Genomic DNA, 56,107 nt, shown 5'->3' with positions numbered 1-56,107 from the left:
GGCGTACAGAAGATGACCCAGTTCCCGATCTTGAGCTCATTCGCCGCGGGCGAGCCGTTCGGCGCGACCGACCCGTGGACCGGATCGAAGGGCTGGGAAGCGCGCTACGGCAACGCGGAGGTCTCCCAGTTCCGCAGCGCCGAGATGATCGCTGAGCAATGGAACATCTCCCGCGAAGACATGGAGCGCTTCGCCTTCCAGAGCCACACCCGCGCGGTATCGGCTCGCACCGAAGGGCGGTTCGACCGCGAGATCTCGCCGTTCGACGGTCTCACGCAGGACGAAGGGCCGCGCCCTGACACGACACTGGAGAAAATGGCAGCGCTACCCACACTGGTGCCCGGCGGCCGCGTCACGGCCGCGGTCGCCAGCCAAATCTCCGATGCATCCTCGGCGATGCTGATCGCTTCCGAGGCCGCGGTGCAAGCGCACGGGTTCACGCCACGGGCCCGCATCCACCACCTGACCGTCCTCGGCGCCGACCCGGTAAACCTGCTGACCGCACCCATCCCCGCCACCCAGCGCGCACTGGCCAAAACCGGCCTGACCATCGACGACATCGACCTCGTCGAGATCAACGAAGCATTCGCCTCAGTGGCACTGGCCTGGCTGCACGACCTGAAGGCCGACCCGGCCAAGGTTAACGTCAACGGCGGCGCGATCGCCCTCGGACACCCGCTGGGAGCCAGCGGAACTCGCCTGATGATCACCCTGCTACACGAACTCGAACGCACCGGCGGCCGCTACGGCCTGCAAACCATGTGCGAGGGCGGCGGGCAGGCCAACGTCACGATCATCGAACGGCTCTGAGGCAATGGACCGCGACTTCTACACCGAGGACCACGAGCTCTATCGCGCGACCGTGCGCGAGTTCCTCCTCCGTGAGGTGGTCCCCCACCATGAAAGCTGGGACGAGGCACGCTGGATTGACCGAGCCGTGTTTGCCGCCGCCGCGAAGAACGGGATCTATGCACTGCAGATCCCCCAACGCTACGGCGGCGCAGGCGAACTCGACTATCGCTACCGGATGATCGTGTGCGAGGAAGTCGCTCGCGTGCACGCGGGATCGTTCGCGGTCAGCCTGGGCCTTCAGGACGACCTGGTACTGCACTACTTGCTCGACCTCACCACCGACGAGCAGAAGCAGCGCTGGCTACCCGGCTTCGCCACCGGCGAAATCATCGGCGCTCTCGCCATGACCGAACCGGGCGCGGGCAGCGATCTGCAAGGCATCCGCACCGAAGCCCGGCAAGACGGCGAAGACTGGATCCTCAACGGGCAGAAGACCTTCATCTCCAGCGGCATCATGGCCGACGTCGTGATCGTTGCCGCCCGCACCGATCCCACCGGCAGCACAAAGGGTCTCACACTGTTCGTCGTCGAACGCGACATGCCCGGGTTCCATCGCGGCCGCAAACTCGCCAAAATCGGCCTACCCGGTCAGGACACCGCCGAACTGTTCTTCGACAACGTGCGAATCCCCGGCGCTAACGTGCTCGGCGGCGTCGGCCGCGGGCTACCGAACCTGATGAGTCATCTCCCCCGCGAACGGCTCGGCATCAGCGCGGGCGCAATAGCGCTATCCAGGGCAATTTTCGACCTGACTCGCGAATACTGTTTCACCCGAACAGCATTCGGCAAACCGATCGGCGACAACCAACACATACGCTTCGAACTCGCCGAAATGGCAACCGAACTCGACGTTGCCGAAGCCTATGTCGACAAGTCCGTACTTGCCTACAACGCAGGCCGGCTCAGTCCCGTCGACGCGGCAAAAGGCAAGTGGTACACCAGCGAACTCCAGAAACGCATCGTCGACCGCTGCCTGCAACTACACGGCGGATACGGCTACATGTCCGAGTATCCGGTTGCCCGCGCCTACACCGACACCCGCATCCAAACGATCTACGCGGGAACCACCGAGATCATGAAAGAAATCATCGGCCGCGACCTGGCACTATAGCTCCCGTCCAGATCTGCGGTTAGGAGTTCAGGTGAAGGATCTGCGCGCGTACGGCGGGGTCCCGGCTGACCAACGGCGCAATGATCGGCGCGGCAAGTTGGTGGCTGCGGTGTTCGATGTAGTGGCCACTGACGGGATCCACGCGGTGACAGTCCGGAAGGTCGCTGCGAATGCCGGCCTGTCCACGCGCTATGTCTACGAGAGCTTCGCCGACGTCGACGATTTGTTGCGGGGTGCTTTCGACGTAGCCGCGAGTGAGATGGTGTCGACGGTCGAGGCGGCCATCCGGGAAACCAGTTGCGACCTGCGGTCGACGATCACGGCCACTGTCACCGCCATAGTCGACCTCCTCATCGGGTCGCCGAATCTGGGCACGTTGTTGTTGTCGTCCGGAGTCCCGGTCACGGCGACCCGACGCCGGGACCTGTTAGAAACGGTCGCGTCAGCTCTTATAAGGGATGCGGGTCTGGATCGCTCTCCTCTGCGCCAAGGAGACCGCGCGATCGACCTTGTCGCCTGGTTTCTCCTCGGTGCGTTCACCCGGACCCTGGACAGCTGGTCTCAGCAACTGTTGCTGTACTCGCGTGAGCAGTTCATCCACGACAACGTCGAGCTCCTCCTAGCCGTCGTAGGTGCTGCCGAGAAGTTGACCTGAACGCGCAGCACATCGATGGGTTGCTCTGCCGCACTCCACCATTCGGGGCCCTGTTCAATGCGCCGCCAATGTCGACTCCGGTCAGCAGCATGGCAGCGATGAGGTCGGTGAGATGTGCACGCCTGGACTGAAACTCGCCGCGCAGCCAGGCCGCGACCAGTTCCATGGTGCCGCTGACGAGGGTGAATGCTGCCATCTCGGTGTCAAGTTGGGTGGGTGCGGATTCTGCGAGTAGCTCGCGGGTCATTGCCGCCATCGCATTGGCGATCGTGTGCTGGGCGGTGAGACGGGCGCGTTGCAGAACTTCGGTGTGTGAACCGAGCAGCATTGCGCCCCGGCGCGGATCGGCGGTCATGGAGGTGAGCGCGGCGTCGGCGGCTGCGTGGACTTGGGCGCGGATGTCGGGGGCGGCGGTGACACGGGCCCTCCAAACATCAAAGACGGGTACTCACCAGCCAAAATACCTACATACCCAGGCCGAACGGCCTGTAGCTCTGCGAGCGCTACTGCATCAACTCCTCACATACCCAGACCCTCCCCCGGCTGAAGCCGCTAAGCACACAATGAAGCAGCATAAAGAGCGCTCGCGGCGCAGCCCGTACATTGGTTAGCCGGCAACAACCTAACGCTGTAAGTGCTGCACACCGTTGAAGGTCACGAGGACGCGGAGTGAACATGACCCCTTCAGCGATGTGCGTGGTGGCTTCATAGCTGCTATAGATTCAGGTCCCCGGTTCGGAGCAGTGCAGGGCGCGCGAGGCTCGCCAGAGTAGCGCCGCCTGCGTTCACCGCTCAGGCGGGCAAAGGGCTGCCCGTACCAGCCTTCGACGACTTGGGGCCCGGAAGCACCCATTCCGAGCAAGAATCGGCCGCCGGTGAGGTGGTCCATGGTGAGCGCGGCCATGGCGGTCGCGGTAGGGGTGCGGGCGGCCATCTGCACAATGCCGGTGCCGAGCCGGAGGGTCGAAGTTGTTGCACCCCACCAGGCCAGTGGGGTCAGGCAGTCCGAGCCGTAGGCTTCCGGACACCAGACGGAGTCGACGCCGAGGCGTTCCAACTCGGCGAAGGTCGTGCGCAGAGTGGGATCGATCGGGTTGGCGATCCAGTAGCCGAGTTTCATAGTTGCGCCTTGTCTGTCGTCGCAATGGACGCCCATGGCGGCGACGTCTTCGTGAGGAATGCCTGCATCCCCGCTCGAGCTTCCGCGCCGTTGAACAGATCCGCGGACAGCTCGACCATGTCCTGGCCGTGCACGTCGAGGTCGTATCGCAGACTGCGGGTGAGGATGTGTTTGGTCGCGGCGACGGCGCCGGGGGCGGTGCGCCGCAATTGAGTGAGCAGATCGGCGAGTCGAGCATCGAGTTCGGCCTCGGGGACGGCTTCGGTGACGAGTCCGATGCGGGCGGCCTCGTGGCAGTCGAATCGTGCTGCGGACAGCAAGTATTGCCCAGCCGCGCGAGGCGCGAGCTTGGCCAGCAACGGGATCGAGATGATTGCCGGTGCCACGCCGATCGACACTTCGGCGAATGCGAAGTCGACGTGATCGGCGACGAGTGCGATGTCGCTGGCGGCGACCAAGCCGGTTCCACCGGCTCGGGCCGGGCCGCGCAGGACTGCTACCACGGGCTGGCGGGCGTCGATGATCTGGCGCATCAGGGTCAGCGCCGCGGTCGCACCGATTGCGGCGCCCGTTCCGTCCGCGGCCTCAGAAAGGTCAGCCCCGGAACAGAATACGGTGCCGGTGTGGGTGAGCACGATGAACCGCACAGCGGGGTCGGCGGTAGCGACCGCCAGGTGGGTAGCAAGCTCGGTGATGAGCCGCTGGCTCAGCGCGTTGCGATTGTTCGGGGAATCGAGGGTGATGGTGGCGATCTCATGCTCGATGTCGAGCCGGACGAGTTCGGTCATGACGGGTCCTCCTCGGTCGAGACGATGGCCAGCACCGCGCCGCTGTCGACCTGTTGTCCCACGCGTACTTCGATGGCGGCGAGGCCGCTGCCGGGCGCGGTGATGGTGTGGTGCATTTTCATGGCCTCGAGCGTGATCAACGGATCGCCTTTGGCTACGGTCGCACCGTCGTCGACGTGGATCGTGATAATCGAGCCCGGCATCGGTGACAGCAGCGTGCCCGCCGCATGCTGGTCGGCGGGATCGGGGAACCGATCGACCGGCGTCAGCTCCACCGGCCCGGCCGCGGAGTCGATACAGACCCGGTCTCGGTAGGTGGTGACGTCGAAGGTGTAGCTGACGCCATCGATGTCGAGTTCCACTCGGTTCTCGTCGAATTCGCCGATGCGGACGTCATCGAAGCTGTCGGGTGTGATGCCGTCACGGGTCCATCGGTAGCCGATCTCGATCGTGTCGGGGCCGGCCGTATAGGACTTGAGCTGGGAGACCGCAGCCACATTCCGCCACGCGATCGGCAGCCCCGTGAGGTCGGCAACCTTCGTGCGGTTGCGCGCCGCATCGGCGAGCGCGGCAGCAAGGGCCGAACAACGGACGGCTTCGAGATCGGCCAGCGGCGTAGACAGTTCGTCGAGGCCGTATCGGGTGAAGAACGAGGTGTCGAAGTCACCGGTCCCGAAGCTGTTGTGCCGCAGCAGTCGTACCAGCAGGTCGCGGTTGGTGGTAAGGCCGTGGATGCGGCTGCGCTCCAGGGTGTCCGCGAGATGGGCGATGGCTTCCTCACGGGTGGGTGCCCAGGTGATGACCTTGGCCAGCATCGCGTCGTAGTGGGTGCCGACGGTGTCGCCGCTGCGGTATCCCGAATCGATGCGCAGCCCGTAATCGTCCGGGCAGCGGAATTCGGTTCCTGCGCTCGGGAATTCAAGGCTTTGCAGGGTGCCTGCGGTCGGTTGCCAATCCTGTGCCGGATCTTCGGCGTAGAGCCGGGCCTCGATGGCATGTCCCGCGAACTCCGGCGGCGGGCCGGCGGGCAGGGCGGCACCGGCTGCGATGCGCAGCTGCCAGGCAACCAGATCCAACCCGGTCACACATTCGGTGACGGGATGCTCGACCTGCAGGCGCGTGTTCATCTCGAGGAAGTAGAACCGGCCGTCCGCGCCGGCGAGGAATTCTACTGTGCCTGCGCCGTGGTAGCCCACGGCCTCGGCGGCGATGACCGCGGCGTCGCAGAGCCGTTTGCGCAGCTCGGGATCGACCATGGGTGAGGGTGTTTCCTCGATGATCTTCTGGTGGCGCCGCTGGATGGAGCATTCCCGTTCTCCGAGCGCCCAGGTGGTGCCGTGCCGGTCGGCGAGTATCTGCACCTCGATGTGGCGCCCCTGTTCCAAGTAGGGCTCGCAGAACACCGTCGGGTCGCCGAACGCAGCGGCGGCTTCGGCCGAGGCGGCGGTCACGGTGTCGGGCAGTTCAGTCAGTGTGCGGGCCACCCGCATCCCGCGTCCACCGCCGCCCGCAGATGCTTTCACCAGGACCGGCAGCTGATCTGTGGTGACCGAGGCGGGTTCGAGCTCATCGAGCACGGGCACACCGGCGTCGGCCATGAGTTTCTTAGCGCGGATCTTCGAGCCCATGGCCGCGATGGCGTCCGGAGACGGGCCCACCCAGGTCAGCCCGGCATCGATCACGGCTCGCGCGAATTCGGCGTTCTCGGAAAGGAATCCGTATCCCGGGTGGATTGCGTCGGCCCCCGCGCGCCGGGCGGCCGCGATGATCAGGTCGGCTCTGAGATAGGTGTCGGCTGCGGAGTTGCCGGGCAGCCGCACCGCGCGATCGGCATCACCGACGTGCGCGGCGGTCCGGTCGGCGTCGGAGTACACCGCGACGGTGCCGATACCGCTGCTGCGGCAGGTACGAAAGACGCGACGGGCGATTTCGCCTCGATTGGCGACGAGGAGTCTGCGAATCATGTTGTGGTTACTCACATTCGGAAGACGCCGAAGCCGTCGCTGACTCCGGCAATGGGCGCGTTGTGGGCGACGGACAGGCACAATCCGAGCACCGTGCGGGTGTCGCGGGGGTCGATGATGCCGTCGTCGAACAACCGGGCGGACAGGTACGGGGCCAGTGATTCCCGCTCGATCTGCTCCTCGATGGTCGTCCGCAACTGGGCATCGGCGGCCTCGTCGAATTCGCGGCCCTGGGCGGCGGCGGCCTGGCGGGCGACGATGGACAACACGCCGGCAAGTTGTTCACCGCCCATCACCGCGGATTTGGCGTTGGGCCAGTTGAACAGGAAGCGCGGGTTGTAGGAGCGCCCGCACATGCCGTAGTTGCCCGCGCCGTAGGAGGCGCCCATGTTGATCGTGAAGTGCGGTACCCGGCTGTTGGAGACTGCGTTGATCATCATCGCGCCGTGCTTGATGATGCCGCCGCGCTCGTATTCGGCGCCGACCATGTAGCCGGTGGTGTTCTGCAGGAAGACGATCGGTGTGTCGGTTTGGTTGCAGAGCTGGATGAACTGGGTCGCCTTATGGGACTCCTGACTGAACAGAATGCCGCGGGCGTTGGCCAGGATGCCGACCGGATAGCCGTGGACGGCGGCCCAGCCGGTGACGAGGCTGCTGCCGTAGAGCGGCTTGAACTCGTCGAACCGTGAGCCGTCGGTGATGCGGGCGATCACCTCGCGCGGATCGAAGGGGCGCTTGAGATCGGTGGGGATCAGCCCGAGCAGTTCCTCCGGGTCGTAGCGTGGTTCCTCGGCAGTGCGCGAAGGTCCCGGGCCTTGCTTGCGCCAGTTGAGGTTCGACACGATCTGACGGCCGAGGCGGATGGCGTCGAGCTCGTCGGCGGCCATGTAGTCGGCGAGGCCGGACACGCGAGCGTGCATTTCCGCGCCGCCGAGAGTTTCGTCGTCGGACTCCTCACCGGTGGCCATCTTCACCAGCGGAGGACCGGCGAGGAACACCTTTGCCCGCTGCTTGACCATCACGATGTAATCGCTCATGCCGGGGATGTAGGCGCCACCTGCGGTGGAGTTCCCGAACACCAGTGAGATCACCGGCCGACGCGCGGCCGATGCGTTGGTCATGTTGCGGAACCCGGCACCGGCGGGGGTAAAGATTTCGGCCTGGGTCGGCAGGTCGGCGCCGCCGGACTCGACGAGATTGATGCTGGGTAGCCGGTTCTCGGCGGCGATCTGCATGAGCCGCAACGTCTTTTTCAACGAGTACGGATTCTGGGTGCCGCCCTTGATTGTCGGCTCGTGCGACATGATCGCGCACTCGACGCCTTCGACGATCCCGATCCCGGTGATCACGCTGGCGCCCACATGGAATTGGGTCCCCCATGCGGCCAGTGGCGACAGCTCGAGGAATGGGGTGTCCGGGTCGAGTAGCAGCTGAATGCGTTCGCGCGGTAGCAGTTTCCCGCGTTGTCGGTGCCGCTCGACATACTTCGGCCCGCCGCCGTCGATCACTTTCGCGTGCTCGGCATCGATCTCGGCGATCTTCGCCAGCATCGCCGAACGTAGGGCGGCGGCGTCGTCCGACGCCGGGTTTACGGCGCTGCGCAGTACGGTCACTGGTATCCCAATCGTTTAGCGGCCAGGTCGGTCATGACTTCGGTGGCACCGCCGCCGATCCCGAGGATCTTGGCGTCGCGGTAGTGGCGTTCGACCTCCGAATCGCGCAGATAGCCGAGGCCGCCGTGCAGCTGTACCGCTCGGTCGACGACGAAATCGCAGGCCGCCACGGCGGCGTTTTTAGCCATGCACACCTGCGCGACCACGTCGTGCCCTGCGACCATCTGCGCGGCGATGCTGCGGGTGTAGGTGCGGGCCAACTCGATCCGCTGGGTCATCTCCACCAGCTGATGCCGCACGATCTGACGACTGCTCAAGGGTTTACCGAAGGTGTTGCGCATCTTCGTCCACTCGACGGTGAGATCCAGGCAGCGCTGCGCGGTGGCGTAGGCGACGGCGGCAAGCCAGATGCGCTCATTCTGAAACTGGCCCATGATGTGGGCAAAGCCCTCGTTCTCGCCGCCGATCCGGTTCTCGACCGGAACCCGAACATCGACGAACGACAGCTCTGCGGTATCCGAACAGTGCCAGCCCATCTTGTCCAACCGGCGACTCACCGTGAAACCGGGACTCGTGTTTTCGATCACCAGCAGCGAAATCCCTTGGTAGCCAGGGGCACCGGTGCGCACGGCGGTGGTTACGTAGTCGCCGCGAACCGCCGAGGTGATGAACGTCTTCGCGCCGTTGACGACATAGTGGTCACCGTCGCGCACCGCGCGGGTGCGCAAGTTCGCCACATCCGAGCCACCGTCGGGCTCGGTGACACCCAGTGAGCCGATCTTCTCCCCGGCCAGCGTTGGGCGCACGTAGGTGGCGATGAGGCGGCGATCGCCGGAGGCGACCATGTGCGGGACGGCGAGGTTGTGGTTGAACAGCCCCGCCATCAGGCCGCCGCTGCCGCCTGCCAGGATCATCGCTTCGGTCAGCACTATGGTGTCGAGGGCGTCGCCACCGGATCCCCCGACGGCCTCCGGATAACCCACACCGAGCAGGCCCGCCGCAGCCGCCGCCTTGTGTATCGAGCGCGGAATCATGTTCTCGCGCTCCCATGTATCCAGATGCGGCACGATCCCGCGGGTGGTGAAGTCACGGACCAGGGCGCCTAGATCGCGCCGTTCCGGGGTGTCGAACGGGTCTGTCACAGCAGGACCTCCGGGATATCGACCAGGCGCGAGCACAGCCATTCGCCAACGCCTTTGGCCTGGGGATCGAAACGGGTCGATGCGGCCACGCCCTGCCCGAGCAAGCCTTCGACCACGAAATTGAGCGCTCGCAGATTCGCCAGCACATACCGGCGCACCGGCAGTTCGGCGGTTTCCGGCAGTAGCCGCCGGAACTCGTCCACTGTGAGAAACCGGGCCAGCCACCGCCATTCGGCATCGGTACGCGCCCATACGCCAACGTTCGCGTCGCCGCCTTTGTCGCCGCTGCGCGCGCCCGCGACCGTGCCCAACGGCAATCGTCTAACCGGCCCGGCCGACAATGGTTCCGGCAACGGCTGATCGGTAATCGATTGCGGCTCAACATCACTCGGGACCGGCCGGATCGGCCGCCGTGTCCCGTCGGAAAGGACTACCACGTGGTCGATCTGTTCGGCCGGCACGTAGGCGGGTGTGTAGATCCCGAACGGTGACGCGTCTCCTGGCGGGGAGGTCACCGTGAACCCCGCGATGCTGGCCAGTGCCAGTCCGATCGCGGCCTGACTGAACGCCCGCCCGGCCACTGTCGGATCGGGATCCTTGACCGAGACCCGCAGCAGGGCGCTCGCCTGCTCTTGGGTCGTCGCATCCGGACGATCGGTGTGGGCCAGGGTCCAGACGAGTTCCTGTGGCCGCGTGAGCAAGGCGGCGGTGAGCTGGGTGCGGATCAGGTCGGCCTTGGCCGCGATATGCAGTCCGGTCAGCACGAAGGTGACCTGATTGCGGAAACCGCCCATGTGGTTCAGGCACACCTTCGCCGTGGATGGCGGTGCTTCACCGCGCGTGCCGTGCACCCGGACCCGGTCGGGCCCGACCTGCTCGAGCTCGACTGTGTCGAATCTCGTTGTGACATCGGGGCCGAGGTACCGCGGGCCGCCGATCTCGTAGAGCAGCTGGGCGGTGACGGTGCCGACCGATACCAGCCCGCCGGTCCCGGGATGTTTTGTGATGATCGACGACCCGTCCGCGTGCACTTCGGCGATCGGGAATCCGAACGGGCGCGAGGTGTCGATCTCGTCGAGGAACGGATAGTTGCCGCCGGTGGCCTGTGGGCCGCACTCGATGATGTGCCCGGCCACCACCGCGCCCGCCAGCGTGTCGAAATCATCAGGGGCCCAGCCGAAATGCGCCGCCGCCGGTCCGACAGCCAGCGAGGCGTCGGTGACACGGCCGGTGACGACGATGTCGGCACCCGCCCGCAGCGCCTCGGCGATACCCCACGCACCCAGATACGCATTGGCAGTCAGCGGTATACCGAGCCCGAGTTCGCCTGCGCGATCACGCAGGTCGTCACCGGCGACATAAGCAACCTCGATGGAAACGCCGATTCGCTGCGCGAGGGTAGTAATTTCCTGCGCCAGGCCTGCGGGATTGAGTCCGCCAGCGTTGGTGACGATGCGAACGCCCTTGTCGACCGCCAGCGCCATGCACTGTTCCAGCTGGCGCAGAAACGTTTTGGCGTATCCCGCCCCCGGGTTGCGCATCAGATCCTTGCCGAGGATCAGCATGGTCAGCTCAGCCAGGTAGTCACCGGTGAGAATATCGAGATCGCCGCCGGTGAGCATCTCGTGAAACGCCGACAACCGGTCACCGTAGAAGCCGGAGGCGTTGCCGATCCGGATCGGCGACGGTGTCGGCGTGCCGGTCATGCTTGCCTCCCTGGTAGGCGGCCGGGGCCGGGCGGCCCGGCGAAAGCCTGTGCGATGTCGAGCCATTCGTCAGCGATCGGCCCCTCGGCGAGCAGGGCAAGATCGTCGCGGTGGCAGCGTTGGGTGACGCGTAGGCAGAAGTCCAGCGCAGGTCCGGTTACCCGATCGGGCGCATCCAGCTCGCCCCAAGTCCACAGCTCACCGTCCGGGCCCACCAATTCGACCCGCACGTCACTACCAGGCAGTTGCCGGTTGTTGACGGCGAAGGCGAATCCCCTCGTACGCACGCCGATAGAAGCGACATGACGCAGTCGCACCGTCGGAATACGTTGCACGCCTACGGCATCCGCGATATCCTGACCGTGCGCCCAAGTCTCCATCAGCCGCGCGGTCACCATGGACGCAGCGCTCATCGGTGGCCCCAGCCACGGCAGTTTCGCTCCGGCCGGAACCCGCATCAGCGCCTCAGCCAGTCGCGCCCTGCCTCCACGCCAGTCTTCGAGTAGCTGTCTCGGTGCGGTCTCGGCCCAGTCCCCAGCTATCGCGGATACGTACTTCGCGATGTCGACCGACCCGGCCAGCAACTCCCGCACCTGAGCAGTGAACGCAGCCGGATCGTCCGCCGCTGTGTGCGCGATGCCGTCGGTCCAAGCCAGATGGGCGATTTGGTGCGCGATCGTCCAGCCGGGAGCCGGAGTCGGGGTCTGCCATTGATCAGGCGGCACTTCGGCGACGAGGGCGTCGAGGTCGGCGCTTTCCTCGGCGAGGTCGCGCAGCAGAGAAGAAAGAACGGGCGTCACACCCACCTCCATTAAATTAACTAGCGCTAATATAGATAGTGTTAGGGTCGACGGCAAGAGCGGATTGCCATCAGGAGGGCCATGAACGCGAACAGCGACGTCGACGGCACGGTCGTCGCCAAGCGAGCCCCCGGGCGTCCGCCCGCTACGCACGGGCTCGATACGCGAGAGGTGTTGCTGCGCACCGCATTAGATCTGTTCGCCGCCCGTGGGTACGCGGGGCTGACGGTCGGCGAGATCGCCCGCGCCGCCGGGGTCAGTGTCCCGGTGATCTATCAGCGCTTCGGAAACAAGGCAGGACTGTTCGTCGCTGTTGCCGAGGACGTCTACGAACGCGGCCTACGCCAGCTCGAGGCCGGACTTTCCGGTGCGACCTCGTTCGCCGAGGCCGTCGACCGGGTCCTGCGGGGTTTCAGCGACCTCTACCGCATGGACCGCCGCCTCACCGCCATGGTGCTCACCGTGCTGATCGAGACCGACCGCGACGAGGCTCTTGCGGCCGAATTGCGCCCCACGCTCCGGCGTTTCCGCGCCTTCTTCGATTCGATCGCCGAGCTCGCCCCAGCAGAGTTGGCACCCGATGCGCGCACCCGCCGCGATCTGTCACATGCTCTGGTCACCATGTGCAGCGGCCTTACCAGCGCCGCAGTCACCATCGACAACCCGGCGGATTACGTAGGAATGATCAACGTGATGCGCGCCTTCATCCACCCGCCGCACGGAAGCCGATGACGCCCACCCGGTCGACGAGTGGACTCGACGAGCCGTCCACGGATCATTGCCGCCATCGCGTCAGCGACTACACGAATGCTCGCTGGCTGGCAGCAGCGACCCAGCCACCTACCTCGAGGCACACGACGCACCAGTCATCGAACCCACACGGAGCACCGGGTCACCGCAGCCTGACCTGGCTACGCACGGTCCGGTCATGACGTTGCCTTGGCACCGCCTGAACGTCGCAGGTGACTGAAAAATGTTGGCTGCTAGCGTGTTTCACACCTCGGCGGGCGCGGGCAAATACCGGAGTTGTGCGGGCGTAGCGGCCCGGCGTGTTCGACCGTTCAGGACCGAGCGAGGCTAGGATTCACCTCCGGCCAGAGGCTCGAGGAGCAGATGTCTCACCACATCAACGGTTGCGGCAAAATCCTCGGGACCGGTGTTGTCGGCGATGCTGTTGAGGCCGTTCAAGATGACCGCTAGTGCGCGGTAGAGATGCCGCCCATCCACCTTGTCGATCAATTCTGCAGGCGCACGGGCGGCGAGTTCGTCGGTGAAACCGCGGAATGATTGCAGAACGATGCGTAGTTCACGCGCCAATTCCTCATCGCGACGAGCCTCGATCTGGACCGTGAGAGTCAGCGAGGCCAGGCTCGGGTCACTGGCGTGAATACGCTGCGCGGCATCGAGCACGGCGTTGATCGCCTGCTCGAACCCCGTAGTCGATTCGACCGATTGCCGCAGGTCGGCCAGGAAGCGGCCGTAGACGTCTTCGGCGACTGCGACGAAGAGCCCGTGCTTGCTGCCGAAGTGGTGGTAGAGCACCGGGACGGTCACTCCGACGTCATCGAGGATGTCCTGGATCGCGGTACGCGAATACCCCTTGCGGGCGAACCGAATTCGTCCGGCGTCGAGCAGCGCGCGGCGAGTTCCGTCGGCCGACGGGCGGCGCGGGCGGCGCGCTTGTCGAGTCGGCGCGGAGGGCGATGGCTCCATTGGAACAATGTTATCCAACTCTAGATAATATAGTCACCGCTATAGTATCTTCTAGTTCGATCGCAGAACCGGACGTGGAGATCAATGAGCGCACTTCGACTCGAGACCATGCATTGCACGATCGGCGCCGAGGGCGTGGGGCAGTTGCAGCTGAACCGCCCGGAGGCGCTCAATGCGCAGACACCGCAGATGTGGCTGGACCTGAACGAGATGCTGCGCCGACTGGCTGGCGAGGACCTGCGCTGCCTGATAGTCAGCGGTGAAGGAGGTTCTTTCAGTGCGGGCTTCGACGCGAATGCAATGTCATCGCTGGCCGGCCCGCTCGACACACCCGAGGCACGTGAGCAGCGGCGAGCGGCCGGACTCGAATGGACCGAAGGTTTCGCACGGCTGAGCAATGCACCGTTCGCGACGATCGCGGCCGTGCGCGGGCACGCACTCGGCGCGGGCTTCGAACTCGCCGTGGCGTGCGACCTGCGAGTGACGACGAAAACGGCCAGATTCGCAGCCGCCGGTATCAACTATGGGCTGATCCCCGACACCGGCACCGCCTATTGGTTGCCGCGGCTCGTCGGGCTCGGCAAGGCACGGGAGCTGATCCTCACCGGTGCCGTGATCGACGGGAGCGAAGCCGGCCGAATCGGGTTGGCGGAGTATGTTGTCGACGACGACGATCTGGAATCGGCCGCCACCGCAATCGCTCTGCAGATCGCGGCGCACTCGGCCACCGGAATCCGTGCGGCCAAACGGGTTCTGGTCGCCGGTGCCGAACTGTCGTTCGAGCAGGCGCGCCAGGCCGCGCAGCGGGAACAGGTCGAATGCTACGCGTCGAGCGAATTCGCCAGTGCAGCAAAGCAGTTCGGCGATCGAATGACGGCCGGCCGATGAGCGATCATCCGATCTTCACCGCCGACCACGATGCGCTGCGGGCCAGTGTGCGTGGTCTGCTGGCTCGCGAAGTGACTCCGTACGTCGAGGAGTGGGAGCAGACAACCTTCCCGGACACGGTATTCCGATGCTTGGGAGACGCCGGGCTGCTCGGCCTCGGCAAGCCGGTCGAATACGGCGGCCAGGGCATCGACACTGTCAGTGGTCTGGTCCTGGCCGAGGAGCTGGGCCGGGTCAACAGCGCGGGCGTGGCCATGGGTATCTCGGTGCACACCGATATGGCGATGCCGCCCATCCTCGCGTTCGGCTCGGAACAGCAGAAGAGCGAATGGCTGGTTCCCGCGATCCGCGGGGAGACGATTCTGTGCCTCGGCATCTCCGAACCGGAGGCGGGCTCGGATGTCGCGGCGATCCGGACCACCGCCCGCCGCGACGGCGACGACTACGTCATCTCCGGCTCGAAGATGTTCATCACCAACGGCCTTCGCGCCCATGCGATCGTGCTGCTGACGCGCGAGCCGGACACCGGACACGGATACACCCTGCTGCTGGTACCGATGAGCTTGTCCGGTATCACCCGGGAGCGCCCGCTATCGAAGGTCGGATTGCGGGCATCCGATACCGCAGTGCTCACCTTCGATGCCGTGCGCGTGCCCGCTTCCGCGGTAATCGGCAGTGCTGGTGAGGGTTTCAAGCACATTATGTGGGAACTACAGGGCGAGCGGCTCACCGCCGCCGCGTACTGCGTCGGTGCTGCGGAATGGCTCATCGAGACGGCGCTGCGCTACGCACGAGAACGCCGGGCCTTCGGCAAGCCCATTGCCGAGCACCAGGCAATCCGGCACCGGCTCGCCGAAATGGCGATGGAGCTCGAGGCCGCGCGTCAGCTCGTCTATTCCACCGCGTGGAAGGTCGGCCAAGGCACCTGCGGCGCAGGCGATATCGCCATCGCGAAGCTGTTCGCCACGCGCAGCGCCAGCACCATCGCCGACAGCGCGATGCAGATCCACGGCGGGGCCGGGTGCATGACGGAGTACGGCGTCGAGCGCGCCTGGCGGGACCTGCGAACGTTCCGAATCGGGGCCGGCACCGACGAAATCATGCTCGACATCATCGGCCGAGCAATCGGCCGCACGAAAACGGAGGACCAGCGATGAGCATCAGTTCCGACAGCGAGTTGCGGCAGGCCGACACCGCGACCTCCCGCCATCGCGCTCGCCCGGTGCTGTGGTGGGCGGCAATAGGTATCGCGGCCATGGTGTTGCAGACCTACGTCTACACCCGGTGGATCACCTCCGACCACTTCCGTTCGGTGGGTACCGGAGCAGATCCGGTGCCGCAGTGGGAGAAGATCTGTGCCTGGCTCGAGCAGAGTGCCTTCACCCTCGCGGCGCTCGGCACCGTGGCATGGATCGTGCGCGGGTGCGTCCGTGAACGCCGGATGACCTTCGACGCCAAGCTTTTGCTGGGAACCATGGCGCTGACCTGGCTCGACCCGATCGGCAACATGGTACGCATCTCGTTCTTCATGAACTCGTACTACATCAATCGGGGATCGTGGACGCCGTTCATCCCCGGCTGGATCAGCCCGAACGCCGGTCGGCTACCGGATCCGCTCCTGGTGGAGTTCACCGGATACATGGCCCTGCCGCTGTCCGCCGTTGTCGGTTGCTGGGTGCTGCGCAGTATCGAGAAGCGGTGGCCTGCTATCGGCAAAGTCGGTCTCGTCGTGTCGATTTGGGTGTTCATGATGGTGGCGGTCGTGATCATCCACCAGGTCCTGGTGCAGCATTCGGGCTGGGCCATGTGGACGACACCGCAACGCAACCTGACCGTGTTCGCGGGCACGCGGTGGCAGCTGCCGATCGTTCCGGACGTCATGTTCTGGGGCGCGATGTTCGCCTCCCTCACGCTGCTGCGCCATTTTCGCGCACCGGACGGGCGCAGTTTCGTCGAGCGCGGGGTTGATCGCGTCAATGTCCCTGAGCGTGTCCGTACCGCTCTCGCAACGTTCGCCGTCATCGGTTACACGTCGACCGCGATGCTCGGCTACGCCGTATGCGCGGTTGCGGTGAGCCTGTACCCGGGCGACACCATGCCGGCGCAGGTGCCGAGCTACCTCGTCAATGACATGTGCGGTCCCGGTACCGAATACAACTGCCCGGCCCCGGGTCTGCCGATCGCAGTCGCCGGCCACCCCGACCACGCACCCGTTCGTTGACCGTGGGGGCAGGCGCGGGCCGGGCATCCGGCATGACATCGACATCCGTTGCGAAGGAACAGATCCCAGCCTTGAAGGCGCTGCACGGCACCTTCTCCATCACAGTGCTGTCGAGTGTGGGCACCTTCGGCCGGGCGACGCGCAGTGGCGTGCAGGCGACCGTGGTCGGGGTGACCGATCTGGGACGGCAGCGGTTTCAGTGGCGCGAAATGCTTTCCCAGGCCTGGTTTCTGATCACGGTCACCGCGATTCCCGGTGTGCTGATGGCGGTTCCGTTCGGCGTCGTTGTCTCCGCGCAGGTCGGCAATGTCGTGCATCAGCTCGGCGCGAACTCGCTCATAGGCGCGGCCGGCGGGCTCGGTGTGATCAAGCAGGGAGCTCCGCTGGCCACCGGCTTGCTGCTGGGCGGGGCCGGGGCCGCCGCCATTGCCGCCGACCTGGGCGCGCGCACTATTCGCGAGGAGATCGACGCGCTGCGCGTGATGGGGATCAACCCTGTTCAGCGACTGGTGGTTCCACGCCTGGCGGCCATGCTGATCGTGGCACCGTTGCTGAATATCCTGATCATCTTCGTCGGAGTGCTGTCCGGGTACATCGTGGCCATCGGAGCCTTGGATGTGACCCCCGGCAGCTACTGGCAATCATTCGGTGCTTTCGCCTCGGCCGCCGACGTGTGGGTGTCGATCGCCAAGTCGATCGTCTTCGGCTATCTCGTCGTCGTCATCGCCTGCCAGCGTGGACTCGAGGCGAAGGGCGGGCCGCGCGGCGTCGCCGACGGCGTCAATGCGGCGGTGATTCTCTCGGTCGTGGCGATTGTCGTGGTGAACGTCGTCATCACCCAGCTCGTGGCGCTGTTTCTGCCGGTGCGGGTGGTGTGATGACGGCCAGTTCATTCACGCCGGTCGGTCTGCGGTGGGCAGCACGGCTGCTCCGTCGGATCCGACCGTGGTCGCTGCTGGACGGGTTCGGCTTCACGCTCGCCTTCGTGTGGCAGGTACTGTCGTCGATTCCATTGACGCTCAAGCATTATCGCGCGCAAACCATGGTCACCATCACCGACATGACCTGGGGACGTGGCGCGGTGATCGTCGGCGGCGGCACTGCGGCGGTCATGCTGGTGATGGGTGCGGCGGTCGGCGCATCGACCGGCATCGAAGCCTACAGCGCGCTGGACCTGGTGGGCCTCGGTCAAATCACCGGTGTCATCTCCGCATTCGCCAATACCCGTGAGCTGGCACCGATGGCAGCGGGCATCGGCTTCGCCGCGCAGGCCGGGTGCCGCATGACCGCAGAGATCGGATCCATGCGCATCTCCGAGGAGATCGACGCCATCGAATCGCTCGGGGTGCGGTCGGTGCCGTTCGTGGTCACTACGCGGGTGATCGCCGGAGTGGTCTGCATTGTGCCGACGTTCCTGATCGCGCTGATCGTCAGCTACCTGGCGACCGCGCTGATCATCACCGGCGTGCACGGGGAGCCGGCCGGCGTCTACGAGCACTACTTCGATCAATTCGTGGTCGCCGCGGATATCGTCGCCGCCACCCTCAAAGTGCTCGTCTTCGCGGTCGCGATCATCGTGATCCACTGCTACCAAGGGTTTTTCGCGACCGGCGGACCGGAGGGCGTCGGTGTCGCCTCCGGACGCGCGATCCGCGCCAGCCTGATCGCCATCATCACACTCGACATGATCCTGACCATCGCGCTGTGGGGCTTCAACACCCCCCTGTCGTTCACGGGGTGACCACGATGCCCGCCTTTGGAATGCCCGGAGTCGCCGTCAGCCCGCGCGGCGCACGGCTCGTCGGCATGATCGCCGCCGTGCTCGCGACCGCTGGGGTCCTCGCGTGGCGCGTCGCGCCGGTCGAGCGCGCCGCCGACTCCCTCTCGGTCACGCTGTTGACCGAAAAGGTCGGCGACGGGGTCGAACCCGGTATCGATGTCCGCCTCGACGGAGTCAAGGTAGGCCGCATCGATTCGATCAGCGCAACGGACGGCAACCGACAGCGAATGATATTGCGGCTCGACCGGACTCAGCTGTTCGGTCTCACCGATACCCTCGACATCGCCTACACACCGGGCAACCTGTTCGGCATCAGCGAACTCGTGTTGAAGCCCGGCGCCGGCGGTGCGATCCTCGCCGACAACGCACAGGTCGATCTCACCGGTAGCGGGGCGGGCCGGGTCGTCGATGCGACGATCTCCACGTTGCTGCAGTCGATCGGGCAACTCGCCAACGGGGTGCTGACCCCGAAGCTGACCGCACTGCTGAGCCAGATTGCTACCGATGCAAAGGCTTTCACCCCGTTACTGCAAGCGATCGTGGTGCTGGCGACAACGGTCGCCGATACGCAGCAGCTCCCGTCCGCATTCCTGCTCGAACAGTACGGCTCGGCACTGAGTGGGCTGCCTCCCACCGTGGACGGCCTGCTCCGTGTGGTCGATGCCCTCTACAACAGTCCGGAACTGAAGGACGATACGGATCGCACACGATTTGACGCGAGCGTTGTCCTGGTGCGCGACAACATCATTGCAGCGCTGCCGCCACTACTGTCCACCGCACAGCATCACTTCGATGGCTACACCCACGCACTGGCCCCCGTCCTGACCATGGTCGCCCGCGCGCTCCCACCCTCCGACCGGACCAACCGGCAGCTCAGCGACCTGCTCGACGGCCTCAACACCGCCATGCCCGATACCCCGGACGGTCCGGTGCTACGCCTGGATCTTGCCCTGAGCGGCGTCCCTGGATTGGCGCAGCCGCTGCTGCACGGACTCCCCTCGGCGGCATCGGCGGGGACACGATGAAATCCGCACCCGCACTGATCATCCGGCTCGCGATCTTCGGCGTGGCCATGGCCGTCGCACTCACCGCGGTCCTGCACGCCGTCAATCGGCCGGTCGGCGGCGACACCGAGACCTATTCCGCCGAATTCACAGATGCCAATGGGCTTTTCGCGAACAGCGACGTGCGGTTACACGGCGTCGCCGTGGGCAAAGTGCGCACTGTCGAACTACGCGGCAACCATGCGAACGTCACCTTCACGGTGCAAAAGAAGTATCCGGTGTTCGGCGGTGGCACATTTGCCATCCGTTTCGAATCCCTCACCGGCCAGCGGTATCTCGACGTTCGCCAACCCGCCGACCCCGGCGCACGGCTGGCCACGGGCAGCCATATCGGCACCGACCACACGATTCCCTCCTTCGATATCACCACCCTCTTCAATGGCCTACAGCCGGTGCTGGCGCAGCTGACCCCGGAAGATCTGAACCTGCTCGCCACGAGCCTGCTGGCCGTCGTCGACGGCACCGCCACCAGCCTCGGGCCAGCACTGGGCGCAATCGACAAACTCAGCAGCTACGTCACCGACCGACAGGCGATGATATCCACCCTGGTACACAACCTGGGAGTCGTCTCGGACCGGCTGGGCGGCAAATCGGGCCATGCCATCGCTTCGATGTCACAGCTCACATTGCTCTTCGAAACCCTCACCCAGCGGATCACCGGACTGATCGACTTCGCTGCGGCCATTCCGCCCGTCTTGGAACCGGCCGATCACCTACTCGCGACCCTAGGCCTCACCCCGCGCGCTAACCCCGATTTCGACACCGCCCTGCGCAACCTGTTCCCCAACCCGAAAGACACCGCCGACATGCTCAACCAGCTACCCGCACTATTGCAATCGCTGGGTGCGCTCATCCCGCGATCGGCGCAGAATGTAAACCTGTCGTGCGCCAACGGCCCCGCGCCAGCCCCCGAGCTGCTGCAGGTCTTCATCGGTGGCCAGCGGATCACGCTGTGCAAGGGATGATCCGGCGCCTCCGCACCGGGGTGCGCAGCCTGCTCGGACAAATCGCTGGCACCGACACGGTGCCCAGAAACGACCGGGACGCAGCACGATCGGACCTGCGCTGGGGCACCACGGGCATCGTCGCCGTGGTGGTCGTGCTGGCAGCCCTCGGGATCGTGTACACCACCGACCTCGGTGTGCGGACCTACACGGCCGACCTCACGGACGCCGGCTCGGTCCGAGCGGGCGATCCGGTGCGCATCGCCGGCATCACAGTCGGGAAGGTGCGATCGCTGACTCTGAAATCCGATCGCGTCGCCCTGGACTTCACCGTCGACCGCACCATCTTTGTCGGCGCGCAGACCACCCTCGATATCCGGATGCTCACTGTGGTCGGCGGCCACTACGTCGCGCTGACACCGGCCGGTGCACAACCGTTGGGGCGCAAGACGATTCCCGCCGATCACGTCACGCTGCCCTACAGCCTGCCGCGGGCCTTCCAGGATGCGATCACCCCAATTCGCAACATGGACGGTGACGTGCTGCGCCGCAACTTCGCGGCACTGGCGGACTCGATCGACAAGAGCCCCAATGGGATCGGGCAGGCGTTGACGGCCGCGACCACAATCGTCGGGATTCTGGACAAGCAGAGCGCCGACATCTCCCGCGCGTTGACAGTGGCCGAGGATTACGTGTCGGCGATCGAAACCAACAAGCGCCTGGTGGTACGAATGGTGCGCACCCTCGGCATACTCATCACGCTGATCGAGAACAATAAGCTGCACGTCGGAAAGCAACTCGACTTGCTGGCATCGGTCGTCGAGCGGGTGGTTCCCGTCGGGCAAGCCTGGCAGTCCACGCTGAAGCCGATGGCGCAGCCGCTGGCGGATCTCATTCCACGCCTGAGCGATATCAGCACCCGGCTCGGCGAACTGCTCGAGGGATTGCGCGCGTTCGGTGCGCGATTCCAGCCGCTGATCACTGCCCAGGACGGGGTCGCCGTAGATCAATCCGACATCACCATTACCGCCCCCGCCCTGTGCATTCCGGTGCCGGGAAGAACCTGCTGATGCTTCGACGTCTGTTCGGATCCCGCGGGTTCGTCTCGGTGGCCATGATCGCGATACTCATCGCCGTTGCTACGCTCGGCATCCGGCTGGCACAGCCGAGCCAGCAGATGCGCGGCTACTGCGCGCTCATGCCTGACAGCATCGGGTTGTTCACCGACAGCCATGTCACCATCCGCGGCATCCCGTCCGGTCGAGTGACGCGAATCGAACCGGCGGACAAGGGAACTCGCGTCGAGTTCGAGATTCCGGCCGACGAGAAGCTGCCGATTGACGTCGGCGCGACGACCGTATCGGACACGCTTATCGCCAACCGCCGGTTGGCGCTCATCGGCAACCGGCCCGACGGCCCCGGCTGGGAGGCAGGTCGATGCATCACCAAAACCCTGACTCCGAAGAGCCTGAGCCAGACATTCGCGGCGGTGGCGAAACTGGCCGACGAACTCGATGGCGCAAACGATCCCGCCCAGCAGAACCGGCTACTGGCCGGCCTCACCACGATGAACGACGCCACCGTGGGCCGCGGACAGCAGATCAACGACCTCATCCACACCCTCGGCTCCGCGCTGAACGAACCCGATGCCGCCATCGGCCATCTCGGGCAACTGATCGACGCACTCGCATCGCTGGCCCGCAGCGCCGCCAGCGGCTGGGGCGAGGTGGAATCCACAGTAACCGGCCTGCCCGACGCCCTGCACGCCGTCAATACGATGGCCGTGCCACCAATCGTCCAGGTGCTCACCGATATCGGCGATATATTGCCGATGCTCAACGACCTCACGCTCATGTTCGGCGGCCCGCTGCTGCGGCAGCTGGACGCCGCTGATGCGACACTGCTGCTGGCCGGGGCCGGAATCGGTTCACTGCTGGATCTCATCCGAATGGTCCCCTCGATCGCCGCGGCATTCACACACTCCATCGATCCCGCGAACGGCAGGGCCGTAATCGACTACGCGCCGCCGCGGGTGGCGATCCCGGATTCGAGCGCACCCCAGGTGTGCGCCGCGATCAATGCGATCGCGCCGGGACGCTGCACCGACACCACCGACGGCCTCATGAATATACAGATCACCCAACTCGTCCTCGGATCGGTGATACCTCGATGACACACCATGCCCGATCACACCGGGCGATCGCCCTCACCGCCGCGCTCGCGGCGACCCTGCTCGCCGGCGGATGCCGCCTCGATCCCGCCGCGATACCGGTTCCGGGCACAACGGCCGCGGGCGAAAAGTACCGACTGCACATCCAATTCGCGGACGTCCTCAACCTACCGCAGGGAGCGAAAGTCACCGTGAACGGAGTACTCGTCGGCAATCTCGACAGCTTGGACATCGTCACGCCGGCGGCGGACCCCACCGGTCCACGCGACGGCTATGTCCTGGCCACCGTGCAGATATCGGATTCGGTCCGGCTGCCTGCCACAACGACCGCGCAACTACGCCAGTCCACCCCGCTCGGCGATGTGCACATCGCACTCACCACACCATCCGGCGGGACCGCCACCGACCTGGCTCCCGACGCGACGATACCGATCGGGAACACCAAACCCGCGACCCAGATCGAGGACACTCTCGCGGGGCTGGCGACGACCGCAGGCAGTGGTGCGCTCACCAATGTCCAGGACATCGTCCGGCAGCTCAATCAAGTGTTCACCGACAATCCCGCCGAAACCGCCCGAGTATTCGGCGTCATCGGAGGCGATCTCATCGACGTCGCAGACCGATTGCACACCCTCGACGCCCTACTCGACGGGCTACAGGCGAACACCACGATGATCGACGCCGATCGCGACATCCTGGACCGGCTGCTCACCGACTACGGCGTCGAACACGTCACCGCCACAGTGAATTCCGCGGTGCAACTGATCTTCGTATTCAGCGATCTGGGGCCGGTCGCCCGATCCGCGGCCTGGCTCGGGCCGCTGGTCGGCTCACTCGACGCCACCGCCACCGCCTACGTACCCGCCCTGTTCGGCTCCCGGCCGCTGGATCTGTCCTCGCCGTCGAATCTTCGAAAGCTCGTGGACCTCATCCAGACCAAGATTGTTCCATTCGTCCAGCACGGACCGAAGGTGGATATCGTCTCCGCCGAGGTCTCGAGCGTAGCCGTGACGCCTGCCGAGCAGACCGATCAGATCATCGCCATGCTGCGCATGATCGGCGCGGTGCGATGAAGACGAGTTCGGTGTTTTCGCTCGGCGCAATACTTCTCGTGCTTATCAGCGGTATCGGCTATCTGGGATTCGTTGTGCTGCAGATGAATCCGCTCACCGGACACATCACCGCCACCATGACCCTGCCGGGCTCCGGCGGCATCGGGGTCGGCTCACCAGTCCTACTGTCCGGACTCGAGGCCGGCAAGGTGACCTCGGTGCGCAAGATTGCCTCCGGCGTGGAAATTACGCTGCACCTTCAGGATTCGCCGCCGATTCCAGTCGCAAGCACGGTGCGCATCGAGAACCTTTCCGCCCTCGGAGAGCCATACATCGAGTTCGAGGCCGAACGAAACACCGGGCCCTACATTCGCGACAACCAGTCGATCGACACTGGAACCGCCCAGCTGCCCATGACCATTCCGGAAGTGTCGGAGCGCGTCGTGAAGGTACTGCAACAACTCGACCCGAAAACGATCGCCGAGCTGGTCGGTACAGCGGACGTCGCGCTGACCGGAACTGACAATGAGATTCCGCGCCTCGCACGCTCCACCACGCTGCTGGCAGCCACCCTGCTCAGCCGCACCAGTACCATCCGCCAACTGCTCACCGATTTGCAAACGCTCGGCAGCGACATGAACTGGACCGGGCCGTCGCTGGCCGCGGGCGGTCCCGAATGGGCCGACCTCGGCCGACAACTCGCGGACGCGATCGCCGTTACCGCACACAGTTTCGACAAAGGCATCCAGCCAGCCGCCTACCTGCAGCAGGACGGCCTGGTGGCTTTCCTGCACGACCTGACCACCTATCTGGAGAAGATCGGCCCCCGCACCGCCGCTCAGCTGCCCGCGCTGCGCCCGCTGCTGGACAGCGCCCGAGACAGCGCCGCACAACTCGACCTCGGCGCGCTACTCAGCCAGGCACTGAGCACCGTCGGCACCAATAACGCTGTACGGCTGCAAATCCACGTCAAATAAAACACCGGAGAGTACGCAATGACCAGCACCATCATCGACACGGAAACCGAAAACTCCACCAGCTCCGGGGAACCCGATAGTCCTGCGGAGGCAACCACCGAGGGCCGGAACCGGAAGAGCACCAAAGAGGTCCGGCTCTCCACTGTTTACACCGCGGTGGCGGCCGCCGTGCTGATCGCCACAGTCGCACTCTTCGCCGCGCTCTGGTTCTCGGCCCGCAGTGATTTGCGCAACCGCGACGCACACGCCACAGATGACAAACACGCCGAGCAGATCGCCACCGACTACGCGATCGGCGCCTCCACCATCGACAACAAAAACCTCAAAGCGTGGTTCGGCAGACTCGGGACCGGCACCACCCCGCAACTAGCCGCCAAATTCGACGCGACCGCACCGCAACTCGAACAGATCCTGCTACCCCTGCAGTGGACATCGAACGCAACCCCGATCACCGCAGTGGTCACCTCGGAATCAGGCGGCGTCCGCAAGGTAAGCGTCTTCCTCAACGTCACCTCCACCAGCGCGCAAACACCGCAAGGCAGCCAGACCACCGTCACCTACACCGTCACAGTCGACAAGAACGCCGACTGGAAGATCACCGAAGTCGGCGGGCTGGACGCGGCACTCAGGAAATAGTCGCCCGCGCCGGCGATCTGCCAACCATGTGCATTGACAGCGGACCGAAACCGCAAGCACGCCATCTCGTTTAGTCGAGGCCCTCTGTCTGGCCGCGGTGAGCGCGGGCCAGCAGTCGGCGGGCCGAAACCGCGAGTGCCTCGTCGATCATTCGGCCATCTACGGCGATCGCACCGCGGTTCGTTTCATGTGCCGCCCTCAGGGCGTCGATCACGATCTGCGCGTTGGCGGTTTCGGCCGCACTCGGAGTGGAAGCGTCTATGACGGTGTCGATCTGGCGGGGATGGATCACCCACTTGCCATCGAAACCAAGGGCCACCGCATGTTCCACACCCGCAACGAATCCGTCGTCCACAGCGACGCCGAGGTGTGGGCCATCGATCGCAACGAGCCCGGCCGAGCGCGCCGTGGTCAGCACAGCGACTTGCGCATATAACCAGCGGGACGCCCCGAGATCGGGGCTACGCCCGAGCGAGGCGCCGAGATCGGCATAGCCGAGCACAAGTGCACTCGTCCGGCCTGAGGTAACATCAGCGCCTCCGGCCTGACTCGGACCTCGTCCAGGAAGACCGTGAACTGTCCGTCCGGCGAGACCACCGCCGTCGGCAAGGGCTACAGAGTCAGCCCGGGGGCATCGGTGGGCACCAGAACATCGACAGCGGCGAGCGCGAGTTGCCCACGAAGTCCTGGTCGCGCGCGACGATGAGCACCGCGTCGGCCTCGTCGATCGCCGAGATGAAGTACTTGCCGCCCGAGATCACCCAGCCGTCACCGTCCCGTCGAGCGGTGGTGGTCACATTGTGGCTGTTAAAACCTGCGTCCGGCTCGGTGAGCCCGAAGGCCATCTTCTTGGTGCCGTCGGCGATGCCTGGCAGCCAGTCGGCCTTCATCTGCGCCGAACCGTGTGCGGCGAGAATCGAACCACAAATCGCGGGTGAAATCACCGTCAGCAGTAGCGGAATCCCTTTCGCCGCAAGCTCTTCGATGACGATCAGCAATTCGGACAGACCCACGCCGCCCCCACCGTATTCCTCGGGCAGCTGCACACAGTGCAGTCCTGCCTGCCCGAAGTCGGACCAGCTCGTCGACTTTCCCCTCCGCACGCGACCGCTCGAGAAAGTACTCCTGACCGTATTTGGCCGCGATCTTGCCCGCGCTCTCGCGCAGCAGTTTGTGCTCGTCGGTATCGACGACGAATGCGGACACGATGTGCTCACTCTCCGGTGAAGGACGGTTGCCGTTTGGCAAGGAAGCTGTCGATGGCGGCCGGGGCATCGGCTGTCCGGCTTATGCGGCGCAGCGCGGCGGTCTCTTCGGAGAGTGCCTGATCGACGGTGGTGGTCCAGGAGTTGTGCAGCAAACGGCGCATCTCGCCGTAGCTGCGGGTCGCGCCCGCGGCGAGGCGGCGCACGACCGCCTCGGCTTCGACAGCCAATTCGTCCGCGGGGACCACGCGGTTGATCAGCCCCCAGTCGGCGGCGGTGTCGGCATCGATGACCCGGTCTTCGAACAGCATCTCTGCGGCCCGCCGGATCCCGATGAACTTCGGCAGGTACCAGGTGTTCCCCGAGTCGGCGGTGATGCCGATGCGACCGAAGCCGGTAGCGAATTTGGTTCCGGCGGCGGCGAGGGTGATATCGGCCGCGTACAGCAACCCGAGTGCGGCGCCCGCGCACGCCCCATGCACCGCGGTGACGATCGGGACCTCGACGCGGGACAGGATCCGGATGGCCTCGTGACTCAGCAGAGCCATCCTGGTCAGGGTGTCGGGCAGGTCGGCCGCGCCGTCGGAGAACGCTCTGATATCGCCGCCAACGCTGAATACCGGTCCGTTCCCGGTAATCAGCACCGCTCGCAGACTGTCGTCGTTGGCGATCGTCGTCGCCACTTCCAGCAGCGCCAGGCCCATGTCCTTGTTCATGGCGTTGCGGGCATCCGGCCGGTCCAATCGGACGAACCCGATGCCGTCCTCGACGTCGTACGCAATCAATCCCACTACCTCCGTTTAGAATTCAATACAAATTAAAGAAACAAGCATGGTCAAGGAAGATCGAGGAGTCATGACCGAACTGGAGAGCTATTGGACATCCCTCGAATCGCGGTTTCCTACCGCCGGTTCCGGACCGACGCCGCATGTTCGCGGGCGGTCGAGTAGAGATCGCCCGACCGCTCGAGGTCGGGCAACCGGCCGAACGAATGTCGCAGGTATCCGCGGTGGCGGTGAAGCAGGGGAAGTCCGGCCAATTGGCCTTCGTCACGGTACGCGCGAGCACATACGCCAATTCCTCGGTGCGGTAGAGGAAGTTCAACGGGATCGCGACCGCCCCCGCCAGCGCGATGGCGAATTTGACCGGAACGAACTCCGGATAGTTGGCCATCAGCACGCCCACGTGTTCACCCGGCCGAACACCCAGTGCGACAAGACCATCCGCCAGCCGTGCGGCCTGATCGGCGGTCTCGCGGTAGGTGAGAGTGCGGTCGTCGGTGATGACGAGCGGACGATCGCCGTGCTCGTCGGCACAGGCGCCCAGCCAGTCCCCCAGCGCGTAGGGACGCCAGTTCGGGAATCGCTCGATCAGCCGTTGCCGCCGAGTATCGAGATCGCAGGTGCGCACGCCGGTCACCCGATCTCGTCGATGGATTCGTCGAGGATGGCCTCGCGCAGTTTGAACTTCTGGACCTTACCCGACGGTGTCGTCGGCAATTCGGTGGTGACGAACCACCTGCGCGGTGTCTTGAACGGCGCGAGCCGCGTACTCAGGTGCGCCTTCACCGAATCGAGCAGATCCTCGGGCTGTTCGCCGCGTACGACGAGAACCGCAGCGACCGTCTCGCCCCATTTCTCGTGAGGTACGCCGACGACCACGGCCTGCTGCACCGAATCGTGCTCTACCAGTCGCGATTCCACTTCAGCGGGCGCGATGTTCTCACCGCCGCTGATGATCATGTCCTTGAGCCGGCCGGTCAACGTGAGGAAACCACGACTGTCCATCGACCCCAGATCGCCTGTGTGCAACCAGCCATCGGCATCGACGGTGCTCACGGTCGCCGCTGGGTCTCGGTAGTACTCGATCATCTGCTGGTAGCCGCGGGCGCAGATTTCGCCTTCGATCCCCAACGGCGCCACTCCGGTGCCATCGCTATCCGCGATCTTGGTCTCCACCTGGGCGATCGGGCGGCCGACGGTCGCGAGCTGGTCCTCGATCGAATCGGACTTGCGCGTCAGCGTGAGTACCGGTGCGAGTTCGGTCTGTCCGAACAGGTTGTGTACCGAGGCGCTGAAGACTCGTGCCGACCCCTCTATCAGCACACGCGGGACATTCGCGGCCCCGCCGATCACGCTGGTGAATTGTGGTGCGAGGTCTTCGTTTCCACGCACCGTTTCCAGCAAGGCGCTCAGCACCGTCGGTACGAAGAGCAGCACATCGGCATGCTCTGCCTTTGCCCAATCCAGTATGGCTGCCGGGGTGAAGGTTTCGACCAGTAGCGCGGTTCCCGCATTCCAGACAGGACCAAGAGTGCCGATGACACATGCGGCGGTGTGAAACATCGGCAGCGGGTTGAGGAATACCGATCCGGCGGCGACCTCGGCGGCCTCCATCGTCATCTTGGCGACATTCACCAGCGAGCGGTGCCGCAGCAGTACACCTTTCGGATTCCCCGTGGTGCCCGATGTGTACTGCAACATCACCGGCGCATCGGGATCACTCGCCCACGCACCGAATTCAATCGTCGTCTGGCCGGCCGCCTGCCAACGTCCGCGCTCCGACAAGCTGATGCGATGCTCGACGGAGCTCACCTCGGCGACAACAGATTTCGCAACGTCGGCCATGTCGTAGCGCTTGTTCTCATCGGCGTGTATCAACACTGTCGCACCGGAGTGGATCAGCGCATATGCGAGCTCGCCCTGACGCAAGGCCGGGTTGATCGCCACGAGCACGCGCCCCGCCAGTGCCGCACCGAATTCGATGATCGGCCACTCCACGACGTTCGGCGCCCACAGGGCCACGAAGTCACCCGGTGCGGTGATGGCCGCCAGCGCGGATGCGACGCGGAGCGCCTCGTCGTACAGCTGCGCGTAGGTGTATCGGTGTAGTTCGGTGGTGCCATGTGGTGTGCCGACCAGGGCGACGGTGCCGCCATGGTGTTCGGCACGCTCGGCCAGCAGCGAGCCGACGGTGTGATCCGACAGTGGCACACTGTCGTCGCGCGCCCAATAGGACTCGGTGAGGTTACGTTCTGCCGCAAATATCATGTGCGTGCTTCCATCTACTTACCGCGAAACGCGGGGGTTCTCTTCTCCTGGAACGCCGAGACTCCCTCGGCGAAATCTTCGGTGTCGAACAGGCGGACCTGGGCATCGACCTCGTGCTCCAGCATCGCCATCGGATCGCTGGGCCATCGCGTCAGCAGCGACTTCATAGCGGCGATCGCCAATGGCGGTGTATTTTCTGGCCCGCGCCGAGCCGGAGTCGATGCATCTCCTGATCGACGGCGGACTGCTGGTCATCGGCCGAGATGTCGAACACCGCAGCCACCAACTTGGCGCACCGATCGCCGCGCCCCTCGTCGGAGATCCCGTGATAAATACGCCGAGAACTCAATCGGACATGCGACCGCAGCCGTCGACGGTCATGCGGTGAACGGGCATCCCAGACCGCCCGGCGGCGGGGCGAACGAATCCAAACCCATCGCCTGGTACCTCGCTACCAATTGCTCATAACGCCAACGGTTGTAGGCCAGCGGTGAGTACTGCAGCCGCTTGGGCAGGTACCGGTAGGCCAGCGGCAGCAGTGTGGCCGCGACCTGGAACTCGAAGCGGTTCAACCTCGTCCACTCCACCGGCGCCATCTTCCTGACATCGGGATGCATGATCCCGAAAGAACAGATGAAAACGATATGCCCGATGACCGGTCCCACGATCGACCACATCGGCCGCGACACCCTCGGAAGAAACTCCGGAACAGGCGGACTCAGCAAACTCTCGACGACGTTGTCCAGCGTCTTGGTCCGCCGCAACTTGGTTCGCACCATCTCGTCGTAGTGGTGCAGCGCCTCGACGTAGGTGGCCGGAAGCCGCCCTCGCCCAGGCAATTCCAGGCCGGAGAACGCTTCGGTGACGAACTCCCAGAAGAACTGATCGTCCTGCTCGCTCAACTCCTCGCCGGTGATCGGCGTGTATGCGTTGCGCATCATGAAGATGGTGCTGTACAGGATCCAGTTCCACGACTCCGGATTAAGCGCACTGTACCGAATCCCGTTGTACCCCACTCCTTTTACGTCGCGATGCAGTCGCTTGAGCCGTTCGAACTCCACGCTCCGGTCGGGATCTTCGCTCCAGAAGGCGAGTTGGTCGGCGGCGGCCGTGCGGAACGCTCGCTCGAAGGGTGTGAAGCGGATTCGGCCGGTGGATTCCACACCCGCACTCACCGTGGGCAACATCGTCTGGTCGAACAGCGCTGCGGCGAACAACCCCTTCAACACACTGGCGTTGTACCAGCGGAACCGAGCGAACGCCGCCTGTCGTGCGGCCGAATGATCCGCACCGTCATCGCTGTGACCGCCAGCGATTCGATCGGGGCTGCCACTTGGCATCGCGTCCGTCGTCATTGCACTACCTCATCGTTGAGCGCAGGTGCGAACCTACTCAATAGGACAGTATTTGACGATACGTCCTATAGGACAAAATAGGAAGCATTGTCCTGTTTCGGTCGCTCCGGCCCATTCGGAGGCGCTATCCTAGTCCCATGGCTGCCCAGGTCGACGCACTTCCCGCGAGCAGCGCGGTCTCCCCCTCCACCGATGCCACCGCCGACCGCATCCTCGACGCCGCACTCACTCGATTCGCCAGCGCGGGAATTCGAGGCACATCGATGGATGACGTCGCCCGCGAAGCCAAACTCGCCCGCTCAGGGGTGTATCGCTACTTCCGCAGCAAGAACGACCTCATCGAAGCCGCCGTCATGCGCGAACTACAACGATTCCTGCGCGAGTTCGAACACGCCACCGCCGACGCGCACGACCCGACAACCATCGCGGCCGAGGGTTTCGTACTCACGATCAGCTTCGCCACAACCAGCCCCATCCTCGGCGAACTCCTACTCACCGACTCCGACCTACTCCCCTACCTCACGATCAGGGGCGGCTCGATCATCGCCATCGCACGCGCGTTCCTTGTCGACCGACTACGGCGGGAAGCGATCTCACCCGACGACTACGACATCCAGCAGGAAGTAGCAGAAACCGCTGTACGCCTTGCGATGTCGTTCGTTACCAACCGCGACAGCTGCATCGACCTCGACGACGAACAAACCCTGCGCCGCTACGCGGGCCGGGTCGTCGCCCCCATCGCCGCACTACTCACCGAACGGCACTAGCCGTTCATTTCACAGGCCATCCCGTCGGGAGAGGGAGGTGTTCATGGCGTGGCGTAGGGCTGGTCACCCATCACGGGTCGATCGCGGGCACCAACCGAACAACAGTAGCGATTCTCGCCGCCACCGTTCAGGTAAGGGTGCGCGACGAACCCCGAGCAGATCCCGGGCGGCATACACGCTAGTCAATCGTGGTCTGCGATGTCCGTATCGCGGACAATGCCTGAATCGTGTTGTCGGACCCTGCAACAGCCATATTCGAGTCGGATGCAGCGCCGCCCGGTGACCTCTCGATCGCATTCGCGCTTGTCGTGTCTAGTTTACTGGCGCAACCCATTCCGAGATGTTTCAAGTGATCTCGTTATCTGAAGCGACTCTAGGTTGACTGCGTCCAATCACCGTCGCGGTTGGCGAGCGGGTGGGGCTCGGCGTAGGGCGCGATGGCCCACTGGGTATGGCCGAAGTAACTGCCTCCGGTCATCGCCACCCGGCCGTCGCACCAAGGCTGCTGCCGCAGCCAGGCGAGGGTGGTCAGACCGTCGTATTGTTCGGCGGTGAAGGGGCGGAAGTGGCCTCCCCGAACAACAGTCCGTTCAACCGGTCCCGGCCGTAGGGCAGGCGAATGAGCACGACCGGCATAGGGTCCGACGCGTCGACGGGACGATAGAGGTCGCCGAGCAGAGACACCCCGTCCGGCATGGGAACTTCGATATCGCGTCGCACCTTCACCGTGGTCGCCGCGTACGGCAGGCCCAGCATGGCGTCGACGGCACGTCCGACGAGCCTGCTCAATAATCCGTTGTCGTTCATGTCGTGGCCGTCCCGGTGATCGTTGCCGGGCCACCGGGGATCTCATGGTCGGTGAACACAGCGTTGTCGGCGTTGTCGCATATCTGGGCGATGATCTTTTCCCAGAGCGGCTTGGGGATCTCGTGGCCCATGCCGGGGAAGACCGAGAGGGTGGAGTGCTCGATGAGGGCGTGCAGCGCTCTGGATCCGGCTGGGTCGACGAGCTGGTCGGCCGTACCGTGGATGATCGTGGTCGGCACCGTGATCGTCGACAGCAGCTCACTGCGGTCGGCCGAGTTCTCGAATGCTGCCGTCTGGCGGTCGATCCCGGCCGGGTGGTAGCAGCGGTCATACATCTGCCGCCCGAGCTCGAGCAGCCAGACGGTGTCCTGCGGATAAACCGTCGAAGCGCAGGGCTTCTCGTTTTCCACGTACAGCGTGGCTGCGTCTTCGCGGGTCGGGTTTCTCGACGCGGTAAGCCGTTCTCGGATGATGTCGATACCGACGGCGTAGTCGATGCTCGGCGCGGTGTAGACGAGAGCAAGGGAGAGCACCCAGTCGGGGTGGTCCACGGCCAGGTGCTGGGCAATCATGCCGCCCATCGACTGCCCGACGACATGGACCGCTCCGGTGCCGAGCGCCTGCAGCAGACCGACCGCATCGTCGGCCATCTGGGACAGGTCGTACCCGCCCTCGGGGAACTTCTGCGACAGACCGACATCACGGTTGTCGAAGCGCACGACGCGGTACCCGCCCTCGGCCAGTGCCCGGCAGAATTCCGCACGCCAACCGAGCATATGGGCACCGTGCCCCTGGATCAGCACCATCACCGGATGGTGGGGCTCGCCGAACTCGTCGTAATGGATCGAGACGCCACGGGGCGTCGTCACAGTAGGCACGGACAGATCTCCTGGTTGTAGGGAACGTTGCTGCGTCAGCGGACGCTGCGGATGCGCAGCATGAGGATGCCGGAGACAACGGCGCACACGGCACCGAAGGCATAGAGGGTGACGTATCCACCGAGCCAAGTGATGATCGCGCTGGCGACCGCGGCCGACAGCAACTGCGGAAGGCCGGTGGCGACTTGCAGGATCCCCAGATCGCGGCCCGCGCTGTCAGCGTGCGGCAGCACCAGAGACATTACGGCGAGATCGATGGCGACATAGGTGCCGATCGCGGCCCCGATGGACCCGGAAAAGATCAACATCCCGGTCCAGGTCGGGCTGATGACGGGGATGGTCATCGACGCCGCCAGGCCGAGCGCGCTGATGCCGACGAAGAGCTTGCGACGGTCGAAGCGGTCGGCCAGTGAGCCGACAATACTCGCCACAACGATCCACGCGATGATCGTCACGGTCAGCAAAGTACTGACGGCGGCCGCGGCGTCTCCGCCGGGAATGTTCGCCGTCCCGATGTAGTCCTGCAGTATGTAGTACAGATAGCCGTTGACGGTGAAATAGGCCGCAAAGAGCCCGAATCGGCTGAAGAAGGCCAGGCGGAAGTCACGGTGGCCGAAGGCCGCAAGGAAGTATCGGAGTGCTTCGGAGAGGCTGCGCCGCTGCTTCGAGACAGACGCCATCTCGAGTGAGGACGGCTCCCGTGCGCCGAGGAGGAACACGGTCGTGGTCGCGACCACCGCGACACCGAAGACGGCGTAGGCCGCGAACTGGCTCACCCGGCTGGCCAGGTTGACCCCGACGACGATGCCGACCGGAGTCCCCAGCCCGATGACAGCAGAGGCCAGCCCTCGGCGTTCGACGGGTACCCGGTCGGGCAGCATCGCCGTGATCGCGCCCTGGTAGAAGTTCAACGCGAACCACAGCGCGAAAGCGGCAACGAGCAGTCCGACCAGGTTCGAAGCCAGCCCCATGCACCCGGCAAGAACGCCGGAGACAATGGCGGACAAGGCAATCCACGGCGCACGACGCCCGAAGCGCGATCGAGTCCGGTCGGAGACCGAGCCACCGGTGGGGATAGCGATCATCGACGCGATCGCGGCGATCGTTGTGACGAGGGCGAGATTGCCCACCTTCGAGGCCGGGTCCATCGCCTCGACCTGCGCCGGGAGAACCACCGACGAGACACCATTGAACAGCGCGTACATCGCCGTCGTCGCCGGAAACACCATGGTGAGCAGGCGCCCGAGCGCGACGTTGTGGCTGCCGGTAGCGACTGGCCTGGTGGTGGCGGCATCCGCTGCCGTGATCATGTTCGCCGGATCGGCGATTGGGGCGGTAGCCGCCGCAGCGGCGGTGTCAGGCGGCATGGACTCGGTCACGGGCACCTCGGTCGTGTCATATCTGGAGCCACCGCCACGGAGTACAGGTGGCAGCGCGGGGACGTGGTCGATAAACGTCGTCACGCTCCACCGATGAGGTGGTCCTCGACCTTGTGATAGGCTCACTAATACGTATTAGGTACCTGGTAGGACAGTAACGGCCGATTGTGACCAACGCAATAGGCCGACAGCAACCTTTTCGACGGGAGTCGTGTTGCCGCGAGTCACCAGCAAGGACGTCGCCCGCGCAGCCGGGGTGTCACAGACGACAGTGAGCTTCGTGCTCAACGGCCGCGACGAGCACGGTATTTCCGATGAGACTCGCCAGCATGTGGTCGACATGGCCCGACGTCTCGGGTACGTGCCATCAGCCGCAGCTCGGGCGTTACGTGCGGGGCGGAGCGAGGTGGTGGTGTGTCTGGTGCCAGACCTCCCGGTGAGTGAGGCCTTCGAAGTCATGAAGCGTCAACTCAGTGCGGCCATGGGCCGAGACGGATACACCTGCGTCTTCCTGGAGATGGCCAACGTCGCGGGCGGCGATCTGTCCACGGTGTGGAAGCACATCGATCCGGCCGCGGTCATATCCTTTGCCGCGCTGTCGGATATCGACGCCGAGGCACTGCGGTCCGCGGACGTCCCCGTACTCGACGACGTCCTACAACCGGACGGTGCCCAGCTCGAGGGCCTGGACCAGCGGGAGATCGGATATCTGCAGGTCCAACACTTGGCGTCGCGCGGCCACCGCGTCATCGGGTTCGCCGCGATCGCCGACCCGCGCGAGACTCCGTTCTGCCGGCCGCGCATCGCCGGGGCCCGACAAGCCTGCCGTGAGCTTGGATTGACCGAGCCTGCCGTGGCCGTCGTCGATTACTCACCCGCCATCGCACGAGACGCGGTGCTGGCCTGGCGGGCGTCCGACGCTCCGATCACCGCCGTCGCAGCGTTCAACGACCTCGTCGCCATCGCCATTCTCGGCGTGTGTCGTACCGAAGGCATCACCGTGCCCGACGACCTGGCCGTCATCGGCGTGGACGACCTCCCCGCCGCGAACCTCGTCGTCCCGGCCCTGTCTACCGTTTCGATGGATCTGTCGATCCCGGCACGCAACCTCGCCGTACAAGTGCTCGCCCTGATCCGGGGCGAGCCGACGGCGGGCCTTGTCCACAACAGCGAGGTGCTTCGTCTCGTCGAACGTCAGTCTGTCCAGCCTGCACTATTGACGGCAATCGAGTCGTTGGCCCCTGAATGTGGGAAAGCCATCCCAGCCGGTGATGACTCAACCATGAAGCCCGGCAAGAAAATCGGGCCGGTTTAGTCACCTCCTGTGAGCTGAGCGCGAGAAAGATCGAGGCCAATACATAAGTTGTAGCGAATCAAGGGTGACCGTTATCGAATCCGACCCGAAGGAGTCACATGCGAGCACGAATTGTTTTCCCGATACTGGCAGCCATAGTCGTGGCAGCGTGCGGCACATCCACCGACACGGCCGAGCCGAAGGTGCAATCACCCGGAACGCTGATATCCAAGCGTTCCTTGGGCAATCTCGACCCCCAGCTGTCCTCGGCCGTCTCCTCGGCCACCTACATCCGCTACCAATCGACCTCCCCGGCCGGAAAACCGATCGAGGTGTCGGGTGCAGTATTCCTGCCCAACGGTGACGCCCCTGCCGGGGGCTGGCCGCTGATCGCCTTCGCACACGCCACCACCGGCGTCGCCAACGCGTGTGCGCCCACCAGTTTGCCCGCCATGCTCGACTCCGGTCCCGCGGTGGCACAGATACTGGCCGGGCATCGCGCCGTGGTGATGACCAACTATCAGGGTCTCGACGGCCCGGGCAACGCGCCGTATATAGACTCCCTATCCTCGGGCTACGACGTGCTGAACGCGGTGCGCGCCGCACGCGCCACCGGCCAGCCGCTGGCCCAGGACACCGTGATCGTCGGCGGCTCCCAGGGCGGGCGCGCCGCGGAATCAGCCGCCGAAACCACGAAATCCTATGCGCCGGAACTGAACATCCGTGGAGTCGTACTGTTGTCCCCGGCGCTGGAACTCCGATTCACCGACGGTATCCGCGCCGGTACGCTCAACGCCCCCGATCAATACCTGATGCTGCCGTATCTGATGGCGGCCGTGCGGTACCACAACCCTGGCTACGGCGACGACCGGGTCCTGCACGGTGATCTGCTCGCCGCCGCACCGCGTCTGGAGAAGCAGTGCACCAACGACACGACCCCCGCCGACGTCGCCGTCGGCACGGCGGCCACTCCCGATGCTGCTCGTTTCGCCGACGACGCGGCCGCACAACCTTTCTCCGACTTCGAATCCCGCAACAACTTGCCGAAGTCAGCCACCACCCTGCCCACCTACATCCTCCGCGGCGATGCCGACGTCCTGGCGAACACCGCGTGGTCCACCGAAGCGATCGCCAAGATGTGTGCCCTCGGTACCCCGGTCCACGACCTGGTCGTCCCGGGCGGCCACGGCGTCCCAGTCAGCGACATTGTCTTCCCGGGCGGCAACGGCGTCCCGGGCAACGTGTCCGGTCAGTGGCTGCGCTGGATCGACGACCTGTTCGCCGGCACCCCCATCACATCGACCTGCCCGCGGTGACCCGTGCATCCGCTCCGCAGCGGGCGCCCATCTCTCGCCCGGCTACTCATGGGCCCTGCCCATCCGGCCGCCCTCCCGCTGACGCTGCCCGCGACCCACATTTCCCATGCCATCGCTGTGCAACACGATCACGCGCTCGGCAGCGCCAAACGATGAGTCAACTCGTTCAGATCGCCCACCCACCTCTAGCCTGCGCCATTCATAGCGATTGAGTTTTCGTCTGCCTCAAATGGCGAAAGGTGCCCTGACCTGCGATAATTCGACTTGTCTAAAGTTGAATTACGCGAGGTGAAGGACACCTTTCTGGTGAGAGATTCTAACGTGGTACCCGCGGCTTGCCGCGGACGGGGACGGGTCGGGTTTGGTCGCGCAGGCGGGGACGCTGCTGCTGGTGCGGACCGCGGAGAAGATCGGCCTGGTCAAAGGCTTGTCGGAAGCGTTGGCGCCGTGGCGGAAACCGCTGTCGACGCACAATCCGGGCAAGATCGTGCTGGACTTGGCGATCGCCGTCGCGGCCGGTGGTGACTTTGCCGCTGATGTGTCGCTGCCACGCACCCAGCCGGGAATATTCGGTCTCGTTGCTTCGGATCCGACGGTGTCGCGGCTGATCACTACTTTGGCAGCGGATGCGCCGAAAGCGTTGTCTGCCATCGCGAAAGCTCGCGCTGACGCGCGGGCCGCAGCATGGAAACGCGCCGGTGAGCATGCCCCCGATCACGGGATCGATGCCGCGAATCCATTGATCATCGATCTGGACGCCACGCTGCTCGATGCTCACTCCGAGAAGGAGAACGCCGCCCCGACCCACAAAAAAGGGGGTCGGGTTCCACCCGTTGTGCGCGTTCATCGACCACGGTCGCGACGGCACCGGTGAACCCGCCGCGATCGCGCTGCGCGCCGGGAACACCGCCGCGGACCACAAAACGGTCCTCGCCGATGCGTTGCAGCAGCTGCCGGGGCAAGTGTCGTGGCGGATCGGCCGAAAGGTGCTGGTGCGCACCGACGCTGGTGGCGGCACCCACGAGTTCATTGACTACTGCCAGGCCCGGCGGGTGCAGTACTCACTCGGGTTCAACTCCGAAGGTGGCTACGCGAACGGATACCTCTGCCGACTGGACATCTCGCTGTACGGAGTGCTATTACCGCGAGGACAGTTTCGGCAGATCGGCGGCGACTCACAATCAGCGGTATGCCGCCCGTGACGTCCCTCGAGCGGCACAACCCGCACTACCACCCAGATGCGGATGTTCGAAGCAATCTGCGGGTTGCGGACCTGCGCAGAGCGGGACGCTGGGAGTGCCAACAAGATTCGCTAGTAGTGCATCCGATGGCAGACTGTACCGGGTTCAGCCTTTGCTGAGTCTGTCTTCACGATCCCGCGCTTATGCCCGTGAAGGCACCGCGCGACACCCACCTCAGACATCTAAGCGACCGCGTCATCCTCGTACCCTCGCTCCATGCAATCCTGGAGTCCAATTCTCATGGGCAGAGATCGAGTAGAACTGGCTCTAGGTCGAGAAGATCGCACTGTCTGGCGATGAAGCGCTCACAGCCATCAACAATGTCCCGAGTCATTCTCTGAACCAAATGTGAACCAAGTAAATCCGGACCGAGCCTCTACTTTTCGAGTCCAACGACACCGAAGAAAATAATGAGAACCCAGGTAAAATATTGGTCGCCGATGTGGTCTAATTACCGCTCTTGACCCGCAACCGCACAGAGGGCTAACCTGCTGCACATGAACACCTACAGTCAGGCTGTAGGTGGGAAAAATGGGTCGAAGTCCCTGATGGCGCACCCTTTTCAAGGCCCCCGTAGTTCGATAACACGGGCTTTCATCACGTCACGAGCCTTCACCGGTTCCGGGGCAATCGCAATCTCGCTCTCATCCCACGGCTTGCTGGTCACCCGTGGGTGTGGAATTGCACGGAGGCGAGCGGTCGAGGAATGCGCCGAGTTCGTCGAGCACCTGCTGCGCCGCTAAGAACACGCAGGCACCGAGGCCGGCCAGGTGGGGTATTCCCGGTCCAACTCCGGCAGGAATTCCGCCCCGACACCGCCGCGACGACGCAAACCCGATCCCAATAGCCCGCTCCTGCGCGAATGGGACGCAATGGCAAGGATCAGGGGTGAACAACACAGCCACGATCGTCACCTACGCGATCTGCGAAGCAGACCAGTAGTGACAGTGAGTGATTCGCCAGGGATCCGCTCCCACCCCGAGGTCGGCCCGCTTCTACTCAAGATCTTTACTCACGGCTTCCTCTTGATGCGGCAGCCAAGAGACTCTCAGTCGTGGTAATCAGGTCATCAGCGAGCCCTGGAACAGCCCCTGATGTCACCACGGTGATGTCAGTCCCCATCGGAATTGTGCTTGTTTTTATGCGATAGTTCCACGAAACCGTCCCCCGCTCGATCATAGAAAGCTGGGGCTCCCCGTCCTCGTCTAAGCGGCACTGCAGGAGCGGCGCGTCTATCAACACAATCGGTAGCACTACCGTGGGGAAGACGAAACCGAATGACTCAATTTCTCGACGAGCACCCGCCGCGGCTTTCACAGCCGACATCATCGCACCGAAGGCAACATCCTCATTCCCGCCGCCATGTGCACGCACGAGCGCGTATCCAAAAGGTTCGTAGCCATCCAGAAGCGGTACATCATCTTCGGGATCAAGACCCTCACTAAGAAGGTGCAATGCACTGTCCGGGGCAACGAACCGGAGAGACCGCCGAATCGCCCTCGTAGACTGACGATTCGTTTCGCCAGTGAATAGAATCCAAGGCTTATCGCGTGCCGACTTGCATTCAATTGTCAACGCTACAGACACACCACGCGAATCTTCACCATCTCGATGCGCCCTGACCAGTACATCGGTCTCACGCTGCTGGCCTGTTTCGACATCCACGTAGTAGTAGCCCAGCACCGCCCAGATATCCCTCGACTGAAACTCGCGTGCTGTGCGCATTTCCAGGGGATATCCCTGGCTTCGCAACCACTTAGCGACACTTTCGATCAACCCTTGGGATTCAGTCATGCACGCCCTCCCCAACTAGTCACCTTGTCCGACAACGGTATGTGAAATTCTTGGACCTGACCCCTCTTGCCGAGCAGGGTAACCCGTACGAGTCGGTCCAGAGTCAGATCTGATCAAGGCGTTGGCTGAGGCCGACGACTGGCACCAACCGACCGGCCATAGGCGAGTTGCTGAGTCGGCCTGCTCGGCCACTCGCGAGATGCGCCACGGGCACGCTTGCCCCAGAGTTGACCGCTCATTGCCATCCATCGCTGGACACTCAATATTCGTTCGCGTTCTCAGCGTGTCGACACGCAGCAACGGCCCGGATCCACCGACCACCCTGGGACTGAGATCGACCCGCTTGCCGCATCGGCGTACCTTGAGGGTCTTGTCCAAATCGCACAGCTTTGGTCCTACCTGCGTGGGGCGTCCCGCGATGAATATGCCGCTTCCGCGCACATGTCCGACCGCACAACTATTTGCCAGCAGATTGCTATGCCGCGAACCCCTCCGGCGCGTCGCACACCGACACGCCGAAGGCTGCACGATCGTCGCGAATGTTTTCGCGAACGAATTCAGGCTGATCTTACGTGATCTGCTCGGACGCCCCGTGATTCAGTCACCGCTCGACCAACCGAAAAAACACGTCTTCACCAGCGAAAGAGCTCCACATACTCGCCCCAGAGCCTGTAGACGTTCGAGCGCTACTGCATCAACTCCATCTCGTTGCGCCTGCAGCCTGCGGAGGGTTCCACCAGCTAGAACACCGGGGCTCGGTCGCAATCTCGCTCCCATCCCACGGTTTGCCGGTCACCCTCAGTGATGGAATTGCTCGGGGGCGAGTGGTCGAGGAATGCGGCGAGTTCGTCGAGCACCTGCTGGGCCGGTAGGAACACGCAGGCGCCGGGGCCGATGATCTCACGCGCCACCGGGAGCAGGGTTCGATAAGCGTCGGCGGCTACGTCGCGTTCACCGACGTGCACCGCGGCCAGCCCGTTGAGGGCAACGTCGAGTTCGTAGGTGGCGTCCAGCGGAGGCGGTGGCGCCGTACGCAACAGGTGCCGGGCGCGGTCGTGCTCTCCGGCCAGGGCCAGGGTGAGCGCGAATCGCGGCGCCGAGGCAGGCCAGGTGGGGTAATCCCGGACCAACTCCGGCAGGAATTCCGCGGCCCGGCCCGCTCGATAGGCCCGGCACCAATCGATGGTCACCATCAGCTTGTCCGCGCGCTGAACACCGGCCTTCTCCAAGCTCACCGCGCCGGTCCGGTAGGCAGCGCTCACCTCGGTCTCGGGTGCGCCGGCCAGCTCGAGCAGCATCGCCCGATGCCAGAGCACCCGGGCCGCGCTGGGCGGATGGTCGTAGCGCCCCGAATGTCTGGCCAGCTCGGCGATCGTCGATTCCACTTCGGCCAGGTCACCGCCTCGCTCGGCGGTGTAGATCTGCCACAGCAGGCCGAGCCGTTCGGACGCGACGAGATGATGTTCCCTGGCGAGTTCGACGAGTTCGGCGGCCACTGCGGCGCGCTCGTCGAGTTTGCCGGGCACGCAGAAGGCCTGGGTGTGGGCCGCGATCAGCACCTCGACGCGGGTTTCCGGGGAGAGTTCGATGCGCTCGGCGATCGCCATCGCCGCCGCGGCGGCCTGCCTGCCACGGTCGGACGGGTCGCCATAGCACTTGCCTGCGAGTTTCGTCAGCAACAGTGCGCGTAAGTCGCTGTCGCCCTCGGGTAACGCGCGCAGGTTCTGCTCCAGGAATTCGACCACCCGCTGTAGGTGCGCACGATTCTGCGGATTGACCCGCCGCTCGGCCAGCAGCGGGTTGGCCGGGTCGGCGGACACCATGATCCGGGCGGTCAGCGCGGGATCACCCAGTGCCCCCAGCGGTTCCACCGCCTCGGCCTGCAACTCCCGCATCGCCTCCCGGTGGCCCAAATAGGCGTGCGCCTCAATCAATTCCGCGATCAAGGTCAGCCGTTCGTGGGTCGTGGCACCGAATCGGTCCACCAGGGTCACGGCGGCGTTGCGCAGGCGTTCGGCCTCGGTATAGGCGAATCGGGCGGCGGCCTGATCGGCTGCCGCCCGCGCGTAGCGAACCGCGGACGCGGCGGATTCCGCAGTCGGGGCGTGCAGGTGATGGCGGGCAAGTGCGGCAAAGTTGTTGGGCTGCAAGCGTTCCAGCGCGGCCGCTGCCTGCCGGTGCCACAGCACCCGGCGCGGGGTCGAGATGCCGGCGTAGACGGCCTCGTGCATCAGGGCATGGGTGAAGCGCACGGTGCCGTCCACCGCACCGTCGTCGAGGATCCCCGCGCCCAGTCCCACCTCGGTGCCCTCCACCACCGCCTCGTAGTCGGGTTCGGCACCCGTGCCACGGTCCCCGCCGAGCGCGGCGAGCAGTTCGAGATCGACGTGGTCGCCGAGCACTGCGGCCTTGCGTAACAGGATGCGCACCGGTTCCGGCAACCCGGCCAGCCGCAGACCGAGGACATCCAGCACCCCGCCGGGCACCTGGGACACGGCTGCCTGCGGTCCGTCTGTCGCGAGTAGCCGGGCCACCTCCCGCACCAGGAACGGATTGCCCCCGGTGCGGTGGGTGATGCGGGCGGCGAGATCCTCGTCCGCCTCGAGCGCGGCGGTGACCCGCACCAGCGCGGCGACGGCGCCGGCGGCCAGGCCACCGAGTTCGAATCGTTCCGGCTGGTGGGCGGCCAGCCGACCCAGCGCGTCCGCCAGCGGCTCGGGTCGCGGTCCAGGGCGCAGCGTGCCGATCACCAGCAGCGGACGCTCGACGAGCCGGCGGACCACCTCGGCCAACGGGGTCAACGTGTCGGCATCGGCGAAGTGCAGATCCTCCACCACGAGCAGCAGCGGCCCGCGATTCACCACGCATTCGAGGTGTTCGGTCAGCGCGCGGCAGAACCGGAACAAGTTTGCGGTCGCGTTGTCCACACTCGTCGGGGCTTCGGGAGTAGCCTCGCCCAACAATCCGGCCAGTTCCGGAGTGAGCGGATGCTGGGCGCCGAGCTGGTCGAGGATCTCCCGCCACGGCCAGCCGCCGGGCGCGCCGGCCAGCTCCGGACAGCGGGCGAGGCCGATCGCCCAACCATCGACCCGCAACCGGGTCACCAGATGTTCGACCAGGGTGGTTTTGCCGATGCCCGCCGGGCCCTCCACCAGAACCAGTTGCCGGCGCCCCGCACCGGCTGCGGCCGCCAGCCGGGACAGCCGGTCCACCTCGACGGACCGGCCGACCAACGGCTCGTCCACCGATCGGTCGGCCTCGGCGGGTTCGTTCGAGGCGTGCAGGCCGACCATGCTCTGCCGCGGGGTGAGATGGGGCGACTGACTCAGGATGTCGGCTTCGAGCTGCCGCAACCGCGGGCCGGGATCGAGCCCGATCTCCTCGCGCAACACGGTCCGGACCCGCTGCAACGTGGCCAGCGCGTCGTCCTGGCGACCGGATCGATAGAGCGCCAACGCCAGCAGTCGCCAGCCCTCCTCCCGCAGCGGGTGCTCGGCCACATACGTGCTCAGGTCGGGCAGGGCCTCGGCGGGACGACCGAGTTCGAGCAAGGCGGTGGCCTTGCCCTCGAACGCGACCTGCTGGAGTTCGGTCAGCCGGGAGATTTCGGCGCGCGCCCATTCGGTGTCGCTGAACTCAGCGTAGGGCTGACCCCGCCACAGTCGCAGGCCGTGCCGGAACTGGGTCAGCGCGTCCGCCGCCTGATCCCGGGCCAGCAGGTCGGTGGCCTCGTCGGCGAACGCTTCGAATCGCCCGGCGTCGACGGAGTTCGACTCGGCCCGCAGCACGTAGCCCGATGCGGCGGTGACCAGGACTTTCGCTGGCGTCCTCGGCAACCGGCCGGGTTCGAGGGCCTGGCGCAGATGGAACACGAGGGTGCGCACGGTCGCGATCGCGTGCCGCGGCGGTTGCTCACCCCAGAGGTCGTCCACCAGCCGCTCCACTGACACCGCTTGCCCGCGGGACAGCAGCAGTCGAGCCAAAACCTCGCGATGCCGGGAACCACCGAGCTCGATGCTGGTCTCGCCATCGCACACCTGGACCGAGCCCAGCACCTGGAACGTGATCATCCTGGTCGCAGCATACGTTCGCGGTCCCCAACCCCAGATAAATGCCACCCAAACCCGGATAAACGCCAGATAAATATCCGTGACGCCGGACTGCCCGAAGCGCCGAAACCACCGTTTATCCCGGTTGGCCAGAGTTGGCCTCACCTTCACCGGATCGGTTCGAACCGGGTCGGGAAACTCAGGAAGGAGTTCGGTGGTTATGCGAGCGACCGCGTTGTTACGCAGTCCGAAAATTTGGGTGTTCACCGTGTATGGCGTCGTGATCGCCGTGGTGCTGACCATGGGTTACCTGGGCGGTGTACTCGATACCGACACCCCGGCGCAGCGGGTGCCGATCGCCTGGGTCGACGCCGACACCGGGGTCGGCGCCCAACGCGACGGCGCGCAGCTCGACGAGCAGGTGTTCAGCGGATCGGCGCAGCACACCGCGCGCTGGATCCGCGCCGACACCGAGGCCGCGGCACGCGAGCTGCTGGCCCGGAACGAGGCTTACGCCGCGGTGGTGATCCCGCCGGAGTTCACCGCCCGGGTCACCGCGTTGACCACGCCGGGTGCGAACGCCGCCCCGGTACCCGTCACGGTGCTGAGCAACCCGCTGGCCGGACCGGCCGCCAGCGGCACCGCCGTCGGGGTGGCCGCGGCCGTATTGAGCCGGCTGTCCCAGCAACTGGGCGCTGGGCTGACGCCGGCCGGTCTCGCTTCCGCACCGGGACTGCTGAGCGACCCGGTGAAGGTCGTAGTGACCCCCGCGACCTCGGTGCCGACGCACAGCGCGGGTGGGATGGCGGCGTTCTACTACGCGCTGGTGTTGATCCTGACCGGGTTCCTGCTCGCCCAGCTGCTGCATTCCGGCGTGGACGGCGCGTTGGGCTTCGCACCGCGCGAGTTCCTGCATCGGCGCTCGACCCGGGCGCCGCTACCGATCGACCGTGTGCACACCCTGCTGGTCAAGATCGGGGTGCTGGCCGGGTGCGCGGTGATCGCGGCCACGGTGATCGAGGCACTCGCGGTCCTCGGGCTGGGGATGCCCGCCGCGCATCCGCTCGGGCTGTGGTTGTTCTCCGTGCTTGCGGTGTTCACCGCCGGGGTGGTTCCGCTGGCGCTGCTGGCCGTGATCGGCGCGCCCGGCGCGCTGGTGGCGACTGTGGTGCTTGTGGTGTTCGGGGTCCCCTCCTCGGGCGGGGCCTATCCGCCGGAACTGCAACCCGCGGTGTTCCGCTGGCTCGGTGACGTGCTGCCGATGCGCCACATCACCGACGCCGCCCGTGACCTGATCTTCCCGACCAGCTCGTTCCACCTGACCGGCGCGGTGGTCGCCGTCTCGCTGTGGCTGGTATTCAGCCTCGCCTTTGGACTCGGCGCCACCGCCTTCTACGACCGCACCGGCCGGGGGCGGGTCAGCGCGCACGAACGTTCCTGGCAACCCGCCTGACCTTCTTCATTACTCGAATTCATCACTGCCACAAGGAGAACCATCATGACCACACCATTGGCCCTGACCAGCGCGCTTGGCTCGGTGTCCAAGACCGGCCGCTGGCAGGTCCCCGCGCAGATCGACGCGACCTCGACGATGGGCTCGGTGTTACTGGACTTCACCGCAGCCGACTGCCCGCACGCCGAGGTCGACGTGCACGTCAACTGCCAAGCCGGACGGATCACCCTCGTCGTCCCCGACGGATGGGGTGTCGACACCAGCGCGTTGACCGCCAACGGCGCCGGCGTCGACGTCACCGTGGGCGGCGCTGCCGAACCCGGCCTGCCCCTGCTGAAGATCACCGGCCAGGTCACCTGGGGCCGACTGCTCATCACCGGCCCGGACCAGCTCCGGACCCGCCAGGACGAGCGATCCGAGCGCCACCAGCGGCACGAGCAGCACCGCGCCGAACGGGCGCTGCGCCGCGAACACCGTCACCACTGACCGACGATCCACGCCCCGCCCTCATCAACCAGATCCACACCACCACAACCCAATTCAGTTCGAGGAGTCAACATCATGAACAGGTCCACCGTCGTCCTGGTCCACGGCGCGTTCGCCGACGCCACCAGCACCTGGAACACCATCGCGGGTGTGCTCATCCAGCGCGGTCATCCCGTGGTCGCCGTCGCCAATCCGCTGCGCGGCCTGCACCACGACGCCGAATACCTGCGCGCCGTCCTGGCCACCATCCCCGGCCCGATCACCCTGGTCGGCCACTCCTACGGCGGCGCGGTCATCACCGAGGCGGCGACCGGGGTCGATCAGGTCAGCGCGCTGGTCTACATCGCCGCCTTCGCCCCTGACGAGGGCGAATCGGCCGGCCAGCTCGACGAGAAGTTCGGCGGCCGCGCCCAGCAGATCTCCCAGGCCCGACCGCTGCCCGGCCCGGCACCGCTGCACGGCCCGCCGCACATCGAACTCAGCATCGTCGCGGCCCACTACCGCGATGCCTTCGCCCCCGACACCGACCCGGAGACCGCGGCCGTCCTCGCCGCCACCCAACGCCCGCTCGCGCTGGCCGCGATGCTCGAACCCGCCGGGCCCCCGGCCTGGAAGACGCTGCCCAGCTACTTCGCCATCTCCACCCGCGACCAGATGATCCCCACCGACGGACAACGCAACATGGCCGAGCGCATGGACGCCATCACCATCGACCTCGACGCCGGCCACGCCTCCCCGCTCAGCCACCCGCACCCCATCGCCGATCTCATCTCCACCGCCTCCGCCGCCTGACCCATCGACATTCCCGTCCGGGGCGGACCGACATCCGCCCCGGACGGCACCGGCATCCCGGCACCACCCCGAAAGGACCAGCCATGCGAATCCACGCCGGAGTCGGCCCAGCGTCAGATCTGATCAAGGCGGTGACCGAGGCCGACGACTGGCACCATCCGAAGGCCATCGGCGAGTTGCTGAATCGGCCTGCTCGACCACTCGCGAGACGCGCCACGGGCACGCTTGCCCCCAGAGTTGACGCTCATTGCCAATCCATCGCTGGACACTCAATATTCGTCCGCGTTCTCAGCGGGTCGACACGCAGCAACGGCCCGGATTCACCGACCACCCTGGGACTGAAATCGACCCAGATGTTCGAGCGCTACTTCCATCTCCCTGCGCCTGCTCCCTGCAGAGGTTTCTACCAGCTAGGACACCGCGCTCAGGGTAGGGCGTTGATGAGCTTGTCGAGCTCGACCCGGGGCCCGGTGAAGAAGGGGACCTCTTCGCGGACGTGCAGGCGGGCCTCGGTGGCGCGCAGGTCGCGCATGAGGTCGACGATGCGGTGCAGTTCGGGGGCCTCGAAGGCGAGGATCCACTCGTAGTCGCCGAGGGCGAACGAGCTGACCGTGTTGGCGCGCACGTCCGGGTAGCCGCGGGCGGCCTTGCCGTGGTCGGCGAGCATCTTGCGACGCTCCTCGTCGGGCAGCAGGTACCACTCGTAGGAGCGGACGAACGGGTACACGCAGATGTAATTGCCCGGCTCTTCACCGGTCAAGAAAGCCGGAAGGTGGCTCTTGTTGAACTCGGCGGGCCGATGTAGTGCCGCGTTGCTCCACACCGGATCGCTCGCGCGACCCAACTCGGTGGTGCGACGGAAGTCCGCGTAGGCGGACTGCAGGTCCTCGATGCGCTCGGCGTGCGTCCAGATCATGAAGTCGGCATCGGCGCGCATCCCTGCCACGTCGTACACACCGCGAACCACCACGTCACGATCCGCGAGCCCCTCGAAGAACGCCCGTGCCTCCTTGATCGCCGCCGCCCGTTCATCACCGAGCACCCCCGGCTGCACCTGGAACACGGAGAACATCAGGTAGCGAATAGTCGAGTTGAGTTCCTGATAATCGAGTCGCGCCATGCCACCTATCGTGCCACTCGGGGGAACATGAACGTTTCGCGGTGTGGGTGGTGTGCACCACGCGCTCATCCACCGGGGATGCGACGGATTCGACAGACGACGGCGTCGTCGGGCGGCGTCGGCCCCGTTGACGACTGCGGAAGGGCGCGCCTGCAATAGCGCGAGCGAATCAGGTTGCGGCAGCGGCGATGTGGTGGGCGGCGGCGTTGCCGGAGGCGACGCAGGCTGGGACGCCGACGCCGTGGAGGTAAGCGCCTGCGAGGGCCAAGCCGTCGAGCGGGGCAACTGCTGATTCGATGGCGGCGATGCGGTCGGTGTGGCCGGGGGCGTACTGGGCCAGGCCGCCGCGCCAACGTTGGACGACGGCGGAGGTCGGCTCGATGGCGACGCCGGTGACGGTCGCCAAGTCTTCTGCGGCGGCGGTGATCAGGTCGGCGTCGGACCAGGACAGGGTGGAGTCGTCGCCGAACTTGCCGAACGATGCTCGGACCAAGGCGGTTTCGCGTTCGGCGAGGTGGGTCCATTTGCGGCTGGACAACGTGAAGGCCTTGGCACGCAACGGTTCACCGGTGGCGACCAGGATGCCAGAATTCTGTGGGAGCGCGGTGTCGCGTGGCAGGGCAAGCGCGACAACGACCGACGAAGACAACTCGATACCGGACAGCGGCGCGGCGACGTTCGGTGCGACCGTGCCGAGCAGGCGGGCGGTCACGGGTGCGGGCGTGGCAAGTACCACCGCATCGACCGCGCCGATCGGGTCGACGACCCAGCCGCGCATCCCACGAGCAAGCCGCGTCGCCGGTGTCGCGGTGACGAACTTCGCACCCGAGCGCGCCGCCAACGCCTCCAGCAACACCTGATATCCGTCACGAAGACCACCGAATACCGGGGCGTCCGACGGCGGCGGCAGCGCGACCGACACCGCATGGGTAAGGCTGGGCGCACCATCGTCCAACGCAGCAGCCAAGGTGGGCAGCGACGCACGCACCCCAATCGAACGGGAACTCCCCGCGTACACCCCACCGAGCAACGGATCCACACTCCGCTCGGCAACCTGCACCCCGAACCGTTCGGCGACCAAGCGATACACATCGACATCCGCGCCAGGCTCCCAAGCCAACGGCCGCCGCGACTCCCCCGCAATCCGCTCGACCGTCTCCGCGTCGACCAGCCCTCGCATCGACTCGGCATCCGCCGGTATCCCCATCAACGTCCGAGCAGGCAACGCATGCCCCACCCCACCCGACCACACCAGCGGCCGCAACCCAGCGGGCGTCACCAGCTGCGTCTCCAGCCCCACCTCTCGCAGCAACTCCGGCACCTCGGGGCGCCGCCCGACAAACGCCTCCGCCCCCAAATCCAAAGGCTCCCCGGCAACTTCACCGGTATAGAGAATCCCTCCCACTCGCTCGGCCCGATCGAGTACCACGATGTCAGCGTCGCCCCCTAGCAACACCCGCAACCGATACGCAGCAACCAGCCCGCTGATCCCACCACCGACCACCGCGATCCTCATGCCGTCGACGGTATCCCCCACCCCTACCCCACCCGCGGCCGGTCCACTCCCCGCCGAACGTTCATGATCACCGACACCGGTCACGTTCAAGATCATCGGGAACTGGTGCTGGCATCAGCCGACTCGGGTTCCTCATGATCATCTGTCCAGTTTTCGTGAAGTGAGACGCATCGCGTGCAGTCGTGGACGACCGCGCCCGAGCTCGGGCGCGGGGCCGGCAGTCAGAGTTATGCGGTGCCGTTCACGATGATGTCTGCGTGGGCACAGGTGTTGTCGGCTGCGAAGTGGTCGTCTTCGTCGGCCATCCACTGTTCCCAGAGAGATAGGGCGGAGGAGCCGTCGCGTTCGAGGCCGCGGGCTAAGCGCAGGGGCCGTGGGGCGTCGACCCACATCGAAAGCGACAGACGAGGGCGGACAGCGGCGCGGGACGAGGAGACACCCTCGAGCACGACCACGCCGCCTGGGGCGATCTCGTGCCATTCGGCGAGCGCTCGTCGATCCCAGTCGTAGCGCTGGTATCGGGTGAGTGCGTCGCGGCCGAGCGGTTCGAGCACTTGGCTTTCCAGGCGCGGCCACCAATTCAAGGTGTTGTCCCATGAGGCGAAGCTGTCGGTCGGCACCACAGGTGCGTTGAACTCGCGCGCGAGTTGTGCGGCGAGCGTTGACTTTCCGGCTCCGCCCGGGCCGTCGATCGCGATCAATCTGGTCGAACCGAGCCGGGGCTCGCTGGCAGCCACGCGCGCGACGATCTCCGCGAGCACTACAGCTCGTGCACCAACTCGACCAACGCCGTGAGCACCCCGGGATCGGTATCGGGCAGCACACCATGACCGAGGTTGAAGATGTGCCCCTTGGCACCCAACGTGATCGCCTCATCCGCCTCGGCGGCAATACGCCGCGCTTCGGTTTCGACCGCGGCCGAGCCCGCGAAGAGCACCGCCGGATCGAGGTTGCCCTGCAACGCTTTTCCGGGTCCGACCCGACGCACGGCGTCGGTGAGCGGTACCCGCCAGTCGACGCCGACCACATCGGCGCCCGCCTCTCCCATCACGCCGAGCAGTTCGCCGGTGCCGACACCGAAGTGAATCCGCGGCACACCCGCGTCGGCGACCTCGGCGAAGACACGTTCGGAGTGCGGCAGCACGAAGCGCCGATAGTCGGCGAGGGAGAGCGCACCCGCCCAGGAGTCGAACAACTGCACCGCGTCGACGCCGGCCTCGAGTTGGGCCTGCAGGAACGCGATGGTGATGTCGGTGAGCGCACCGAGCAGCGCGTGCCAGGTCTGCGGGTCGGCGTACATCATCGCCTTGGTGCGCTCGTGGTTCTTGCTCGGCCCGCCCTCGACCAGGTACGACGCGAGTGTGAACGGCGCACCCGCGAACCCGATCAGCGGCGTCTCGCCGAGCGCGTCGACCAGCAGCCGCACCCCATCCGCGACCGCACCCACTTCCTCCGGCCGCAGCCGCGGCAGCGCGCGCACATCGTCGACGGTGCGCACCGGCGACGCGACGACCGGCCCGACGCCGGGCACGATATCGAGGTCGATCCCGGCGGCCTTCAGCGGAACGACGATGTCGGAGAACAGGATCGCCGCGTCCACCCCGTGCCTCCGGATCGGCTGCATGGTGATCTCGCACACCAGCTCGGGATCGAAGCAGGATTCCAGCATGCCGACGCCCTTGCGCAGCTCGCGGTATTCGGGCAACGACCGTCCGGCTTGCCGCATGAACCACACCGGACGCCTGCTCGGCGTCGCCCCGGTGGCGGCGGCCAGGAACGGGGCATCGGTCAGACGGCGGCGAGTATGAGTGCTCATCGATCCCCATCGTAAAGGTCCGCGATCGGGCCGAGCGCATGCCGGTGGACACCTCCCGCAAACGCGACACGCCGAAGCGCGCAACGCGCGGAAGCACGGAATGGCCCGCGGACGCCGCAGCAATACAGCGGCGCGCCTCCGACTGTGCCGGGTGCACAAGGTCTACCGTCCCCTTCGTGACACCGCTCGACTTCCGCGACGGCGCCGCAGCGACCGAGGGACCCCATGGCGAGCCAGCTCAATTTCGCGCCGCGGTCGATGCGATGGGCACCGCTACCGTGCACCCTCGGATCGAGCTGGCGCCGATCCGGCCGCCGCAACGTCTGGCTCCTTACTCTTACGCACTCGGTGCTGAGGTAAAACACCCGGAAACCGGTGTCGTGCCGGTCGATTCGGAAGGCGACGCGTTCGGCAGGCTGATCCTGCTGCACGACCCGGACGGTGACGAGGCCTGGCATGGCACGCTGCGGCTGGTCGCCTACATCCAGGCCGACATCGATGCCGCGCTGGCCAACGATCCGCTGCTGCCGGAGGTGGCGTGGAGCTGGCTGGTCGACGCGCTGGAGTCGCGCTCGGAACCGTTCACCGCATTGGGCGGGACTGTGACCTCGACCAGTTCGGTGCGCTACGGCGATATCGCGGGCCCGCCGCGCGCCCATCAGCTCGAGCTGCGCGCCTCGTGGACCGCGATCACCAACGACATGCGCCCGCACGTGGAAGGTTTCTGCGAGGTACTCGCCTACGCGGCCGGTCTCCCACCGGCCGGTATCACCGAGTTGCAGATGCGACCCGACCTGTCGAACGATCAGCGGTAGACCCGGCGGCACGGGAAGACCAGCGGCCGACGCGACGTTGTCACCAAGGAAAGCATCCATCGATTCCGCTGTTGTTCGCCTTCCCGACACACGGAAGCCCGATAGGACGACGACCGCTGCGGCACTGCACGTAAAGTTCAACAACATGTCCGTACCCGACGAATCCGAACCCACCGGCGCGCCACCTTTGCTCGCGCCCGTGGAAGGCGTGCCTCCGGTACTGGACACCGCCGCTGAAATCGCTGCGGCCGCCGCTCGTCTCGCCGCGGGCACCGGCCCGCTCGCCGTCGATGCCGAACGTGCCTCTGGTTTCCGATATTCGGCGCGCGCCTACCTGATTCAGCTCCGCCGCAAGGGTGCGGGCACCTTCCTCATCGATCCGATTCCGGTCGCCGACGCGCTCGCACCGCTGGCCGACGCGATCAACGAGCTGGAATGGGTATTGCATTCGGCGGACCAGGATCTGCCGGGTCTGGCCGAGCTCGGTCTGCGCCCGCAGCGTCTGTTCGATACCGAATTGGGCGGCAGGCTGGCCGGTTTCGAGCGCGTCGGCTTGGCCGCGATGGTGGAGAACCTGCTCGGCCACGCTCTACGCAAGGGGCACGGCGCGGCCGATTGGTCGACCAGGCCGCTGCCCGACGAATGGCTCAATTACGCGGCGCTGGATGTCGAACTGCTGCTGGAGTTGCGCGACGCGGTCGCCGAGGACCTCGAGTCGCAAGGCAAAACCGATTGGGCGGCACAGGAATTCGAGCACGTCCGGACCACCGAGCCGCCCGCGCCGAAGGCCGACCGGTGGCGGCGCACCTCTGGCATCCACAATCTGCGCCGGACCAGGCAGTTGGCCGTGGTCCGCGAACTCTGGACCACCCGCGACACCCTGGCGCGCGCCCGCGATGTCGCGCCCGCGCGCATCCTGCCGGACGCCGCGATCATCGCGGCCGTCACCGCCGACCCGAAGACGATCGCGCAATTGCGCGCATTGCCGGTTTACGGCGGGCCCCGCCAGCGTCGGTACTCCCGGGAGTGGCTGGCGGCCGTCGATCGCGGCCGCACCATGCCGGACAACGACCTACCCCCGCTGACCCAGCCGTTCGACGGCCCGCCCCCGGTGAACCGCTGGGAGCGCCGCGACCCGGCCGCCGCGGCCCGGTTGACTCGCGCGCGCACGGCGATGGGTGAGCTGTCCACCGAGCATTCGATCCCGGTCGAGAACCTGCTCTCACCCGACCTGGTCCGCCGCCTGTGCTGGGACGGACTGCCGGATTACGACCGTGTCCCCGACTCCCCCGACGACCTGGCCGCCGCCATCGACGGCTTCCTGAAGTCGGGCGGTGCCAGGCCCTGGCAGCGTGAGCTGGCCGTGCCGCAGCTGACCGTGGCGCTGACGCCGAAGCCCGCCGAGTAGCTCAAGACGTCACGCTTTCCTGCGCCTGTTTGAAGGTGCGCAGTCCCTCGTCCATCCCGGACTCGAAAGCCTGCGCGAGTTCGGCGGGTAGTACGTCGTGGATCCAGACGAAGCGGCTGTGCCCGTCGCCGTGCGGGAAGACCTGCATGGTCGCGTTGTTGTGCTCCGGTGTCACGCTGCCGCCGATGATCGAGTAGACGAAGCGCTGTTCGTCGTCGTCGATCGTGACGAGCCGTTCGCGCAGTGTCGTGCCGTCGGCGAAGTCGACCACGCGAGTGTCCGGGTCGACGAGCTTGCTGTCGATCGCGTAACCGGGTGCCATCCGGACCGGGCCCGCCGCGAAATCGCGGATGATCGCCCAGATGTCCTCGGCGGGGACCTCGATGATGAGCTCTTTCTTGACCGATGCCATCAGGGGACTCCTTGCGTGGGTTTCCGGTCCTTGATAACTACCGTGAGCTGAACGATAGTTAGCTAACCACCCATCGTCAATAGATAGTTAAGATGGTGGCGTGGCAGGTGAAATCGTCGCGGGTGGGCCCGCGGTATTGCAGCGCATCGTGGACTTCGTCAACACGCGTGGTGCGGACAGCGACGGCCTCGGCACGTCCGAGCAGTTGACGAGCTGGCTGCACACGCACGACCTGCTCCCGGTCTGCGCGCAGGCCAACGGCGATGACCGCGAGCGCGCCGTCTGGCTGCGTGAAGGGCTGCGTGCGCTGCTCGCCGAGAACAATGCCGAACCCGTCACCAGCCCGCGCCCGGACGGCCTCGACCCCACGGCGCGAACAGAACTCGCGACGCTGACCGCCGCGCTCCCCCTGCACCTCGACGTGACCGGCGGCCTACCGCGCTTGGCCCCACAGACCCGCCAGCCCGTCGATTACGCACTGTCCATCCTGCTCGCCGACGTCGCGACCGCCGTCGCCGCCGGCACCTGGCCGCGCCTCAAAGCCTGCCGGGAACCGAGCTGCCGCTGGGCCTTCTACGATCAGTCCCGCAACCACGGTCGCACCTGGTGCTCGATGAACGTGTGCGGCAATCGGGTCAAAGTCCGTGCCTCGCAACGGCGCCGGGCCGCGGGCTAGGCGCTCGACCGGAGCAGGCGCTCGGACACCGCCGCTCGGAAGTGTGGGCAGGTGGTGAAGTCTGTGTGTTCGCAGGCCATGGCGTGTTCGATCATGTCCAGCGAGGCTTGTGCGGTGGCGATGCGCGCCCGCAATTCGTTTCGCTGCCTGCTGAGCACTGTCGAGCGGTCGGGGGTGGTGAGCATGGTGTGGATGTCATCGAGGGTGAACCCGGCTTCCTTGGCGCGCAGGATCACTGCGACACGGAAGATGTCGTCGTCGCGGTAGGTCCGCCGACCCGCCGAATCTCGTTGCGGGGTCAACAGGCCCACGGATTCCCAGTGTCGCAGGACATGCGTCGCCAGGCCGAATCGGGCGGCCACCGCCCCGATGCTGTTCGCCCCGTGGCTTGACTTCATGTCGACATTAAGTCGCACGATGGTCGCCATGTCCACTCTGATCGAGCGCCTCGACGCCGTTGATGCCGCGCCGGGCGCCGCCGAACTCCGCGCCCATTCCTACGACCTGCTGGACCCCGCCGCCAGAGTGGTGGATGTCGGTTGCGGGTCCGGCCGCGCCGTCGCCGAACTGGCCGGGCGAGGTGCTGTTCCGATCGGGATCGATCCGAGCGAGCAGATGATCGATGTCGCGCGAACTCGCTGGCCCACACTGGACTTTCGCCTCGGTACAGCGGAAGCCCTTCCGCTGCCGGATGAATCGGTGTCCGGCTACCGTGCCGACAAGGTCTTCCACGAAATCGCTGACCCGGCAGTGGCATTGGCCGAGGCTCGACGGGTGCTCGCGCCGGGCGGGCGCATCGTCCTCCTCGGCCAGGACTGGGATGCCATCATCATCGACTCCGGCGACCCGGAAACCACCCGCACCGTGGTGCACGCCCGCGCCGACACAATCACCAGCCCTCGCTCCGCGCGGGCCTATCGGAACCTGTTGCTGGCCAGCGGTTTCCAAGACGTCACCGTCGAAGCGCGTACGCCGATCTGCACCGACGACCTGATGCTCCCGATGCTGACCGGCTTGGCCGCAGCTGCAGTCGCCAGCACAAACCTGGACGAGGATCGCGCCGAAGTCTGGGTGGCCGAACAGACCGCGCGCGCCCGGTCGGGCCGACTCCTCTTAGCAGTACCGCTATTCATCGCGGCGGCAACGCGGCGCTGACGTCACCTGTCGTCGTTCACATACCCACGATGGCAACGCGGCAACGCGGCAACGCGGCAACGCGGCAACGCGGCAACGCGGCAACGCGGCAACGCGGCAACGCGGCAACGCGGCAACGCGGCAACGC

General features: G+C 65.6%; 53 protein-coding genes and 3 pseudogenes (1 of these 56 cut by a window edge). 29 read left to right on the top strand and 27 right to left on the bottom strand.

Translation table 11 applies throughout. The features are described from left to right. The 3 genes in view from ACIBK2_RS12030 to ACIBK2_RS12020 are tightly spaced (at most 31 nt apart) and all read left to right on the top strand, a layout consistent with a single transcriptional unit that may run on beyond the window. On the top strand, nucleotides 1-810 hold the 3' portion of the coding sequence (locus ACIBK2_RS12030) for an acetyl-CoA C-acetyltransferase (protein WP_396966328.1). 342 nt of this gene lie to the left of the window's left edge; 810 of the gene's 1,152 nt are visible here — the last part of the coding sequence; the start codon falls outside the window, past its left edge; its stop codon occupies nucleotides 808-810. Nucleotides 811-814: 4 nt separating this feature from the next. Continuing rightward, complete coding sequence (locus tag ACIBK2_RS12025) at nucleotides 815-1,963, top strand: acyl-CoA dehydrogenase family protein (protein WP_396966326.1); 1,149 nt, start codon at nucleotides 815-817, stop codon at nucleotides 1,961-1,963. A 31-nt stretch (nucleotides 1,964-1,994) separates the two neighbouring features. After that, nucleotides 1,995-2,618: a TetR/AcrR family transcriptional regulator gene (locus ACIBK2_RS12020; protein WP_396966324.1), complete on the top strand. Its 624-nt coding sequence runs from the start codon at nucleotides 1,995-1,997 to the stop codon at nucleotides 2,616-2,618. Between the two features lie 796 nt (nucleotides 2,619-3,414). Here the strand turns inward: ACIBK2_RS12020 and ACIBK2_RS12015 are convergent. The 7 genes and pseudogenes from ACIBK2_RS12015 to ACIBK2_RS11985 all read right to left on the bottom strand — a co-directional run. Further along, nucleotides 3,415-3,738, bottom strand: a pseudogene (locus ACIBK2_RS12015) (LLM class flavin-dependent oxidoreductase); the annotation flags it as partial. Beyond that, nucleotides 3,735-4,526 carry an enoyl-CoA hydratase-related protein gene (locus tag ACIBK2_RS12010; protein WP_396966322.1) on the bottom strand — a complete coding sequence of 264 codons (792 nt, stop codon included), beginning with the start codon at nucleotides 4,524-4,526 and terminating at the stop codon, nucleotides 3,735-3,737. The pseudogene ACIBK2_RS12015 and the gene ACIBK2_RS12010, both read right to left, overlap by 4 nt. After that, nucleotides 4,523-6,490, bottom strand: a complete 1,968-nt coding sequence (locus tag ACIBK2_RS12005; protein ID WP_396966320.1) for an acetyl/propionyl/methylcrotonyl-CoA carboxylase subunit alpha — start codon at nucleotides 6,488-6,490, stop codon at nucleotides 4,523-4,525. The genes ACIBK2_RS12010 and ACIBK2_RS12005 overlap by 4 nt, the downstream gene beginning before the upstream one ends. 11 nt (nucleotides 6,491-6,501) lie before the next feature. After that, complete coding sequence (locus tag ACIBK2_RS12000; protein WP_396966318.1) at nucleotides 6,502-8,103, bottom strand: acyl-CoA carboxylase subunit beta; 1,602 nt, start codon at nucleotides 8,101-8,103, stop codon at nucleotides 6,502-6,504. Further along, entirely contained in the window at nucleotides 8,100-9,287 is a 1,188-nt protein-coding gene (locus tag ACIBK2_RS11995; RefSeq protein WP_396966316.1) for an acyl-CoA dehydrogenase family protein, read from the bottom strand. The genes ACIBK2_RS12000 and ACIBK2_RS11995 overlap by 4 nt, the downstream gene beginning before the upstream one ends. After that, the gene (locus ACIBK2_RS11990) at nucleotides 9,242-10,951 is read right to left on the bottom strand and encodes an acyclic terpene utilization AtuA family protein (protein ID WP_396966314.1); all 1,710 of its coding nucleotides are present in this window, start codon (nucleotides 10,949-10,951) and stop codon (nucleotides 9,242-9,244) included. The genes ACIBK2_RS11995 and ACIBK2_RS11990 overlap by 46 nt, the downstream gene beginning before the upstream one ends. After that, nucleotides 10,948-11,751, bottom strand: a complete 804-nt coding sequence (locus ACIBK2_RS11985) for a TIGR03084 family metal-binding protein (RefSeq protein WP_396966312.1) — start codon at nucleotides 11,749-11,751, stop codon at nucleotides 10,948-10,950. The genes ACIBK2_RS11990 and ACIBK2_RS11985 overlap by 4 nt, the downstream gene beginning before the upstream one ends. An 81-nt stretch (nucleotides 11,752-11,832) precedes the next feature. Here ACIBK2_RS11985 and ACIBK2_RS11980 point away from each other — a divergent pair, with 81 nt between their 5' ends. After that, complete coding sequence (locus ACIBK2_RS11980; RefSeq protein ID WP_396966310.1) at nucleotides 11,833-12,483, top strand: TetR/AcrR family transcriptional regulator; 651 nt, start codon at nucleotides 11,833-11,835, stop codon at nucleotides 12,481-12,483. Nucleotides 12,484-12,828: 345 nt separating this feature from the next. Here the strand turns inward: ACIBK2_RS11980 and ACIBK2_RS11975 are convergent, their stop codons facing one another. Then, entirely contained in the window at nucleotides 12,829-13,464 is a 636-nt protein-coding gene (locus ACIBK2_RS11975) for a TetR/AcrR family transcriptional regulator (protein WP_396966308.1), read from the bottom strand. Nucleotides 13,465-13,548: 84 nt separating this feature from the next. Here ACIBK2_RS11975 and ACIBK2_RS11970 point away from each other — a divergent pair, with 84 nt between their 5' ends. From ACIBK2_RS11970 to ACIBK2_RS11915, 12 genes are read left to right on the top strand one after another with little or no spacing between them, the layout of a single operon-like run. Then, the gene (locus tag ACIBK2_RS11970) at nucleotides 13,549-14,352 is read left to right on the top strand and encodes an enoyl-CoA hydratase/isomerase family protein (RefSeq protein WP_396966306.1); all 804 of its coding nucleotides are present in this window, start codon (nucleotides 13,549-13,551) and stop codon (nucleotides 14,350-14,352) included. Beyond that, nucleotides 14,349-15,509, top strand: coding sequence for an acyl-CoA dehydrogenase family protein (locus ACIBK2_RS11965; RefSeq protein WP_396966304.1), 1,161 nt, complete (start codon nucleotides 14,349-14,351; stop codon nucleotides 15,507-15,509). Before ACIBK2_RS11970 ends, ACIBK2_RS11965 begins: the two co-directional genes overlap by 4 nt. Beyond that, nucleotides 15,506-16,573: a spirocyclase AveC family protein gene (locus ACIBK2_RS11960; RefSeq protein ID WP_396966302.1), complete on the top strand. Its 1,068-nt coding sequence runs from the start codon at nucleotides 15,506-15,508 to the stop codon at nucleotides 16,571-16,573. Before ACIBK2_RS11965 ends, ACIBK2_RS11960 begins: the two co-directional genes overlap by 4 nt. Nucleotides 16,574-16,605: 32 nt before the next feature. Continuing rightward, nucleotides 16,606-17,451, top strand: a complete 846-nt coding sequence (locus ACIBK2_RS11955; protein ID WP_396966300.1) for an MlaE family ABC transporter permease — start codon at nucleotides 16,606-16,608, stop codon at nucleotides 17,449-17,451. Then, the gene (locus ACIBK2_RS11950) at nucleotides 17,451-18,314 is read left to right on the top strand and encodes an ABC transporter permease (protein WP_396966298.1); all 864 of its coding nucleotides are present in this window, start codon (nucleotides 17,451-17,453) and stop codon (nucleotides 18,312-18,314) included. The genes ACIBK2_RS11955 and ACIBK2_RS11950 overlap by 1 nt, the downstream gene beginning before the upstream one ends. Nucleotides 18,315-18,319: 5 nt before the next feature. Further along, nucleotides 18,320-19,378 (top strand): MlaD family protein, encoded by a 1,059-nt coding sequence (locus ACIBK2_RS11945; protein WP_396966296.1) that lies wholly within the window; start codon nucleotides 18,320-18,322, stop codon nucleotides 19,376-19,378. Continuing rightward, nucleotides 19,375-20,382, top strand: a complete 1,008-nt coding sequence (locus ACIBK2_RS11940; RefSeq protein WP_396966294.1) for an MCE family protein — start codon at nucleotides 19,375-19,377, stop codon at nucleotides 20,380-20,382. The genes ACIBK2_RS11945 and ACIBK2_RS11940 overlap by 4 nt, the downstream gene beginning before the upstream one ends. Beyond that, a complete protein-coding gene (locus ACIBK2_RS11935; RefSeq protein WP_396966292.1) occupies nucleotides 20,379-21,431 on the top strand; it encodes an MlaD family protein in 1,053 nt (350 codons plus the stop codon). The genes ACIBK2_RS11940 and ACIBK2_RS11935 overlap by 4 nt, the downstream gene beginning before the upstream one ends. Further along, a complete protein-coding gene (locus ACIBK2_RS11930) occupies nucleotides 21,431-22,534 on the top strand; it encodes an MlaD family protein (RefSeq protein ID WP_396966290.1) in 1,104 nt (367 codons plus the stop codon). Before ACIBK2_RS11935 ends, ACIBK2_RS11930 begins: the two co-directional genes overlap by 1 nt. After that, on the top strand, nucleotides 22,531-23,604 hold the full coding sequence (locus ACIBK2_RS11925; RefSeq protein WP_396966288.1) for an MlaD family protein: 1,074 nt from the start codon (nucleotides 22,531-22,533) through the stop codon (nucleotides 23,602-23,604). Before ACIBK2_RS11930 ends, ACIBK2_RS11925 begins: the two co-directional genes overlap by 4 nt. Further along, the gene (locus ACIBK2_RS11920; protein WP_396966286.1) at nucleotides 23,601-24,560 is read left to right on the top strand and encodes an MlaD family protein; all 960 of its coding nucleotides are present in this window, start codon (nucleotides 23,601-23,603) and stop codon (nucleotides 24,558-24,560) included. Before ACIBK2_RS11925 ends, ACIBK2_RS11920 begins: the two co-directional genes overlap by 4 nt. Nucleotides 24,561-24,578: 18 nt before the next feature. Then, nucleotides 24,579-25,196, top strand: a complete 618-nt coding sequence (locus tag ACIBK2_RS11915; protein ID WP_396966284.1) for a hypothetical protein — start codon at nucleotides 24,579-24,581, stop codon at nucleotides 25,194-25,196. Nucleotides 25,197-25,266: 70 nt separating this feature from the next. Here ACIBK2_RS11915 and ACIBK2_RS11910 read toward each other — a convergent pair whose 3' ends face one another. The 3 genes from ACIBK2_RS11910 to ACIBK2_RS11900 form a co-directional block, all read right to left on the bottom strand. Continuing rightward, the gene (locus ACIBK2_RS11910) at nucleotides 25,267-25,698 is read right to left on the bottom strand and encodes an aldolase/citrate lyase family protein (RefSeq protein ID WP_396966282.1); all 432 of its coding nucleotides are present in this window, start codon (nucleotides 25,696-25,698) and stop codon (nucleotides 25,267-25,269) included. A 118-nt stretch (nucleotides 25,699-25,816) separates the two neighbouring features. Further along, nucleotides 25,817-26,299: an acyl-CoA dehydrogenase family protein gene (locus ACIBK2_RS11905; RefSeq protein ID WP_396966280.1), complete on the bottom strand. Its 483-nt coding sequence runs from the start codon at nucleotides 26,297-26,299 to the stop codon at nucleotides 25,817-25,819. Between the two features lie 110 nt (nucleotides 26,300-26,409). Beyond that, nucleotides 26,410-27,192 (bottom strand): enoyl-CoA hydratase/isomerase family protein, encoded by a 783-nt coding sequence (locus tag ACIBK2_RS11900; RefSeq protein ID WP_396966278.1) that lies wholly within the window; start codon nucleotides 27,190-27,192, stop codon nucleotides 26,410-26,412. 137 nt (nucleotides 27,193-27,329) lie between these two features. On the opposite strand from ACIBK2_RS11900, the gene ACIBK2_RS11895 reads away from it, so the two are divergent. After that, nucleotides 27,330-27,494, top strand: a complete 165-nt coding sequence (locus tag ACIBK2_RS11895) for a hypothetical protein (RefSeq protein ID WP_396967205.1) — start codon at nucleotides 27,330-27,332, stop codon at nucleotides 27,492-27,494. A gap of 20 nt (nucleotides 27,495-27,514) precedes the next feature. Here the strand turns inward: ACIBK2_RS11895 and ACIBK2_RS11890 are convergent. The 3 genes and pseudogenes from ACIBK2_RS11890 to ACIBK2_RS11880 all read right to left on the bottom strand — a co-directional run. Next, a pseudogene (locus ACIBK2_RS11890) lies at nucleotides 27,515-27,811 on the bottom strand (AMP-binding protein); the annotation flags it as partial. 5 nt (nucleotides 27,812-27,816) lie between these two features. Continuing rightward, nucleotides 27,817-29,451, bottom strand: a complete 1,635-nt coding sequence (locus ACIBK2_RS11885; RefSeq protein ID WP_396966276.1) for a class I adenylate-forming enzyme family protein — start codon at nucleotides 29,449-29,451, stop codon at nucleotides 27,817-27,819. A gap of 14 nt (nucleotides 29,452-29,465) precedes the next feature. Further along, the gene (locus ACIBK2_RS11880; protein WP_396966274.1) at nucleotides 29,466-29,618 is read right to left on the bottom strand and encodes a hypothetical protein; all 153 of its coding nucleotides are present in this window, start codon (nucleotides 29,616-29,618) and stop codon (nucleotides 29,466-29,468) included. A gap of 14 nt (nucleotides 29,619-29,632) precedes the next feature. Here ACIBK2_RS11880 and ACIBK2_RS11875 point away from each other — a divergent pair, with 14 nt between their 5' ends. Next, nucleotides 29,633-29,839 carry a hypothetical protein gene (locus ACIBK2_RS11875; RefSeq protein WP_396966272.1) on the top strand — a complete coding sequence of 69 codons (207 nt, stop codon included), beginning with the start codon at nucleotides 29,633-29,635 and terminating at the stop codon, nucleotides 29,837-29,839. On the opposite strand, the gene ACIBK2_RS11870 is transcribed toward ACIBK2_RS11875, so the two are convergent. Further along, a complete protein-coding gene (locus ACIBK2_RS11870; RefSeq protein ID WP_396966270.1) occupies nucleotides 29,829-30,806 on the bottom strand; it encodes an oxygenase MpaB family protein in 978 nt (325 codons plus the stop codon). The genes ACIBK2_RS11875 and ACIBK2_RS11870 overlap by 11 nt on opposite strands. A gap of 137 nt (nucleotides 30,807-30,943) precedes the next feature. Between ACIBK2_RS11870 and ACIBK2_RS11865 the strand changes: the two genes are divergently transcribed. Beyond that, nucleotides 30,944-31,573, top strand: coding sequence for a TetR/AcrR family transcriptional regulator (locus tag ACIBK2_RS11865; protein WP_396966268.1), 630 nt, complete (start codon nucleotides 30,944-30,946; stop codon nucleotides 31,571-31,573). A gap of 373 nt (nucleotides 31,574-31,946) precedes the next feature. On the opposite strand, the gene ACIBK2_RS11860 is transcribed toward ACIBK2_RS11865, so the two are convergent. The 4 genes from ACIBK2_RS11860 to ACIBK2_RS11845 are packed head-to-tail and all read right to left on the bottom strand — an operon-like array spanning nucleotide 31,947 to nucleotide 34,637. After that, nucleotides 31,947-32,087, bottom strand: coding sequence for a CocE/NonD family hydrolase (locus ACIBK2_RS11860; protein WP_396967203.1), 141 nt, complete (start codon nucleotides 32,085-32,087; stop codon nucleotides 31,947-31,949). A gap of 14 nt (nucleotides 32,088-32,101) precedes the next feature. Then, a complete protein-coding gene (locus ACIBK2_RS11855) occupies nucleotides 32,102-32,380 on the bottom strand; it encodes a hypothetical protein (protein WP_396967255.1) in 279 nt (92 codons plus the stop codon). Then, complete coding sequence (locus tag ACIBK2_RS11850; protein WP_396966266.1) at nucleotides 32,377-33,258, bottom strand: alpha/beta fold hydrolase; 882 nt, start codon at nucleotides 33,256-33,258, stop codon at nucleotides 32,377-32,379. Before ACIBK2_RS11850 ends, ACIBK2_RS11855 begins: the two co-directional genes overlap by 4 nt. A gap of 35 nt (nucleotides 33,259-33,293) precedes the next feature. After that, nucleotides 33,294-34,637, bottom strand: coding sequence for an MFS transporter (locus tag ACIBK2_RS11845; RefSeq protein ID WP_396966264.1), 1,344 nt, complete (start codon nucleotides 34,635-34,637; stop codon nucleotides 33,294-33,296). Between the two features lie 214 nt (nucleotides 34,638-34,851). Between ACIBK2_RS11845 and ACIBK2_RS11840 the strand changes: the two genes are divergently transcribed. The 3 genes and pseudogenes from ACIBK2_RS11840 to ACIBK2_RS11830 all read left to right on the top strand — a co-directional run. Further along, nucleotides 34,852-35,952 (top strand): LacI family DNA-binding transcriptional regulator, encoded by a 1,101-nt coding sequence (locus tag ACIBK2_RS11840; RefSeq protein WP_396966262.1) that lies wholly within the window; start codon nucleotides 34,852-34,854, stop codon nucleotides 35,950-35,952. 98 nt (nucleotides 35,953-36,050) lie between these two features. Next, on the top strand, nucleotides 36,051-37,247 hold the full coding sequence (locus ACIBK2_RS11835) for a lipase family protein (protein ID WP_396966260.1): 1,197 nt from the start codon (nucleotides 36,051-36,053) through the stop codon (nucleotides 37,245-37,247). 313 nt (nucleotides 37,248-37,560) lie between these two features. Beyond that, nucleotides 37,561-38,320, top strand: a pseudogene (locus ACIBK2_RS11830) (transposase); the annotation flags it as partial. A gap of 1,176 nt (nucleotides 38,321-39,496) precedes the next feature. Here the strand turns inward: ACIBK2_RS11830 and ACIBK2_RS11825 are convergent. Further along, a complete protein-coding gene (locus tag ACIBK2_RS11825) occupies nucleotides 39,497-40,282 on the bottom strand; it encodes a hypothetical protein (RefSeq protein ID WP_396966258.1) in 786 nt (261 codons plus the stop codon). A gap of 740 nt (nucleotides 40,283-41,022) precedes the next feature. Continuing rightward, nucleotides 41,023-44,352: a BTAD domain-containing putative transcriptional regulator gene (locus tag ACIBK2_RS11820; RefSeq protein WP_396966256.1), complete on the bottom strand. Its 3,330-nt coding sequence runs from the start codon at nucleotides 44,350-44,352 to the stop codon at nucleotides 41,023-41,025. Between the two features lie 199 nt (nucleotides 44,353-44,551). Between ACIBK2_RS11820 and ACIBK2_RS11815 the strand changes: the two genes are divergently transcribed. The 3 genes from ACIBK2_RS11815 to ACIBK2_RS11805 all read left to right on the top strand — a co-directional run bounded on the left by ACIBK2_RS11815 (nucleotide 44,552) and on the right by ACIBK2_RS11805 (nucleotide 47,062). Then, nucleotides 44,552-45,784 carry a YhgE/Pip domain-containing protein gene (locus tag ACIBK2_RS11815; protein ID WP_396967201.1) on the top strand — a complete coding sequence of 411 codons (1,233 nt, stop codon included), beginning with the start codon at nucleotides 44,552-44,554 and terminating at the stop codon, nucleotides 45,782-45,784. Between the two features lie 45 nt (nucleotides 45,785-45,829). After that, nucleotides 45,830-46,270 carry a hypothetical protein gene (locus ACIBK2_RS11810; protein WP_396966254.1) on the top strand — a complete coding sequence of 147 codons (441 nt, stop codon included), beginning with the start codon at nucleotides 45,830-45,832 and terminating at the stop codon, nucleotides 46,268-46,270. Nucleotides 46,271-46,345: 75 nt separating this feature from the next. Further along, nucleotides 46,346-47,062, top strand: coding sequence for an alpha/beta fold hydrolase (locus tag ACIBK2_RS11805; protein WP_396966252.1), 717 nt, complete (start codon nucleotides 46,346-46,348; stop codon nucleotides 47,060-47,062). Between the two features lie 424 nt (nucleotides 47,063-47,486). Here the strand turns inward: ACIBK2_RS11805 and hemQ are convergent, their stop codons facing one another. The 4 genes from hemQ to hemE all read right to left on the bottom strand — a co-directional run bounded on the left by hemQ (nucleotide 47,487) and on the right by hemE (nucleotide 51,514). Further along, entirely contained in the window at nucleotides 47,487-48,182 is a 696-nt protein-coding gene (gene hemQ, locus ACIBK2_RS11800) for a hydrogen peroxide-dependent heme synthase (protein ID WP_396966250.1), read from the bottom strand. Between the two features lie 169 nt (nucleotides 48,183-48,351). Beyond that, nucleotides 48,352-49,698, bottom strand: coding sequence for a protoporphyrinogen oxidase (locus ACIBK2_RS11795; protein ID WP_396966248.1), 1,347 nt, complete (start codon nucleotides 49,696-49,698; stop codon nucleotides 48,352-48,354). Nucleotides 49,699-49,925: 227 nt separating this feature from the next. Beyond that, the gene (locus ACIBK2_RS11790; RefSeq protein WP_396966246.1) at nucleotides 49,926-50,435 is read right to left on the bottom strand and encodes a uridine kinase; all 510 of its coding nucleotides are present in this window, start codon (nucleotides 50,433-50,435) and stop codon (nucleotides 49,926-49,928) included. Between the two features lie 23 nt (nucleotides 50,436-50,458). Further along, entirely contained in the window at nucleotides 50,459-51,514 is a 1,056-nt protein-coding gene (hemE, locus tag ACIBK2_RS11785; protein WP_396966244.1) for a uroporphyrinogen decarboxylase, read from the bottom strand. Between the two features lie 176 nt (nucleotides 51,515-51,690). On the opposite strand from hemE, the gene ACIBK2_RS11780 reads away from it, so the two are divergent. After that, on the top strand, nucleotides 51,691-52,329 hold the full coding sequence (locus tag ACIBK2_RS11780) for a DUF3000 domain-containing protein (RefSeq protein ID WP_357379032.1): 639 nt from the start codon (nucleotides 51,691-51,693) through the stop codon (nucleotides 52,327-52,329). 145 nt (nucleotides 52,330-52,474) lie between these two features. Beyond that, a complete protein-coding gene (locus ACIBK2_RS11775; RefSeq protein ID WP_396966241.1) occupies nucleotides 52,475-53,737 on the top strand; it encodes an HRDC domain-containing protein in 1,263 nt (420 codons plus the stop codon). A gap of 1 nt (nucleotide 53,738) precedes the next feature. Here the strand turns inward: ACIBK2_RS11775 and ACIBK2_RS11770 are convergent, their stop codons facing one another. Continuing rightward, nucleotides 53,739-54,149 (bottom strand): SRPBCC family protein, encoded by a 411-nt coding sequence (locus ACIBK2_RS11770; RefSeq protein ID WP_396966239.1) that lies wholly within the window; start codon nucleotides 54,147-54,149, stop codon nucleotides 53,739-53,741. 100 nt (nucleotides 54,150-54,249) lie between these two features. Between ACIBK2_RS11770 and ACIBK2_RS11765 the strand changes: the two genes are divergently transcribed. Further along, a complete protein-coding gene (locus ACIBK2_RS11765; protein ID WP_396966237.1) occupies nucleotides 54,250-54,825 on the top strand; it encodes a CGNR zinc finger domain-containing protein in 576 nt (191 codons plus the stop codon). Here the strand turns inward: ACIBK2_RS11765 and ACIBK2_RS11760 are convergent. Then, the gene (locus ACIBK2_RS11760) at nucleotides 54,822-55,223 is read right to left on the bottom strand and encodes a MerR family transcriptional regulator (RefSeq protein ID WP_396966235.1); all 402 of its coding nucleotides are present in this window, start codon (nucleotides 55,221-55,223) and stop codon (nucleotides 54,822-54,824) included. The two genes, ACIBK2_RS11765 and ACIBK2_RS11760, sit on opposite strands and share 4 nt — an antisense overlap. Nucleotides 55,224-55,251: 28 nt before the next feature. Between ACIBK2_RS11760 and ACIBK2_RS11755 the strand changes: the two genes are divergently transcribed. Further along, entirely contained in the window at nucleotides 55,252-55,980 is a 729-nt protein-coding gene (locus ACIBK2_RS11755; RefSeq protein ID WP_396966233.1) for a methyltransferase domain-containing protein, read from the top strand. Nucleotides 55,981-56,107 lie beyond the last annotated feature (127 nt).

This window comes from Nocardia sp. NPDC050175 (assembly GCF_044459885.1).
Taxonomy (GTDB): Bacteria; Actinomycetota; Actinomycetes; order Mycobacteriales; family Mycobacteriaceae; genus Nocardia.
This window is presented reverse-complemented; position numbering and strand designations above follow the sequence as displayed.

What these genes read in the sequence shown, in the direction of transcription:
- ACIBK2_RS12025 (WP_396966326.1), top strand. Translation starts at nt 815, where the DNA reads ATGGACCGCGACTTCTACACCGAGGACCACGAGCTCTATCGCGCGACC.
- ACIBK2_RS12010 (WP_396966322.1), bottom strand. Translation starts at nt 4,526, where the DNA reads ATGACCGAACTCGTCCGGCTCGACATCGAGCATGAGATCGCCACCATC.
- ACIBK2_RS12005 (WP_396966320.1), bottom strand. Translation starts at nt 6,490, where the DNA reads ATGATTCGCAGACTCCTCGTCGCCAATCGAGGCGAAATCGCCCGTCGC.
- ACIBK2_RS11995 (WP_396966316.1), bottom strand. Translation starts at nt 9,287, where the DNA reads ATGGCTGTGCTCGCGCCTGGTCGATATCCCGGAGGTCCTGCTGTGACA.
- ACIBK2_RS11990 (WP_396966314.1), bottom strand. Translation starts at nt 10,951, where the DNA reads ATGACCGGCACGCCGACACCGTCGCCGATCCGGATCGGCAACGCCTCC.
- ACIBK2_RS11980 (WP_396966310.1), top strand. Translation starts at nt 11,833, where the DNA reads ATGAACGCGAACAGCGACGTCGACGGCACGGTCGTCGCCAAGCGAGCC.
- ACIBK2_RS11975 (WP_396966308.1), bottom strand. Translation starts at nt 13,464, where the DNA reads ATGGAGCCATCGCCCTCCGCGCCGACTCGACAAGCGCGCCGCCCGCGC.
- ACIBK2_RS11970 (WP_396966306.1), top strand. Translation starts at nt 13,549, where the DNA reads ATGAGCGCACTTCGACTCGAGACCATGCATTGCACGATCGGCGCCGAG.
- ACIBK2_RS11965 (WP_396966304.1), top strand. Translation starts at nt 14,349, where the DNA reads ATGAGCGATCATCCGATCTTCACCGCCGACCACGATGCGCTGCGGGCC.
- ACIBK2_RS11960 (WP_396966302.1), top strand. Translation starts at nt 15,506, where the DNA reads ATGAGCATCAGTTCCGACAGCGAGTTGCGGCAGGCCGACACCGCGACC.
- ACIBK2_RS11955 (WP_396966300.1), top strand. Translation starts at nt 16,606, where the DNA reads ATGACATCGACATCCGTTGCGAAGGAACAGATCCCAGCCTTGAAGGCG.
- ACIBK2_RS11950 (WP_396966298.1), top strand. Translation starts at nt 17,451, where the DNA reads ATGACGGCCAGTTCATTCACGCCGGTCGGTCTGCGGTGGGCAGCACGG.
- ACIBK2_RS11945 (WP_396966296.1), top strand. Translation starts at nt 18,320, where the DNA reads ATGCCCGCCTTTGGAATGCCCGGAGTCGCCGTCAGCCCGCGCGGCGCA.
- ACIBK2_RS11940 (WP_396966294.1), top strand. Translation starts at nt 19,375, where the DNA reads ATGAAATCCGCACCCGCACTGATCATCCGGCTCGCGATCTTCGGCGTG.
- ACIBK2_RS11935 (WP_396966292.1), top strand. Translation starts at nt 20,379, where the DNA reads ATGATCCGGCGCCTCCGCACCGGGGTGCGCAGCCTGCTCGGACAAATC.
- ACIBK2_RS11930 (WP_396966290.1), top strand. Translation starts at nt 21,431, where the DNA reads ATGCTTCGACGTCTGTTCGGATCCCGCGGGTTCGTCTCGGTGGCCATG.
- ACIBK2_RS11925 (WP_396966288.1), top strand. Translation starts at nt 22,531, where the DNA reads ATGACACACCATGCCCGATCACACCGGGCGATCGCCCTCACCGCCGCG.
- ACIBK2_RS11920 (WP_396966286.1), top strand. Translation starts at nt 23,601, where the DNA reads ATGAAGACGAGTTCGGTGTTTTCGCTCGGCGCAATACTTCTCGTGCTT.
- ACIBK2_RS11915 (WP_396966284.1), top strand. Translation starts at nt 24,579, where the DNA reads ATGACCAGCACCATCATCGACACGGAAACCGAAAACTCCACCAGCTCC.
- ACIBK2_RS11895 (WP_396967205.1), top strand. Translation starts at nt 27,330, where the DNA reads ATGTTCGCGGGCGGTCGAGTAGAGATCGCCCGACCGCTCGAGGTCGGG.
- ACIBK2_RS11885 (WP_396966276.1), bottom strand. Translation starts at nt 29,451, where the DNA reads ATGATATTTGCGGCAGAACGTAACCTCACCGAGTCCTATTGGGCGCGC.
- ACIBK2_RS11880 (WP_396966274.1), bottom strand. Translation starts at nt 29,618, where the DNA reads ATGAAGTCGCTGCTGACGCGATGGCCCAGCGATCCGATGGCGATGCTG.
- ACIBK2_RS11875 (WP_396966272.1), top strand. Translation starts at nt 29,633, where the DNA reads ATGGCGGTGTATTTTCTGGCCCGCGCCGAGCCGGAGTCGATGCATCTC.
- ACIBK2_RS11870 (WP_396966270.1), bottom strand. Translation starts at nt 30,806, where the DNA reads ATGACGACGGACGCGATGCCAAGTGGCAGCCCCGATCGAATCGCTGGC.
- ACIBK2_RS11865 (WP_396966268.1), top strand. Translation starts at nt 30,944, where the DNA reads ATGGCTGCCCAGGTCGACGCACTTCCCGCGAGCAGCGCGGTCTCCCCC.
- ACIBK2_RS11855 (WP_396967255.1), bottom strand. Translation starts at nt 32,380, where the DNA reads ATGAACGACAACGGATTATTGAGCAGGCTCGTCGGACGTGCCGTCGAC.
- ACIBK2_RS11835 (WP_396966260.1), top strand. Translation starts at nt 36,051, where the DNA reads ATGCGAGCACGAATTGTTTTCCCGATACTGGCAGCCATAGTCGTGGCA.
- ACIBK2_RS11825 (WP_396966258.1), bottom strand. Translation starts at nt 40,282, where the DNA reads ATGACTGAATCCCAAGGGTTGATCGAAAGTGTCGCTAAGTGGTTGCGA.
- ACIBK2_RS11820 (WP_396966256.1), bottom strand. Translation starts at nt 44,352, where the DNA reads ATGATCACGTTCCAGGTGCTGGGCTCGGTCCAGGTGTGCGATGGCGAG.
- ACIBK2_RS11815 (WP_396967201.1), top strand. Translation starts at nt 44,552, where the DNA reads ATGCGAGCGACCGCGTTGTTACGCAGTCCGAAAATTTGGGTGTTCACC.
- ACIBK2_RS11810 (WP_396966254.1), top strand. Translation starts at nt 45,830, where the DNA reads ATGACCACACCATTGGCCCTGACCAGCGCGCTTGGCTCGGTGTCCAAG.
- ACIBK2_RS11805 (WP_396966252.1), top strand. Translation starts at nt 46,346, where the DNA reads ATGAACAGGTCCACCGTCGTCCTGGTCCACGGCGCGTTCGCCGACGCC.
- hemQ (WP_396966250.1), bottom strand. Translation starts at nt 48,182, where the DNA reads ATGGCGCGACTCGATTATCAGGAACTCAACTCGACTATTCGCTACCTG.
- ACIBK2_RS11795 (WP_396966248.1), bottom strand. Translation starts at nt 49,698, where the DNA reads ATGAGGATCGCGGTGGTCGGTGGTGGGATCAGCGGGCTGGTTGCTGCG.
- hemE (WP_396966244.1), bottom strand. Translation starts at nt 51,514, where the DNA reads ATGAGCACTCATACTCGCCGCCGTCTGACCGATGCCCCGTTCCTGGCC.
- ACIBK2_RS11775 (WP_396966241.1), top strand. Translation starts at nt 52,475, where the DNA reads ATGTCCGTACCCGACGAATCCGAACCCACCGGCGCGCCACCTTTGCTC.
- ACIBK2_RS11770 (WP_396966239.1), bottom strand. Translation starts at nt 54,149, where the DNA reads ATGGCATCGGTCAAGAAAGAGCTCATCATCGAGGTCCCCGCCGAGGAC.
- ACIBK2_RS11760 (WP_396966235.1), bottom strand. Translation starts at nt 55,223, where the DNA reads ATGAAGTCAAGCCACGGGGCGAACAGCATCGGGGCGGTGGCCGCCCGA.
- ACIBK2_RS11755 (WP_396966233.1), top strand. Translation starts at nt 55,252, where the DNA reads ATGTCCACTCTGATCGAGCGCCTCGACGCCGTTGATGCCGCGCCGGGC.